Origin of the sequence: Pseudomonas sp. TH34 (assembly GCF_016650865.1) — a bacterium.
Lineage (GTDB): Bacteria > Pseudomonadota > Gammaproteobacteria > Pseudomonadales > Pseudomonadaceae > Aquipseudomonas > Aquipseudomonas yamanorum.
Window position 1 is genome coordinate 1 of sequence record NZ_JAEKFB010000025.1, and the last position, 57,671, is coordinate 57,671.

Below are 57,671 nucleotides of genomic sequence, written 5' to 3' on the forward strand. Positions count from 1 at the left end.
GCGGGTCAACACCCTCTATTCCGCCGCGAATCACTTCGGCCAGGTACCCGGCCGTATTGAACGTAATAGCGCCCAGCACGGCATAGAAGGAGTTCACATCAACGCCGAGTGCCCCCAGGCCGAAGTACGCCATATAGATCTGAAACAAACACGGTGTATTGCGCGCAATCTCGATCCAGCTGACGCAGATTCCCTTCGCGAATTGATTGCTCGAGGATTTACCCCAAGTCAATACGAATGCAATCAATGACCCGAGAACGAACGCGAGCAACGTCAGCTCCAGGGTCATGATCAACCCGGGCAGCAAGTCGGGGAAAGCCTTCCATACTGGCGCCCATTGGAAGTGATAGTTCAAGGCATCGCCCCTCCTTCAATAGGGTGGGAGCCCGAAGGCTCACACCGTTCAACGTAATTAAAGCTTGTCCAGGGCAGGGGCGTCGACTTGATACCACTTCTTGTACAGCTCTGCGTAACGGCCACTCACTTGTTGCTCGTGCAGGAACAAGTTGGTGAAACGAAGGAAGTCGGTGCTGTCGCGTGTCACCATCATCCCGACAGTGTCCTTGGGGAACGGAGCATCGCAGCAGGTATGAAACGCCTGGTACTGAGGCAGTTTTGTCAGCTCGCTGGCCGCTTGAACATTGACGATAAAGGCGTCCACCTTTCCTTGGGCCAGTGCAAGGTTCCGGTCACTGTCATTGCTGACGGTCAGGTATTGGCCGCTGGCGTCATTCCATTTCTTGAAGTAGTTCTGGAACAGCGAGTCTTCTGCGGCTCCACGAACGCCGGCTACACGCTTGCCCTTCAAATCATCAAACGTTTTGATGTTCGCGTCTTTGCGCGCGACCACGACAAAGCTGTATGAGGAATAAGGAGAGGTAAAGGCGATCGTTTTTGCGCGCTCCAGGGTGATGGTTGCGCTGGCAATCGAGATATCGACCTGGCTCGACAAAAGCGCCGGAATACGCTGAGGGGAGGGCGTTTCAACAATGACCGGTTTTACACCCAAAGCCTTGGCCAGGTCCTGACAGTACTCGACGTCATAACCTGTCGGGTTATTGGACGAGTCACGGAAACCGTTAGGCGGGTAGTCCAGCATGACACCGCATTTAAGCTCGCCTGCCGAGATCACGTCGTCGAGTTTGTCTGCCATGGCGGGTGCCGCTGCGGCCATCAGCGAGACCAGGGCGGCGGCGGTAACAAGTTTCTGCTTCACGTTCATTCTTCATACCTTTGGTTGATGGTAAGCAATGTAATCCTTTACATTTTCAAAAGCAGAAAGCGTGCCATATCGTTTTTCAGTGGCCTTGACTGCCTTCATGCGCCTGTCTTTTGCGGGTTTTTACGTTCAATTGATAGAATATAGTACGTATTTACAGCCTTTAGAGACGTTCAAACGATCGAAATGAGCTGATATGTCACACTCGACGCTCTGTTTTGGTGCTCGTTAATGTAATCGATTACGTGTACGGTCACGCGGTGAGAAAATTCGTAACGCTGGGCGTGTGCGAGCGAAGGATAAGATGCGGCGAAGGGTGACGGATCGACGGCGCTCCTTAACCCTGAGTGCCCGCGGCTACCTGCCAAAGTGCAAACGCCCGACGCAATGCATCGGGCGCTGGCAGCGCGGGTGAAACCTGTTGCGAATGGTTTAAACCGTCGATTGCTTGAACGTGAGCCGAAATTTGTGCAACAACGGTTCGGTATAACCATTGGATTGGGCTCGTCCTTCGAACACCAGCGCGCAAGCTGCTTGAAATGCCAACGAGCTGTAGAAGTCAGGCGCCATCGGGGCATAGTGGGGGTCTGCCGCGTTTTGCTCATCGACGACCCGCGCCATACGTTGCAGAACCTCCAGGGCTTGAGCTTCAGTAATAACCCCATGCCTCAGCCAGTTGGCCATGTGTTGGCTGGAAATACGCAGGGTTGCGCGATCCTCCATCAATCCCACGTTATGGATATCGGGAACCTTCGAACAACCAATACCCTGTTCGACCCAGCGCACCACGTAGCCCAGCAAACCCTGCGCGTTGTTTTCGACTTCCTGACGAATTTCATCGGCCGACCACTCGTTGTCGGTAACAACCGGCACACTGAGTAATCCATCCAGAAGCGTTTGCCTGGTGCTGCCCGACCGGGTGCCTTCAAGTGACTCCTGCACCGCTCGCACGCTGACTTGATGATAGTGCAGTGCGTGCAAGGTGGCGGCTGTCGGGGAGGGGACCCAAGCGGTATTCGCACCCGACTTTGGATGGGCGATTTTATGCGCCAACATATCTGCCATCCGATCGGGCATGGCCCACATGCCCTTGCCTATCTGGGCTCGCCCGCGCAGCTTGCAGTCCAGCCCGACCAGCACGTTATTAAGCTCATAGGCTTTGATCCAGGCGGTGTTTTTCATGTCGCCCTTACGCAGCATCGCGCCGGCTTCCATGGACGTGTGCATTTCATCGCCGGTTCGATCCAGGAACCCGGTATTGATAAACGCGACCCTTGACGACGCTGCGGCGATGCAGGCCTTCAGGTTAATACTGGTGCGTCGCTCCTCATCCATGATGCCAATCTTGAGCGTGTGCCGTGGCAGCCCAAGCAGGTCCTCGATACGGTTGAACAAGTGGTCGGCGAAAGCGACTTCGGCAGGGCCATGCATTTTCGGCTTAACAATGTAGACACTGCCAGTGCGTGAGTTACCCTTGCGCTGCAGGTCGTGCAGCGCAATCAGGCTGGTGATGACGCCGTCGAGAATGCCCTCTGGAATTTCAAGCCCGGTGTTATCGAGAATGGCCGGACAGGTCATCAGGTGCCCGACGTTGCGGATGAAAAGCAATGAGCGCCCAGGGAGTGTCAACGAGCTGCCATCTGCGGCTGTGTACACCCGGTCCGGGTTGAGGCGGCGGATAATGGTTTTGCCATTTTTCTCGAGGCTTTCCGTCAGGTCGCCCTTCATCAGGCCCAACCAGTTGCTGTAGACCTGGACTTTGTCTTCAGCGTCGACCGCTGCCACCGAGTCTTCGCAATCGATGATCGTGGACAGTGCGGACTCAATCAGCAGATCCTTGACGCCCGCACCATCGCTTTGACCGATGAGGCTTTGCCGGTCGATTTGTATTTCCACATGCAGGTCATTGTGTTTCAGCAAAATGGCGTCCGGATCTGCCGGCACACCCTGGTACCCGGCGTATTGTGTGGTATCCGACAACACTGCCTGGGTGCCATCTTGCAGAGCCGCCCGCAGTGTTGCGCCTTCGATCGTGTACTGAGCTACGGCTGCGTGTGAGCCATTGCTCAAAGGAAATGCCTCATCAAGGAAAGCACGTGCAAACGCAATGACCCTGGCTCCACGCACCGGGTCGTAATGCGCGCCAGGTTCGGCACCCTGCTCATGAGGGATCACATCCGTACCGTAGAGCGCGTCGTACAGCGACCCCCAGCGTGCATTCGCGGCATTCAGCGCGTAGCGCGCGTTAACCGCAGGCACCACCAGTTGCGGTCCTGCTTGTACGCTAACCTCAGTGTCAACGTTTCTGGTGGTGACGTTGACGTCTTCGGGTTGCGGTTGCAGGTAGCCAATTTCCGCCAAAAATTCCTGATAGGCCTGCATGTCGGTGACGGGGCCCGGATGGATTCGGTGCCAGTCGCCCAGTTCCACCTGCAGCCGATCACGTTCAGCCAATAGCGCGCGGTTTTGGGGTGCCAAATCATGCACCAGGCTTGCAAAACCGCTCCAGAACGCTTCAGGGGAAAGCCGCGTTCCGGGCAACACCCGAGCATCCACAAAATGCTGCAGGACGGGGGCGACTTTAAGGCCATGGCAGTTAACGAAATCGGTCACTTTGTGCATCTCCATCATACTGTGTTCATTCGGTTGCTTTGGTTTTGTGCTCAGCTCACGCATTGCGCGCCAGCTCTTGCGACCTGTGCATCCTGCTCGGCTTTAACCCCGGAAACCCCGACGGCCCCTATCACGTGTCCATCGACGAAGATCGGTACGCCGCCTTCCAGTGAGGTCAGCAATGGCGCCGATAAAAAGGCGTATCGTCCACCATTGACCATGTCTTCGTAGCCCTTGGATTCGCGTCGACCCAATGCGGACGTGCGCGCCTTTTCGACGGCGATGTAGGCGCTGATCGCGGCGCAACCGTCCAAGCGTTCGAGGGCAAGAGGGTGGCCGCCGTCATCAACAATCGCGATGGTCACCGCCCACTGGTGGTTGTGTGCTTCGGCACGCGCAGCGTTCAGGATTTGGTTGATTTCGACTTGACTCAATATGGCTTTGCTTTTCATGGGGCTTCTCCAGGGGGGCGGTTAGGGCAACGCAGCTTCAACCAACTCGATCCAATGACGCACAGGGGTGCGACCAGCGCCACCGAGGTGGGTCTGACAGCCAATATTGGCCGTGGCGATAACGTCGGGTTTTCCGCTTTCCAGGGCATTCAGTTTGTTGTCACGCAATTGCAGTGACAGTTCGGGTTGGGTAATTGAATAGGTGCCCGCCGACCCACAGCACAAGTGACCCTCCGGAACAGCGGTGAGGTTGAAGCCAAGGCTTGTGAGCACCGCCTCGACGGCTCCGCCGAGCTTTTGCGCGTGCTGCAAGGTGCAGGGGCAATGGAAGGCAATTGATTGAGCGCTTTTAACCCCCAGCCGCTCCAGTTCCTCGTCACGCAACACTTCAACCAGGTCTTTGGCTAACGCGCTGACCCTTCTTGCCTTGTCGGCGTAGGCCGGGTCGGTGCTCAGCAAGTGACCATATTCCTTGATGAACGCCCCACAGCCACTGGCTGTCTGCACAATGGCTTCGGCCCCAAGCTCGATGCTCGGCCACCAGGCATCGATGTTTCGACGGGCTCGATCAAGCCCGGCCGTTTGAGCGTCCAGGTGGTATTCCACCGCGCCGCAGCAGCCGGCCTGTTTGATCGAGGTGACACTGATCTTGAGTTGATCGAGAACCCGCACGGCAGCCGCGTTCGTGTTGGGCGAAAGGCTTGATTGCACACAGCCTTCCAGGATCAGCATCTTGCGCGCATTCAGGGCGGTAGGGCGCTGCTTGGCCGGCTCAGCGCTGCGCGGCAATTTTGATTCGAGGTGGCCTGGCAGCAATGCACGGAAGACCTGGCCGCTGCCAATCAATCCTTTGAACAACCCAGGATTAGGCACCAGTTTGCGTAACCCCTGACGCAGGAGCCGCTGGGCGAGGGGTCTTTGCACCGCCGCATCAACCACCGCCCGGCCGATATCCAGCAGGTTGTGGTACTCCACCCCGGAGGGGCAGGTGGTTTCGCAATTGCGGCAGGACAGGCAGCGATCCAGGTGTTCCTGGGTCTTTCGGGTGACTTCATTACCTTCCAGAACCTGCTTGATCAAGTAGATGCGGCCTCGGGGCCCATCCAGCTCGTCACCCAGCAGTTGGTAGGTCGGGCAGGTTGCATTGCAAAAGCCGCAGTGCACACAACTGCGCAGGATGCGTTCTGCTTCCGCAGCGCGAGGGAGTTGGCTGGCGTGTTCACTCAAGGTGGTCTGCATCACTCAAAGCTCCGCGTAAAGGCGACCGGGGTTGAAGATTCCGCTGGGGTCCAGGTGCCGCTTGAGGTTTTGGTGATAGCGCATCAGAGCCGCCGGTAGCGGCTGGAACGGGCTATCGGTGTGGCCGTGGCTGTAGCAGGTCACATGCCCACCGGCTTTTTCGACAACCTGGTGAATCAACGCTGCTTCGGCGCCAGACTTAAGCCAGCGCTGGGCCCCGGCCCAGTCGATCAATTGCTGGCCGGGCAAGTCGAGCATCGGTGTGTTGTTCGGTAGCGACAGCCGCCAAAGTGGTTGACTCGCATCGAAGAAGCTCAATCGATGCTCTTTGAGATCGGCCCAGTACGAACCGTCCAGCAGCTCGCCACCGAGCCGGTCATGGGCCGCAGCTACTGAGCCTTCACCGCCTTCCAGTCGCAGGTGCAGGTGTTCACCGTCATGACATGCCGCGCTGATTGGCAAGGGTTGCTGACCCCATTGGGCCAAGTGCTGCAAAGCACGTTCGCTGCCCATTTTCAGGCTGATGCTCAAGGTTTGACGAGGCTTGGGAAGCACCTTGAGGGAAACTTCGGTGATCAGGCCCAGTGTTCCGTAACTGCTGGCCATTAACCGCGACACGTCGTAACCGGCGACGTTCTTCATGACCTCGCCGCCAAAGCGCAGATGCTTGCCCTGGCCGGTAATCACGCGGGTTCCCAGGACGAAATCGCGCACCGACCCCGACCAGGGGCGCCGTGGCCCCGACAACCCGCTGGCAATCATGCCGCCAACCGTGGCGGTGCCAGCGAAGCCTGGAGGCTCGCAAGGCAGCATCTGCTGCGCGGCGTCCAATACCTGTGACAGTTCCGCCAGCGGCGTTCCGCAGCGCACGGTGACCACCAGCTCGGTGGGGTCGTAGCTGACGATGCCGCGATGGCCGCGAGTGTCGAGTACATCACCGGCAACGCTGCGCCCCAGGAACGCTTTGCTGTTGGAGCCCTGGATACGTAAAGGCGTTGCATCGCGTAACGCTTGATTGACCTGCTCCAGCAGCGCACCACTGGCATCGATATCGAGTTGATTGCGCATCAGAAACGCTCCAGTTCAGGGAAGGGCAGCTGGCCCATATGAACGTGCATCGCGCCAAACTCGGCGCAGCGATGCAGTGTCGGAATATTCTTGCCTGGGTTGAGCAGCCCGCTCGGGTCGAACGCTGCCTTGACCGCATGGAACAGGGTCAGCTCGTCGCTGTTGAACTGCGCGCACATCTGGTTGATCTTCTCGCGGCCCACACCGTGTTCACCGGTGATGCTGCCGCCGACTTTCACGCATAACTCCAGGATCTTGCCGCCCAGCGCTTCGGCACGCTCGAGTTCGCCCGTCTGGTTGGCATCAAACAGAATCAGCGGGTGCATATTGCCGTCACCGGCATGAAAGACGTTAGCCACCCTCAGGTCGTACTCAGCGGATAGCGCGGAGATGGCCTGCAGTACACCGGGCAATTCGCGCCGTGGAATGGTGCCGTCCATGCAGTAATAGTCCGGTGACAGCCGGCCCACCGCCGGGAACGCGTTCTTGCGTCCTGCCCAGAACCGCACGCGCTCTGCCTCATCCCGGGCTTGGCGTACTTCGGTGGCGCCCGCCAGCTCCAGCACTTGGCGGACTCTGTCGCAGTCTTCATGCACGTCGGCTTCAACACCGTCCAGTTCACAGAGCAGAATGGCTTGTGCTTCGACTGGGTAGCCGGCGTGAATAAAGTCTTCGGCGGCACGTATCGCCAGGTTGTCCATCATCTCGAGGCCACCGGGAATAATCCCGGCAGCAATGATGTCGCCGACCGCGCGCCCAGCCTTTTCCACAGAATCGAAGGCGGCCAGCAGCACCTTCGCAGACTGTGGTTTGGGCAGGAGTTTGACCGTCACTTCGGTGATCACGCCCAGCATGCCTTCAGAGCCGGTAAACAAGGCCAGCAGGTCAAAACCTGGAGAGTCGAAGGCGTTCGAGCCCAGGCTCAGGTAATCACCCTCAACGGTAAGGATGTCGACCTTAAGGAGGTTGTGTACCGTCAGCCCGTATTTAAGGCAGTGCACGCCGCCGGCGTTTTCGGCAACGTTTCCGCCAATGGAGCAGGCGATCTGGGAGGAGGGGTCCGGTGCGTAGTAAAGGCCATACGGCGCGCTCGCCTGGGAAATCGCCAGGTTGCGCACCCCAGGCTGAATCCTGGCGGTACGCGCATCCGGGTCGATGTGCAGTATCTGGTTAAAACGCGCCATCACCAGCAGCACGCCTTTTTCCAGCGGCAGGGCACCGCCCGACAAGCCCGTTCCTGCGCCTCGCACCACCACCGGTACCTGGCGCTCATGACACAGCCTGAGCACACCCTGAACTTCATCGAGATGGCGGGGCAGCACCACCACCATTGGCGTGGTGCGATAGGCCGACAAGCCGTCGCATTCGTAGGGCTTGAGTTCTTCTTGCTGTTGGAGGATTTCCAGACCGGGCAATCGCGCCTGCAGCGCCTTTACAAGTGCGTATTTGTCGACGTCTGGCAGAACGCCGTCGACGCGCTCATCGTAGAGAATGTTCATAGGCAGGTGGCAACTCTCATTTGTTTTTATTAGAGGCTATTGCGGTTACGGCTGGCTTGCATCATTGACCTGAGGCGTTTTACTGTCTACGTGATGTTTTACTGGTCGAACCAGTTTTTTATTTATTGTGTTTTTAGATATCAAATAAATATGTTCAAAAACATATGGTTAATGTTTGATATTTAGTGGTTTGAAAAAGAGCTTTGTACTGGTAATACCACTCGGAGGCAGGATGGACGGCACAGGTTCAAGACGAAATCCCCAGGTCGCCGACGTGGTCTGTGAACGCATCGAGCGCTTGATCGTGGACGGTGTGTTCAAAACCGGGCAATTGTTGCCATCCGAACGGCGCCTGACCGAGAAACTTGGCGTATCCCGTACGGCGCTTCGCGAGGGGTTAAAGCTGTTGCGTGCTCGTGGCATTATCGACACAGAGCACGGCAAAGGGTCGTACGTTGCCGACCTGTCGAGCCACGGTGCTGCGTCGCCGCTGATGCATCTTTTCAGCTCGCAGCCACGCACACTTTACGATCTGTTCGAGGTCCGCAGCCTTCTTGAAGGGGAGTCCGCACGCCTGGCAGCATTACGCGGGACCGATGCCGATTTTGTACTGATCACCCGTAGCTACCAGACGCTGGTTGATGCACATACCCGAAGTCTGGATGCCGGAGAGCATGCCCGGCTTGATCATGCCTTTCATTTGGCAATCTGCGAGGCCTCACACAATCCGGTGTTGGTACAGACGCTGCGTTCGCTGACGGACCTGCTGCTTAATACGGTGTTTGCCTCGGTCAATAACCTCTATCACCGCGAGCCGCAAAAACGCCAAATCGACCGTCAGCACGCAAGGCTCTATAACGCGGTGGTCGGACGTATGCCGGATCAGGCGCGGAAGGCAGCGATCGCTCACCTGCGTAGCATCTGTGAAAACCTCAAGGAAATCGAAGTCGAGGAGCAGCGATTGATCCGCGCAACATTGCGCCTCGAGGGGTGGGCGTGAGGAATTCAGATTAATGAGTCCTGGTAGTTACCCATCACTTGCTCACGACTTGAGCAAATGCCGGTCCCGGTCAATAACGTGGTCTCCGGGCTTGAGGCTGGTCACGCCTTCGCCCACTACCACGCCGGCGCCTTCGTGCCCCAAAACCACCGGGAACAGACCTTTAGGATCATCACCGTTCAAGGTGAACGCGTCGGTGTGGCACACGCCGGTATCGGTGATCTTGATCAGCACTTCGTCTGCACGGTGCGGGGCAACATCGATCTCGACGATTTGAAGCGGCTTGCCTGGTTCAAAGACAACCGCAGCACGGGATTTCATAAGGATTTTTTTCCAAATAATGATGCTTGTTTGACCACGGTAAAACAGGGCCGCGCTCGTCACTTTGCTCAAGCGCGGCCTGTCACGTCGATCAGGCTTTGCCGGAAGACTTTGTTGCAAACGCACCGTCGCCCAGCAGCGCAACGACCAGCGCGGTGACGCACAGGTAGATCGGGTATTCCCAACCGCCGTTGGCGTTGGTGAAGCTCCAGCCGTTGCCGAAATGCACAGTCGCCGCAACGAACAGTTGAACCACCGCTAGGGCAGCGATCCAGTGCGAGTAGACGCCCAACACCAACAGCAGGCCGCCGATCACTTCAAAGGCCATTACGGGATAGGCCAGAAAGCCCGGAAAGCCGATGGATTCGAAAAAGCCGGCGGTGCCCGCGGGGGTGAACACCAGCACTTTGGTCAGGCCATGGGCGAGGAACATGATGCCCAGGGCAAGGCGCAAAACGAAGGCGGCGTAGGGAGCGGTACGTGTGTCGATCATGGTAAAGATCCTTTTGTTCAGTGGGAAAGCGGCAAGGTTTGAGTCAGCCATTGAGAAAAATCCGCCAGTTCCTGCGCGACGATCTCGTGGGCCATGGTGTAGAAATGGGTTTCATGGATGACGCCAAGACGGTCCAGCCAGGCATCCGCTTCTTGCGCCCAGGCGATGGGCAGAACGTTGTCCTGATGACCATGCGCGATAAACGCGCGTACGGATTTGAGTCGCCCCGCGGGCGCTATATGTGGATCAAGCTCGCGCAACATGCGTCCGCTCAACAGGGCAAAACCGGCCACCTATTCAGGCTCGGTCAGCCCCACGCTGGCGCTCATGATGCCGCCCTGGCTGAAGCCTGCGATCACCGTTGGCATCGCTGGCAATGCATCAATGAACCGGCTCAACAGTTGCCGGCAGGATTCCGCCTGCTCCTGGTTGAAGGAAGGGCCGTTGCTGGTGAAGTTCACTTGGTACCAGGCGAAACCCTGCGGGCCGACTTGCAATGGGCCGCGCAACAGAATCACTTCCAGCTCCTCCGGCAATGCATCCGCCAACGGCGCCAGATTGGCTTCGTTGGATCCCACGCCGTGCAGCAGAATCAGGCGGCTGTTAGGTGCCGTGGTGTTGCCGCCCTTGCGGAAGAACAGGCCGGTTTGTGGCTCGCGAGCCACGTCGGTAAAACGGTTGTCACGCATGGTCGGTAACGCCTTGTTGAGCGTGAGAGGGGGCGGACGAGAACAGGTAGCGGTCCATCGACAGCACCCCATAACTCACGCCGCCTTCCAGCACGCGGGTGTCGTAGTGCTCGCCGGCCGCGCCGAGTGCGATGAGCAGGGGTAAAAAATGCTCACGTCGGGTGGGCCCGTTCAGCTGACGGTGCGTGCTGCTTGTAGTCCAGTAGAAACTCGGTATTGCCTGCGTGCAGTGTCTTGGCTGTCCAGGCAGCAAATTCCTTGACGTAATCGACGCCGTGGCTCGATGCGCCGCGGAACTCATACAGGTTGTGAGTCAGGCTGCCTGACGCCACGATCAGGATGTTCATCTCCCGCAGCGGTTTGAGCGCCTGGCCCAGCTTCCAGGCCTGGTGAGTGTCGAGGCTGGTGGGCATCGATACCTGGACCACCGGGATGTCAGCGTTGGGTGCCAGGTACAGCAAAGGCACCCAGGCGCCGTGGTCCAGGCCGCGACGGGCATCCAGCCGGGATTTCCAGCCGGCGTCCTGCAGCATCTGGACGATGTGCACGGCCAGGGCGGGGGCACCCGGTGCCGGGTATTGCAACTGGTACAGCGCTTCGGGAAACCCACCGAAGTCGTGAATGGTTTCTGGGGCGGTGCTCGCCGTCACGCTGACTTCGCCACGGGTCATCCAGTGCGGAGAAAGGATGACGATGGCATCAGGTCGTGGCAGCTCGCGACCGAGCTCGGCCAGGCGTGGACCGGCCTGACCGGGCTCGATGGCAAACATCGGAGCACCATGAGACACAAACAGCAGGGGGAACGAAGTATTCATGGTGAGTGATTCCTCGGTTCAATGATTATTTGTTCAGCCAGACGGGAGCGATCGAAGTACCCAGGCCTGCGCCGTAGCCCAGGTAGATGTTGAACCCGGCCAGTGGCTCCAGGTAACGGGCGTTGAGCAGTGCACCTGCATCGACTGTGTTCCAGCCCAGGCTGCGCGCCAGGGCAATCGCGGTCTGTTTGGCGCGTTCGCTGTCGCTGGCGATAAATACGCTGCCGGTTTGCTCATTGGCGAAGGTCGGACCGTCTTCGCGACTAAGTACTCCAGGGGCTCGGCCAGCCTTTGGTCGCACCACGATTCAGCGGTATCCATACGCCCAAACCTTTACGGCAGAGATCTAAGGTATTGGCGTCTCGGTGCAGCTGGAATTGCCCTACCGGTTCAAGACCAAAGGCCAGATGATGAATGAGTGCCTGGATCAGCCGCGCCTACAAGCGCTGGCGTCCGATACGACCAGATGCGGGCGATTTCGTAGATGACTTGGCCGGACGCATACGAGCTAGCTTGAATACAATTCTTCCAACCATAACCGATGAGTTGGACCGCCTCAAACTGAACGGCAACATCGCCGGAATCTGCGATACGAGTTTGGGGTCCTACCTTGTGATTGCCGATAGCGTGCCTGTGCCTTCAGGTGCCTTGCTTTGGAGCCTGAAACCGCTATCAACGCACTACGACTACCCAGGTGGTGCCGGCTCCATAATGAGCAGCCTTAGCCAGGTGACCTGTCTCGGGGGGGACAGTCTCTAAAGTGGATTTGCCCAATTCGTACGTGAGTGGCGCGTCGTTCTCGGATAAGGACGAAATTATCGGTGAGGTTTTTCGGGAGAAATTTGAATGGCTCAGGCAGCTACAACGCATTCCTGAAGCTTGGATCAGCGTAATTTTTCCTCTTGGCGGACTATTCTCCCCACCTTCAGACTCACACGAGTGCGAGTATGCAATAGCAAAGGTAATGAAGTTCTTGTCTAAGTCTGGTAGCTGACTACTGCCCTTGACGAGAGGCAGAAAACGGCCAAAGGCTGCCATTTCAGAAAGGCCGCTCAGGCCATGAAACTATCTACGTATCAGACCTGCAGCGCTTTTAACACCGCCATTCGGGCCGGGAGTTTTGCCAGCAGAGCGTCCACAGCTACGCGTGTTTTTAACAGCAAGTGGGGAGTATGTGGCCAGAGTGCGTTGATCGGGAAGGCTACACTTGAATGGTCAGCGAATACTTCCTTCAGCTCGGCACGAAGAAGATGATCGCGAGCCAGCCAGCAAGGCAGCCACGCGACGCCGAAGTTGGCGATTGCAGCGTCCGCGACGGCGCGTAGATCGTCCATGAGTAGTCGAGCTTTGGGCTTAATCTCCTGCACCTGTCCCTCCACACGCACCTGCCAGTTTAGGACCCGACCAAAGCGCATATACGCTACTGCATCGTGTCGCTTCAGGTCTTCGATTGTCTTCGGTTCTCCGCATCGGTGCAGATAAGCAGGAGAGGCGCAAAATACCATACGGTGCTCACCTAACCTGCGGGCTACCAAGTCGCTGCTGTCAGGCAACGAGCCGTTGCGAATAACTAGATCGAAGCCCTCTTCGACCAAATCCACCATCCTGTCATTGAAGGACATCTCCAGGGTCAGGCCGGGATGCCTCTCTGCCAACTCGATCATGATGGGCGCTACGTAAAGATGTCCGAACAGTACCGGCATGGACACCCGCAAACGGCCATTCACTTGCCGTTTTCCGCTCTCCAGTTGCGCTTCTCCCGTTCGGATTTCCTCCAGCGCCCGCATGCAATGTTCATGGAACAAGGTTCCCTCATCCGTGAGGCTCTGGCAGCGAGTCGTACGATGGAACAGCAAAATTTTCAATCGATGTTCCAGTCGAGCAATGCTCTTGCCGACCGCAGACCGGGTGATCTGCAACTTGATGGCCGCCTGAGCGAAGCTGCCTGCTTCCACGACCGCCACAAAAACCTCAATACCGTTCAGGTTGTCTCGCATGGATTAGTAGCCAAAAAGTATCCAATTAATGTAGATATTATCTCTACTGGGGAGAAAAAGGCGATGCTAGGATTTGCTCACGAATAATTGCCAATTCACCTGGAACTCATTTATGACCAAAATTCTCGTGCTCAAATCCAGCATCATGGGCAGCAACTCCCGGACAAACGCCCTGATCGATACCTACATAGCCGAGCGCCAGGCCAGAGGTTTCTATGACCAAGTTATAGCGCGTGATCTTGCCACCCTCGACATACCGGTTCTCGACCAGGAACTGTTCTATGCGTTGAGGGGAGCCCAGAATCTGAGCGCGCGCGCAAAAGGTGTAGTGGCCCTGTCCGACGAACTGGTAGCCGAACTCAAGGCGTGCGATATGCTGCTGATAGGGGCTCCCATGTATAATCTCAACGTACCGACACAACTGAAGAACTGGTTCGATCTGGTTGCCCGTGTCCGGGTAACCTTCAAGTATACCGAGACCCATCCCGTGGGCCTCGTTGAGGATGTAAGAGCGGTGGTCATCAGCTCCCGCGGTGGCGTGCATGTCGGCCAGGGATCAGATGCGGTTACACCTTATCTGCGATCTGTGCTCGGCCTGATAGGCATCACCGACGTGAAATTTGTCTACGCCGAAGGACTGGATGCAAGACCACACGGGGTGGTGACCGGACTTGCCGACGCCCACGCACAAATCGTCAAACTGATTACCTGACCGCAGAAAAGTGGGACAGAGTTCCGCAAAAATTGAGTAAAAGCTCCTTCGCGAGTTGTTGACATGATTTCTGAGGGCTTCATCGCAGTGATCGCTCATTAAGCGATTTATCTAAGATAGGCATGGAAGTCAAAGCACCTTGCCTCCCAAGCGCCTCAACGACAACGTCGGCGATACCCATCTGATGCGTATAGTCGATGTATTCGTTGAATAGTTATTAACGACAGCAAATTGAAGAGCTTCGTAGGCGCTCTTCAAAATAAAACCCAAAGAAATTATGGCAATGGCTCATGAAAGCGGTTTATCCACACTAACCATCAGTAAGCAATCGCTTATGCCGAAGACCGATATTCTTGTCGTGTCTGATAAAATCACTGGATTATTAAATTACAACAGTCCACCTCTAAAAACATTTTAATTGCCCGCTGTACTCAGGCCCGACTCAAATGAGTATGGCATGGAAATCAGGATTCCGTATCTGGTCGCTTCAGAAACTTTTCCATTACTGCACATTCGTCGCCACTTCCAGAAAAATCATTAGAGATGCGTTCAAACAGCGCAGCGGCACCAACAAAGATATTGTTTTCGGGAAACGTATCTCCAATAAATTCAGAAATTGACTCCATCTCATCCACCCATCGATAGGCTTTGGAATACATTTCTGGTAATGATTTCGAAAGCCTGGTCATAATTTGTGGCTGGCTTGTTAACAGTTCCTCTTTCAGGAATTTTCCGCTTCCCGCGCGCTCCGCGGCAAGAATCATACAAGCACCTAGCGCCGTAATCCCTTTCGTAATACCCGCATAAGAAAGCTTTAAAGCAGATGAAGCACCAACAGGGCCCTCAAGAAAGCGAATATCAACTCCAGACTGCTTAATCTGTTTTAGCCAGTCGGACGCGTCGCTTGATAAATCACCTGAAATATATAATCGCGGCCCCTCTTCATCTTTTCTTGGAGGAGGACCGATAATGCCGCCATCCGCGAAGCATACGCCTGTGGTAGAAAATAGCTGCTCGATCTCTATAGTTTTAGCGACACTAATTGCGTTGCAGTCAACATATAATTTCCCGACTGATTTATTGGAGAAATTCGTACAAAACCTCTGTGCAACTATAATCGCTTGCGCTGGAGGAACGATCGAAAAAATAACGCTAGCCTCTTCCATAATCTGGTCATCGCTTGCATCTAGCATTCCCGCAGCTTTTGCACGGGACCGACTGGCGCCACTGCGCCCCTCTAGAGATGTTAGAACTCTCAGTCCCTGGCTATTCAAACGAGCGCCCAATGCGCTGCCCATAGCGCCAGCAGAGATAATTCCAATGGTTAATGCCATATTTCCTCCTACGTAGTTAAAAGCAGCTACTTCGGTTTAATAACGCGTCTCTTGGGATCGTTCGCCTACCGCAACCAATTCTCAGGTTGTATCCTCTTTTGCCATTACTGAGGATGCACCATGTCTTTCCGAAACTGAACACCTGGCCTAGGAGGATCAAGTAACTATCGTTCGACACGGTAACATTTTCCGGTAGTCTGCGTGGTTAGCTTAGCGTGCGAATGCACTCAGTGCTTCGAAAAGAAACAGCGATCAAGTCATTAGCCCGCTACCCGGTCATTCACTACGCGAAGCTGGGATCGGCCAGCGAAAGTGGAACATAAGCAAGCGGGTGACTTGCCGCACGCTCAGTATCAACCGAAATTCCAAGGCCCGCAGCCTCACCAATCTCGAAACAACCATTCGCAGTAACCGGCCCAACACCGTTTATTAACGATTGGAAAAGAGGCGACTCCGAAAACTGATGTTCGACCGGCTGGTCGAGCCCCAGTGCTAGGCACGCATGTAACGAATGCATGTGCGCGACTGGCCCACTAGGATTATGCAGTGACACGGAAACTCCATTTTCCCGCGCTAGACCGACGATATGCCCTAGCTCGCCATAGCCACCGCAATACTTGATGTCAGGCATCACTACATCATAGAGCCCCTTTTGGATAAAGCGAGCGTACCCACTAGCGCAAACTCCGTTCTCGGCACCCGCTAGCAGTATTCCATGTGCATTCGCATGCTGTCGTAGTCGCGCGATAGCGGCATCCCATAATTCACTCTCGGGCACAGGACATTCGACCCAATGCAGGTTTGATTGAGCAGCGCGATTGATAAATGTCATGGCGCTGGCTTCATCAAGTCGCCAGTGACAATCCACCATCAACTGGATTTCACTGCCCACTGCCTCACGCACCGCCTCTATTCGCTCAAGCGCTCGCTCGATTTCGTGCTTGCCCTGGGGAGTTGAAGCTGTCGCGGGAAGTAATGCGTCAAATGGCATAATCTTGACACCTCGAAAACCTGCCTCGACCGCACGCAGGCTTGCTTGAGCAAATCCTTCCGGCGTGCGTTCACGAACGCTTCGATTGACCGTCGCATAACCGCGCAACGGCCGTTTGTGTCGACAGCCCAGTAATTCAAAAATAGGCTGCCCCTTCACTTGTGCAACTAGGTCAGTTGCTGCCTGATCAAGTGCTGATAACAGCGCGTTACCGACTCGCCCACTGGGTAAGGATGGGCGCGCTGCGAAATCGCTGAAAACTTGTGCAAGCGATTTACCGATCAGAGACGGTCGCAAATCTTCGAGTGCCAGCCCGAGCCAGCGCTCATACGAGCGTAACGTGAGTTCGCCCCAGCCAGTTCGGTCATCATCTGTGTCGAGCAATAAAAACGACCAGTTTGATCGAGGTGCAGCGGCGATAGATATAAGTCTTACTTCTTTGATCCGAGCATGGCTCGACGAAAGTACATAATCTCTTACTTGATTATTCATTTTGATATCCTACGTAAAAACCGATATTGCGTCGGGACCAGGTCGTAACAGGTTGAATTGAGGGCACCCTATGCTGGAGGATTTAGTATCAACCGCATGCGATGCCCGAGTATGGTCACAGTGATTGAGGCGAGTGCCACCACACCGGCGAGAAACAGCAAGGAACCATTGAAAGAACCGGTTAAGTCTCGTATCTCGCCAATTACATAGGGCCCGAAAATACCACCGACGCTACCAACCGAATTGATCAGTGCAAGCCCAGCAGCGCCTGCAGAACCGGAAAGCAGCGCCGTTGGGATATACCAAACGTTCGGAATACTCGCTGAAATTCCGGCGCTGCCGATCACTAGCCCGATCAGTCGCACCACATCGGAATCCGAGCATGCAGCTAATACAAAACCTGCGGCGGCGATCAAAAAAGGGATCGCAACATGCGCGACACGCCGTCCAGTTCGGTCAGCATTCCATCCGCTGAATAGGATTGCGGCGCACGCAGCCAGAGGTGGCAACGCTGCAATAAATCCGACTTGCATTAACGACATCTGGATATGAGACGCATTGACAAACTGTGGCATCCAAATTGCCGCACTATTCGATCCGATGATCAGGCACATCTCGATCAGGCACATAGCCCATATCCGCTTGTCGCTGATCATTCGTCTCAATGAAGAGTGGCCATTTTCATGTTTATTAGCGAGCTGGTGCGCCCCTCGATCAGCATGCATTAAGTCGACAAGGGTAGTCCGTTCATCCGCGCTCAGGAATGTTGCCTCCTCAGGACGACTTGGCAGAAAGTAATAGAACACCCCACCCATAATAACCGCAGGCATCCCTTCGATAATAAACATCCATTGCCAACTCTTCAGTCCTGCGAAACCGTGAAAGTTGTTCAGTATCCAGCTAGATAGAGGTACGCCAATTACCGATGCGAGTGGAACTGCCACCGACAGTAGGGAATAGACACCTGCCCGATAGCTTCGCGGAAACCACAGTGTTAAATAAAAGAGCATGCCGGGGAAAAAACCAGCCTCTGCAATTCCAAGCAGTGTCCTCAAAGCATAGAAGCTACTGTGATTCCAAGCCAAAGCCATGCATGCCGACACGACTCCCCAACTGATGAGAATTCGTGGAATCCATCGGCGCGCACCAAGACGCACCAGCAGAAGATTGCTCGGCACTTCGAATATGACGTAGCCCACAAAAAAAAGACCCGCGCCGAGGCCGAATTGAGCATTGGTCAGACCGAGGTCAGCATTCATCTGAAGCGCAGCAACACCAACATTAACGCGGTCAAGAAATGCAGCGAAGTAGCACAGCATCAATATTGGCAACATGCGACGACGGACTTTCTCAAGCACCGATTTCTGCTGTCCGGATAAGCTGATTGGGGTACTCGTGACCTGACATGTTGTGTCAGGCGAGTGCAATGCAATAGATTTCATTTCATTGTCTCCTTGATACAAGCAACACTCAGACCGGGCATCCGCAAGCGCGCAGAATTGCGTTGAAGCGCTCAGGATCGGAGCTGCGATTAGCATTAGCCTCGCGGATGACCGCTTCATGCCGCTCATGCTCAAGAACCCGCGGCAGCAACTCATCCAGTTGGTCGACTGGAATAGAGATCACACCGTCGGCATCCCCAATCACCAGATCTCCTGGCGCTATCGTCATACCTGAGCAGGCGATCGGAATATTGATCTCCCCAGGGCCACTCTTAGTCGGTCCGCGATGAGTGTGCCCCTTCGCGAAAATGGGCATACGACCATCACTCCACTCAGCGACATCGCGCAATGCCCCGTCCAGCACGATCCCGCTTAATCTCGCAGCCATCGCAGTGGTTCGTATCAGACCGCCAATTACCGCCTGTGAAAGATCCCCCCCACCATCGATGACAAGCACGTCACCAGCCCTTGCGAGTTCCAGCGCCTTATGGATCATCAAATTATCGCCGGGACGCACGCGTACGGTAAGCGCGGGGCCACATATCGTCACGTGCAAAGATTCGTGATAAGCCTTTAAACCTCTCGCTCCCAAACTACGTCCGAGGCAATCTCCGATTGTCGCGACTGGCCTACCGGTATAGGCAGTGATTTGAGCATCCGTCGGGACGCGCTCGCGCGAGCCGATAAAAAAACCTGGCGGCCATCCAGCGCGGTCGTCAATTGAACTCTGATTAGTCATACGGGAGTCTCCTTATTGTTGTTGAAGTGACAGCATTCTTTATTCAGTCAACGATGCGGGCGGCTGCGTTGTCCGCAACGCTGCTCTGACCGTTACGGGCGTACAAGCAATGGAGAGCGGCGCGCATTAAGTGTTTTTTCAATGGCCAAGGCGACATTGAGTAGTTTCATATCGTCATGTGGCCGGGCAAGCACATCCATACCCACCGGCAGCCCCACCGGTGCATTTGCAGTGGGCTCAGTGAAACCCGCCGGTAGATCAATGGCTGGCAGCCCCATAGCGGAAGCAAACACCCCGTTACGTTCCGGACGTGGCTTGTCTGTCTGCAAGATCGGCGGGCGCTTCTGTGACGGGTACACAAGCGCATCAAGTTCCTGCGTATTCATCAGATCAAGAAGTTTCGTCTTAAATGTTGCGGTGTATCGAAGTGCGGCGAGATACTCAGGCATATGCAAAGGATCATCCCAACTAGCCGCATTCTTCAGGAACTTTTCCATAGTCGACGCGGGGAACCGATGTGCATCATAGTAATCCTGAGTATTTTCAACGCCGGAGACATGTTTGATCGACGCCAGATACTTGTCGAACAAAGGGCGGAACTCATAATTACTTACGTTCATGCGCTCACTCGACGTCGCAGAGTCGAACTCCGTATCGTCGATTGAAACGATCTGAGCACCGGCCGAGCGTAATTTGTCGAGCGCAGCGTCGAGGACCTGATTGGTTGGCGCACCATCTGGTTCGGTTGAAAAGAGATTTTTGAGCACGCCAAGCCGCACGCCTTTTAGATCGATAGGGTGCAGGTTTTCCAGGGCAATTCGTTTGTGCGCCCCTCCATCCACCGCCATCGCCGAACTGCTCAAGATGTGCCCTGTCATTTGTTCAAGCATCCGCGCCGAATCTTCAACGTTACGACAGATCGGCCCCACCACATCCATTGACGAGGACAGAGGGATAACGCCGTTTCGACTAACGAGCCCTGGTGTTGTACGGACCCCTACAACTCCGGCTGAACTCGCCGCGTTGCGCAGCGAATTCACGGTCTCGGTACCGATAGAACATACTGAAATCCCGATCGATGCCGATACTGCCGAACCACCGCTGGAACCCGCCGCAAACCGCGTCTTGTCATACGGATTAAGCGTCTGCCCGCCGACCGAACTAATCGTGCTGCCTGCGACAGCCAGCTCGTCAAGATTAGTCTTGCCGACAAATAATGCGCCGGCGGCGCGGAGGCGGCCTACCACTTCGGCATCATGTTCAGGATGATTGTTCTCAAGCAACACGGAGCCGCCGGTCGTCGGCATGCCAGAGACATCTATGTTGTCTTTTACCGCAACCGTGACGCAGTGCAGCGGTAAAACCGTTCCGGCCGCACGAAGGGCATCTAGCTTTGCTGCATCAGACAGCAAGTTCGGATTCACAGTAATGAATGCGTTCAGTCCAGGGTTGAGACGATGGATTTCGTCCAACGACTGCTGCGCGATAGCGACGCAAGTCATCAAGCCATTCGACTGCACCTCCAGCGTTTGCGAGATCGTTACCAAAGCATCGCTCTCTCTTGCAAGAGCGGGCAAAACGGGAGATGACATAGAGGGCCCCGAGAGCAGTGTGGCGACAGTGCCAAGAGCAGAGAGTGTGGAGGAACGCATGGTGACCAGCCTCGAAATAGCGTTGAGCGACGATCGACATATAGGTTGATCGGATAATATCCATACAAAATAATATGTAAATATTGATTAATATAATCAACGTTATTGGCGCTCACCGACTATCGGCTTCAGGCCGGAAAGGCGACTAGCTTCTGGGCGCGAGCTCTAACGGGACGTCGTTCTATGAGACCGTGAAGGTCAGGCTGCAAAGGAGGGGGAGGGTATCTCGGTGGCCCGTCTTACTGTTACTCGCGCGATGAAACTGCGAGGGCTGCTTGGCGCGGTTCCTGACAGGTGGCATGCAATACGAGCCGTCCACCTGCCAGTGGTAGGTGATCAACGGATTCTGTCGCGCCAATCGCAGAACGCAGCGTGTTCTGTGCTGACGGTATTTGTAGAGGCTTAGTGAATGCGGCGATCTACCAAGCGGGTAAGGGCGATTGGCCACTCCATAAGGCACTAAGTCCATAAAGAAGGCACGCAGGGCTTTCAACACAACGTAGTGCAATAGTTATTGCAGTTTTATATTGCTCGCCCACTTCCTTTGGGTGAAGGCACCTGGTCCGCCTATGAATGTGTGGGAGCTCGGCCGACATATGCGGCTCGGGGCCGTATAAGATCCTTCATCGCGCGCTGCTCAATAGCATGGGCGATCCAGCCAACCGAACGACCTAGCGCGAACAGACCGAATGCGGCACCAACGGGTAGTTTCAGATGTCGCCTTAGCGCAACCAGCGCCAGATCTACCGAAGGGCGAGCGCCCACCAGTGTAGTGCCTTCATCTATAAACGCTTGCCAGTTCTCATGGTGAGGCAAAACACGGCTGAGCAATGCAGCTGCGCGAGGATCTCCGGCCGGATAAACAGGGTGCCCGAAACCAGGGAGATCTTCGCCTCGAGCAAGCCGAGCGTGCAATTTAGCGATAGGCTGACTTTCGCCCAGTTCGTCCCAAAGCGCCTCGCCACGTGCTGTAGTGCCACCGTGGTGAGTGCCCGTCAACGCAGCAAGGCCGGCAATCACAGCTGCACGCAGGCTTGCTCCCGTGGATGCCACGCAGCGAGCGACGAAAGACGAGGTGTTTAATTCATGGTCTGCGCAAAGCACGAGTGCCATCCGGATCAACTCGGCTCCCTCAGCGTCGAGCTTCCACTTCTTCGCGCATTGCATGTGAATCGGTTCCGCACTCGGCTGAGAGTTCAGCAAGCAAGCGGCCAATAACCGAACGAGAGTTCCGCAGCCCGCAGCAATTCGTTCCGGAGAACGTTGCCATGCAGCGGTCCCAATATCCTCACTAATGAGAGTGAAGTCGCGCAGGATGCTTTGTTCGAAGCGCTCAGGGGGAGTTTCGAGAGCGCTGCCTGACGAGTAGACTCAATCGGCTGATTATCCCCAAAGGCAGTGTCCTTCGACATTTGCCATAAATGGGCAGCAACGTCTTCAAGGGTCATTGTTTGCGCGAGTGCAATCGCATCGAGCCCGCGATAATACAAGTGCTGATCTTGAATAAGTGAAATCGATGACTCGAGCACCGGAAAGCCCCAATCGAGGGTCGCCTTGGCCACATCCTTTGATTTTCTTCCACGACTGCGTTTAAGCGCGAGTTGCTCGACCTCACTTTCCAAATAACGACTTTCACGAGGGATATCGCTTGGCAGGGATTGAAGTAAGCCGCGGCTGACATAGGCGTAGAGCGTCTGGCGAGAAATCCCAAGTCGAGCTGCAGTTTCTTTGGTAGAGAGATATTTCGGCATAGCACTATATAGCTCGATAATATTGATAATTATCAATATTACAAAGAAAAATCAATATATCTACCTTTTTCACATTCCAATCCGTCGTCCGCTTCCCTCTAGACCGGGCGTTTCGGGTTGCTAGCCATGAGAAGAACTCCGCCCCTTTGGCCTAGCGCTGCCAGTCAGTGTCCCCTTCCGTGCATCTGGCTCTCAGTACCAGTCGTACGTCCGGATGGGTGCCGGGGGGCACCTCGCATCGACTACGGCTGTAACGCACAAGGCCAAGTAGGCTTATCGTCGAGGAGAGAAACCAAAGCGACTTTTAAAGCGCATTGAAAATCTCGAGATAGCGCGGTAACCACAGGCGTCTGCTATCTGCGAAATACTGAAGTGCGTCGTTTGTAACAGCATCATTGCGTGGTGCATTCTGATTTCGGTCAGCATTGCGCTGAAGCTGATGCCTTCTTCTGCGAGGCGTCGTCGCAAGGTCGCCTCACTGACTGCCAAATCGCGGCCAGCCAGTGCCGCCGTCCAGTGTTTTTCCGGCTCACTGGCCAGCAATTGAGTCAGTCGCTCAGCCAGTCCAGGAGCTGAAGGGCGCAAAAACACAATATTGCGTTCCTGCAATGCCAGCAGAAGCCCTATCAACCGATTTGTCTGTCGCACCTGCGAAACGGTTTGAGAGTCGATGCCTCGAATGCAAAATTGCAGGGCATCACTCAAGTCTTCATCCAACTCAGTGGTTTGGCACTGAGCGACCGTGGATGAGGCCGCTACTTGGCGGCCGTAGCGTTGGTGAAACTCATTGATAAGGCTGGGTGCAAATGTCAAAAAAGAGAGGTAAACGCCATGCTGTTTTCGTCGGGCGTTTTGTGAACGTTGGCGAGGGTATTTTTTGCCACCGCCATCAGGGTATGCGGATCAGCCAGGCTCCAGGTGTTATCGCCACATTCAAGGGCCAGTCGGCCCGATGGCACGACCAACAGCGTGGCTTCAAAAAAGCGAAAGTCAGTCGCGTGCTGAGCGCGCATCAAGTGCGGCCTGGCCAGTGTGCATAGCGCTCGCGCTCGCAAGGACGCGCCCGATGGCAGCAGCCAGCGGGTGTCGTCCGGTTGCGCAGCAGTCACAGGCTCAAGCCGTTCCATGTTTAAGGTGTGGTTCCTGAAGTTGGCAGTAAAATCACAGATTCATGTTGAGCGTGTAGGTGCCCGTCAGGCTCGCCTTGGCCAGTACGTGCCCTTGTAAAGCCTCAAGGATATTGGCGCCGTCAAGCGGGCCTTTTATCTCGAGCTCAGGCACATCCAGAGCGTACACAGTGAACACGTAGCGGTGCAGCCGCTCGTCGTTCCACGGTGGGCATGGGCCGTCGTACCCATAGTACTCGCCGGACATCTGTGGGTCCGAGGCAAACCAGCTTGTGTAGTCGTTGATGCCATGGCGCTGTCCATCGGCTATGTGAGGGCCGTTTTTGCCTCTTGGGGTAATGCTGGTGCTATGGCTTGCTTCGGTAATTTCCCGCTGGTTCGCCGGAATGTCGATCAATATCCAGTGGTAAAAATCTACACGCGGCAAGGACGCAGCAATAGACTTACCTTCCTGATTCACATCGTCGCCCACACTCGGCACATCGGGGTCGTGGCAAATCAGCACGAATGATTGAGTATGTTCCGGGACCTCAGCCCAGGCCAGATGTGGGTTGCGGTTTGTCGAAAGGGCGTAGCGGCTTTGCGCGTCAGGAACAGCAAAGGCGTATTCCCCAGGGATGGCGGCGTTGTCATCAAATGCGTTACTGCTCAGTTTCATGGTTGGGCCTGAATAAAACGGTGGATTATCGGGGCGTTTACCAGCCGATCGGAAGCAGCGGCTGCGGAGGGATTTTAGAGTGGAAGTGAACTCCAGCTTTGACCCAGCCAATCAGAAACAGCACCGATCCAGTCAACTTGTTCATGGTCCACGCCACCATCGCGATCTGCGATGGCATGCTCGTCATCGCCTAATGTACGCGCCAACTCTCCCTTACTACCATCGGCCGCTCATTAACCGTCGCCTCGCGACCACGTTCGTGAACGTCCAATAATAAGTGAGAGTCCTATGTATCCTGCGAAAACTGCATTACACGTAGCTGTTGGCTATTTGATGTTGGTATCCTTTACCGCCCATGCCGCGAATACTGGATTGATCCCTTGTACTACGACTGCAGAATGCTCGGCCGAAGCGGCTAAAATCGGCGCCTCGGTTTACAACCGAGTACCAGGTGGCGGAGCTTATGAGGATCAGTTCAGCGGCCTCAACCGCATTAACAAAGCGTCTATTGTGATGCTGGCCGAGGAGGGCATCGTCAAGGCGCCGATGGCTGGAAAAATAGCCGCAGGTGTCCAGCACGTCATCGATCAGGCTGCGCAACCAGACGGCAAGCGGCCCAGCGATGTGCTGCAAATTGAGCAGATCATGGTCGACTACATTGGCCCTGAGGCATCGCTGATTCATTCGGGACGAAGCCGGCAAGACATGTACGCAACCTTCCGCCTGGCGACCCTGCGGGCTCAAGTGCTGGCGTTAAATGAGGCGATGAATAGCACCCGTGCGCACCTGCTCAAGGTTGCGGCGTATAACATCGATACATTGGTACCCGCTTACACCAATGGTGTTCAAGCCATGCCCATTAGCTACGCGCATTATTTGCTGGCGTACGAAACGGCGTTTGAAAGAGATGCCCAGCGTATTCATGAACTCTATGTGCGTCTGAACCAGAGCCCCATGGGCACGGCCGTATTGGCTAACTCCGCATGGCCATTGAACCGCGAGCGCCTGGCCACGTTGTTGGGATTCGACTCCGTGCGAGAAAACTCACTGGATTCCAGCCAGGTGTCAACCTACGACATTCCCCTGGAGGCCACTGGTATCGCGTCTTCTTCGGCGATTCGTATTGGCGCGATGATTGGCGATATCCATACTCAATACCACCAGACGCGGCCCTGGTTGCTGCTGGATGAAGGCTCGACCTACACCAGCAGTGCAATGCCGCAAAAACGTAATCCTGGTTTCCTGATGCGCACCCGTGAGTCCGCGTCCGATGTGGTGGGGCTGGCACAGGCAACGATGATCAGGGCACACAATGTCACCACGGGTATGACCGATTACAAGGATGCCTTCGACAGTCTGGGAGTGTTTGGTGCCGCAGAGGAAATGTTCAAGCGCATGGACAGCGTACTGGAAGCGTTGACCATCGACCCCAAGCGCTCGCTTGAAGAATTGGAGAACGAATGGACTACTTCAATGGAGTTGGCGGACACGCTGGAGCGCCAGTACGGTGTGCCTTTTCGCATTGGGCACAGCTTCGCTTCGCTGATCGTGACACACGCTCGTACGCATGGGCTGTTACCCAATACGTTCCCCTATGACGTAGCGCAGAAACTTTACACCCAGGCAGCGCAGCAATATCACTGGAAAACCGATAACTTGCCCCTGGATGAGGCCGCTTTTCGCGCAACATTATCGCCGCAGAATATGGTTGCGACCCGCATAGGCATCGGCGGACCGCAGCCTGCCGAGGTCAAGCGCATGTTGGCCGAAGCGCAGACCACGCTAGGCAATGATCAACAATGGGCGCAGCAACATCGCCAACGGCTTCTCGATGCGGATAACACACTAAACGCTGCCTTCTCCAAACTGCTTTCCGCCCACCGTTAACGCGGCAGATGAGGTGCCGGTCGATGCCTGAAGTGCATCAGCCGGTTTGAGCGAATGCTGTTTCCGGTCGTTCATTGCCCTTCGAGCAAATGGTCCAGAAACAATCCTGCCGCAACGGACAAGGCTTCACGGGACCTCACGCACACACTGATCTCACGGGATGTCCATGCCTCATCCAGCCTGACCATCTTCGCTCGATCGATTTTATAGAGGCCCATACTGCCTTCGGGCAGGATGCCAATCCCGACGCCTGCCTGAACCATCCCGCACAATGCATCGTAGCTGGACACTTCCATACGGATTTTCAATGAGCGCCCGAGGTCGTTGGCCGCTTTGATCAGTTGAAAGTTGAGGTGGGTGCCACTGCTCAGCGCGACATAAGCATGATCGAGGGTTTCGCTGAAGCTGACGCAATCGCGCACAGCCAACGGATGATCATTGGGAACCAGGAGCACCAGCCGGTCGTGACGGAACGGGAATACTTCGATATCTGCGCCATGAGGAAGCCGGGTGAATATACCAACATCGGCGCGGTTCTCGGCTACCGCTTTGGTAATGGTCAGACTTTGCCGCTCCTCCATGCTCACGCTGATCAACGGGTACAAGTCCATGAATGACTTGATTTTGGCCGGCATGAATTGTGTGATGGCTGAGATGTTGGCCAGTACATGCACCGAGCCACGACGACCGTGGGAGTAGTCGCGCATTTGTACGACGATTTCATTGAGGTTGTTCAGCGCGCTGCGAGCCATGAACAACAGCGAAAGGCCCGCATCCGTCGGGGTGATCCCTTTGTTCGAACGATCCAACAACTTTGAATCGAGTAGCTCTTCCAGCTCGCTGAGCCGCTTGCTGACCGCTGCTGCTGCGATATGCTCGCGTTTAGCCGCGGCAGCGATGGTGCCTTCTTCAACGACGCTGACAAAGAGTCGCAATGAGACGGGGTCAAGTTTCATATGAGATACCGTGGCATCCAGGCCTGAGGTGTTTATCGTACCTCACAAGGCCTCGACTCAGAATGCTCCGGACAACAGGTGGCCTGCATTCGGTACGTGAGCCTTCAGGCCGAGGGTCTTGAGCATCTGGTAAACCGTGGCGATCGACGCAGACAACACGGGTTTCTCGAGACGATCCTGTACCACCTGGATGGCGGGCAGCGAAGGCATCTGCACGCAGCAGGACAGCACCACGCCGTCGGCCTGGCCAATATTGAGCCGGTCGGCATGGGCCACCAGGTTCATGGGGTCCAGACGGCCGACCTCCAGGTTGTCGGAAACCTCCAGGCTGATGGAGTCGACCACCTCAATGCCAGCGGCTTCGATGTAGTCAATGACTTGTTGGGTCAGTGGTTTCATGTACGGGGTAATGATCGAAATTTTCTTGTACTCGAGCAGGTTCAGGCTGTCGATCAACGCGCCGGCGGAACTGAGTACGGGGGCGTTGGATTGGTTGGACGCCACCGTTTTGCCTAGGCGGGCCTGGGAGACTTTGTGATAGCCGGCTCCCTGGCACATGATTGCGACAAGACAGGCATACGCCATCACATCAACCCGCGCATCACTGAGTTCCAGCGCACAGCGGTCGCTGTCGATGTCCATCTTTTTCAGCTCTTCGGGGCTGACATGCATCATGCGCATACGCGCCGAGTGGAAAGTAAAATGCTCCTCTGGAAAGAGCCCGTAACGCGAGGTCAGCATCGCCGGGATTTCGGTTTCCATTGTGGTGTTGGAGCTGGGAACAATCTGTCCGATTCGAAAGTTTTTCATATACGTGCTCTCTGTGTGGTGCAGGTCAGTTACCGCTTGTGAGTTGAACGCCTTTGGTTTCCTGCAACGAGAACACCATGACGGCGGCGATCACGTAAGCAACGGAGGCGAGGGAAATGGTCGCTGTAAAGCCGACGATCGGGATCAGGATCGGTACCAGCTTGATGCCGGCGATGGCACCGATACGTCCGAAGTTGAAGCAAAAGCCTGAAGCGGTTGCGCGAATACTGGTTGGGAACAATTCGGCATACCAGGCGCCGAAGCCGCTGAAATAACCTGTGAAAAAGCCCAGCAGCGCTGCCAGTGAACCCAGGATGACGACGTTCTGGGTGGTGAAAATCAGCTTTCCGTCCATCAACGGCATCAAGGTCGCCGAGTAGGCGAACACCGGTACCATGATCGCCATGCCCGTGAAGAAGGTCGCGAAAGCCAGGCGCCGACCGATGCTCTCCGCCAGGTAGCCGTAAGCCAGGTAGCCGAGGGTGGCGCCGATGCCGATCCAGATAATGAACACCGGTGCCTGGTCGATGCGCACGTTCAATATGTTCTGCAGGTAGGCCGGCATGAAGGTCGTGATGATCCAGTAGCCATACATGCCGAGTACCGAAATGCTGAGGCCCAGCAGGGTGGTTTTCAGGTACTGGGGGCTGAAGATTTCTGTGAGGCGGCCTTTGTCGGTGTTATTGCGCATGAACTCGCGGTTGGCCAGCCAAACCGGCGACTCTTTGACGAATAGCCAAATGAACACCAGAGTCAGGAACGACGGAATAGAGGCGTAGATAAACAGCATTCGCCAGGAGTCCGGGTTGTTGCTGTCGAGAAAGCTCCAGGCGAAAACCGCGGCGAGAAGGCCCCCGCCGGACCAGCCGGTTTGCATGACCGCGAAGGCCTTGGCCCGCCCGGCAGGCGGCCAGATTTCCGAGACCAGTGCTGCCGCTGCGGACCACAAGCCACCCACGCCGATGCCGACGCAAAAGCGAAACAGATCAAGCTGCCACAGGGTTTCGGCAAAGCCGCACAGAAAGGTGCAGGTGCCGTAGACCAACACGGACAGCATCATGGTTTTCTTGCGTCCGATCTTGTCGCAAAGGTTGCCCAGGAAGAAGCCGCCGATCCCCGTGGCGAGCAGGAACCATGCAACCGTTGAGACAACATCGCTCAAACCCACGGCGAAGGTGGTAGCAATAGCCAGCAGCACAAAGCCGAAGATGGTTGCGTCCAGTGCATCAAACAGCCACGCCGCCCAGGAGCCTCCCAACGTGGCGTAGCGTTGGTGAGTGGTCAGCGGGGCTCCACCCTTGGCGACTGCAGTGTTGGTCATAGACCCGGAAGCGGGGTTGTTCATGAAAAGCCTCACAAAGATGGTTTTATTATTCTTGGGAAAATGCGCCACAGCCGTTGATCGTCGCCGTGCGAATGTTCATGACGTTGTGATGGTAGTGGCGGGGGAGAGGAGGCGTATATCAGGCATTTGTGAGCTTGCCATCGCGCTTCGCGATGGCAGCCGGAGCAGTCCGAGTGTGTGAAACAGCCAGTATTTTTGCTGCAGGTGGCGTTAGCTCTTACCGTGTCTTCAGAGCATGGTCGGTAATGAAATACACCGGATTGCTAACGCCCCCTATTGATGTGCCGATGTCAAATCTTGGAAGACAATCGAGCACCACCGGAAGCCTCAATATGCTGTCCCGCCACCCAGCGAAAATCATCCGAAAGTAACGATGCGATCACGACGCCAACATCGTCGGCTTCGCACAAGCGTCCCATCGCCGTTATGCTGGCCATATGTTCGGCAATCCCCGGGTACTTTTCATAGGCGTCATCGCGATCCGCGTGCGGGTAGCTCCCGGCGCGACAGAGTTGACGCGGATTCGGCGATCGCTGAATTCCTTGGCCATATAGCTGGTCAACACTGTCATGCCGCCCTTCATGGAGGCATAGGCCGCGCATCCCTGCGCCAGAGCCTGCTGGAAAATAGCGTTAGTCGTCACGTCCACAATCGAGCCGCCGTCTGCGAGGAATGGAAGTAGCGACCGGGTCAAAAAGTAGGGGCCCTTGAACAGCACGCGCATGCATGCGCCAAATAGTTCTTCGGTCGTGTTCTCGACCAATGCCGCCTGTGGTAAAAAACCTGCATTATTGACTAGATAGTCAAAAGACTTGGTGCCCCACTCACTGTCCAGAAAGTGGATGACTTTTTCCTTGAACGCCTCGAATCCTGCGCCCTCACCCATATCCAGGCGCAAGACGATCGCTTTTGCGCCTTTTTGCCTCACGGCTTCACGCTTTACTGCAACTTGCTTGATGCGTTTGCTGTGCTCAATGAAGGGCATCTTCGGGCGTTTTGCTTGTCCATCCTCCTGGCGGTGGCAGAAAAATAATTTCCGTTCATCGTGTTCGACGACGTCGTCAATGAGATCGCCGAGTGCGCGCAAGCTGACACTTCAATTGCCAATGTCGCCTTGACCCACAACCTCAATGCAAACCTCGTCCATAAATGGATTCGGGTGCATGCGCAGAAAAACCTGGCACTGCAAACTGCCTTCATCCCGGTCAAGACTTCGCCGCCGGTGCCGATGCATCAGGCCCTTCCTGCCACGATCCGAATCGAAGTGCCGCATCCAAAAGGTGTAGTCGTGGTGAGTTGGCCAGCAGAAAATGCAGCGGCGTGTTCTGCTTTCCTGCGAGACCTGCTGCGATGATCCGCATTGATTCCATCTGGCTCGCCACCGAGCCCATGGACATGCGCGCCGGCACTGAAACCGCGCTCGCACGGGTCGTGGCGGTGTTCGGTGCGGCGAAGCCTCACTGTGCCTGTCTGTTCGCCAACCGCCGCGCCAATCGAATGAAAGTGCTGGTGCATGACGGCGTGGGGATTTGGCTTGCCGCCCGGCGTTTGAATCAAGGACGCTTCTTCTGGCCGGGTGTGCGACACGGCTCCGAAGTTGAGTTGGATGCCGAGCAACTTCAGGCCCTGGTGCTCGGTTTACCTTGGCAGCGCGTCGGTGCAGGCGGAATCATCTCGATGCTTTAACACCTGCCATGGCGTGCTTGCCAGCGCAATTGGCCCATCAGTCTATCGTCGCCACCAGCCTTCTCTGGCAAAATCGGCGGCATGACTTTGCATCCAAATCTCGATCAATTAAACCCTGAACAACTGCTTGCCCTGGCGGCGCAGTTGATCCAGCGCGTCGAGACAATGGACAAGCAAATCACCCATCACAAATCGGTCAACGAGAAGCTGGCCCACGAGATCGCGCTGCTCAAGCGCTTCAAGTTTGCCAAACGCAGCGAGCAACTAAGTCCAGATCAGGCCAGCTTGCTCGATGACTTGATCGATACTGATATTGCCGCAATCGAAGCCGAGCTTGAGGCGCTGCAACCGACACCAGTCGAAGCCAAAATGCACCAGCAACCTAAGCGCGCAGCGCTGCCGCCGCAATTTCCTCGTACGCTGATCCATCACGAACCGGACAACAGCCATTGCCAGTGCGGCTGTGCTCTCAAGCGCATCGGCGAAGATGCCAGTGAAAAACTCGACTACACGCCCGGCGTGTTCACCGTCGAGCGTCATATCCGTGGGAAATGGGCCTGCGAGCAGTGCGAAACGCTGATCTAGGCGCCGGTACCGGCGCACGTCATCGACAAGGGTATCCCAACCGCGAGCCTGCTCGCCCACGTCATGGTGGCCAAGTTCGCCGATCATCTGCCGCTGTATCGCCAAGAGAAAATCTTCGGCCGCGCCGGATTGCCTATCGCCCGTTCGACCTTGGCGCAATGGGTAGGCAACTGCGGCGTGCAACTCCAGCCGCTAGTCGATTCGCTGCGCGAAGCCGTGCTGACGCACGGCGTCGTCCACGCCGACGAGACGCCGGTACAAATGCTGACGCCTGGTGCGAAGAAAACTCATCGTGCTTACGTCTGGGCCTATGCCACCAGTCAGTTCTCCGACTTGGCGGCGGTCGTTTACGACTTCAGCCCAAGCCGCGCTGGCGAACATGCCCGAGCCCTCCTGGGTAGTTGGAACGGCAAGCTGGTCTGCGATGACTTTGCAGGCTACAAGGCAGGCTTTGAACTGGGAGTTACGGAGATCGGCTGCATGGCCCATGCGCGCCGAAAGTTCTTTGACTTGCATGCGACCAACAAGAGCCAGATCGCCGAAAAAGCGCTGCACTACATCGCGGCCTTGTACGAAGTTGAACGAGAAGTCCGCGAGCTGGAACCGGGTGATCGACAGCGAATACGGCAGGAAAAAGCAGCGCCGATCATCGACGCACTTCATACCTGGATGATCGCCCAAAGACAGCTTGTGCCTGAGGGATCGGCCATCGCGAAAGCGTTGGATTACAGCCTCAAACGCTGGATAGCGCTGACGGTGCTGTGCCCATCGATAATAACTGGTGCGAGAATCAAATCCGGCCGTGGGCTCTTGGACGCTCGAACTGGCTGTTCGCTGGCTCGTTACGCAGCGGTAAACGTGCGGCGGCGATCATGAGTTTGATCCAGTCGGCGCGGCTCAACGGACATGATCCGTACGCTTACTTGAAGGATGTTCTTACACGCCTGCCGACGCAGCGGGCGAGTGAGATTACTGAGCTGTTGCCGCACAGGTGGGTGCCCGTTTAATCGCGAAAGGTGTGTTGGGTTAGACTGTACTCACTTCATACAATTACGCGAATCTTATGCATCAGCTGCCTGAACTCGACGAGGTTACAAAAGCGAAAATTCGCAGGCTGCTGACTGCGGGCATGATTTTTCCCGTCATGAACAACACCAAATGGGCTGAGCTGATCAAAGCAATGATTAACGCCCCGCAAATGAAGCCTGAGTTCAGATTGCACAGTGTCTTAGCTCCAAGCGATTACTGCACAGATTGGGATCGAGAATGGCATTACCACATCCATCCGGTAGAAGAAATTGAGTGGATCGAACTCAAAGCGGTTTCACTCGATTGGCTACTTTCCACGCTAAGAAAGCACAACCTTCCCTTCTCTCTAGAGGATGGGGTGCCACGCGTCTGGGGTTATACCAGACCTAGCATGCAGCCTCTTTGGGACTGAGTTCCTGAGGTTTCGCCTAGCCGGCAAACTTATGCTAGATGACTTTGCCGGACGCATACCGTCGATCAATCAATAGGGAAAAATGACCATCATTGATGAGATCGGAAGTGTGCCTTCCGATATCGGTCAAATCGAATGGGGTTGCTCACCGTCGCCCATCACGTTAAGGCTTTTATCGCGCTATCTGAACCGGACGCTGAAGCCCATGCTCGTTGATTTACTAGCGCTCTATCCAGAATTGATCCACCTGATGCTGGACACGTTGTTTGTCGTCGACCGGGACAACCAGATAGCGCTTGTCAATGATGTGCGTGAAGCACTGCTCGTTTCTCGTGCCGAGGAATTGAGGCTGCTACCAAGCACGCCCTTAATCCGACTGTCCGGTTGTGGCCGAATTCTGCCGCTCGTGTCGTGCTGCAACTGGTGCAAAAGCGGACGATCCATAATCGAACCAAATCATTCACGCAATATTCGCCGTTATCATCAGACATCATTGTGTCGAAGGTTTTCAGCGCTAACCATCGTCGCACTAGAGTAATTCAGATCGCACAGTCTCACTTACGCTTCCTGATTACCTCAATCACTCCCTTATTAACGCCGTAGCTACTTACAGTCTTTTCTCGTTGAAGACGTTCCAAGAGCTCACGATTAGCAGGAGTATCCGGCACTCGCAATTTACTGCGGCCCACTTCAATGAGGTAAGGGTAATCACCGTCAAGTACCTGCAGGATAGTGAAGAGCTGGTCACGACTGATCACACCTAGGTGCGACTTTAATAGCAGTAAGATCTGCTCCGCTGAGACATTTTCTTGCGCCATCTTCTGCACAACATCGGGCGATAGTTCGCGCCCGCCTCGGGTAGCGAATTGTGCCAGTTCATTCAGCCCTCGGCGGCCCGCCACCTCCGCATACTTTGCGGCCTGCTCAACAACCACATCCTTGATTGCCGAGGCTATCTCATCGCTTTTCAGAAGTTCTGCAAGATCCGCCGCCACCAACGCGGGGGTCATGTAGCCCGAAAACTTCCGCGATTCTCGGATAAACCCTTTGCGCGTCTGCCAATCAGTGGCTGCAAGGTGCTCATAGGATGCCGCTTCATCCGCAATGATGTCGTGCTTGAGCAACTGCGCGAAGAAGTCGCCAACTTCGGCCGCGACTTGGCCAACCTCGAGGTAGCAGCTCAGGCTCAAGCTCGCGACCAGCTTTGCACGAAGCACTGCTGATGGGAGCTGATCCTTTGCCGCCAGGATTGATGCGGCCAACGCAATCTTCGACTCCTCGTCAGCGGTGTTGGTATCGGTGATCTCGGCAGCAGCCGTCAAGGTTTTCGCCAGTTGCGCATCTACCGCCCCAAGAACCGCGACGTAGCGGCTAACGTTGTTAAACGTTGCTGGAGCACGCTTATGTTCTGCCAACGCTGGCCACGCGCCCTCAGACACCTCTGCGAGATCTGCAACTTCACAATCTGGGGCAGCTCGCTCGATCACATCACCAAGAAGGGGGGCATCTCGCGAGAGTACATCTTCGATTATTGCGATGAAGTGCTGGTTAGCATCTATCGTCATGGAGGTACCATCGATAGCCTCCAGGTATTTGCTCAAATACCTGAGCACATAGTCGTACACCGTCCCGCTCCGATCCCGGATGACGTCGAGCGCCACGGTTGTTGCATTGTCGATGGCGATCGCGAGGTTCTGGTCCGTGATTTCATACAAATTGCGTGATACGAACGATGCACGAGTCTGGCTACCCAACAGTTCCAGACGCGGCACGGTAATACTGGCATCTCTGAAGAGTACGCTGATACGTTCTGCCTGGACCGGTACGGTCGCATCGGACGTAAGCGCCGTGAACTCAGCGTAGTGCGCCGTCAGGTACGACGACACCGCAGAATCTATCCGCTGCTTTGAAGGCGTCAGGTGTGCTAGCGCTACATTCACAAGCGCTAGTCGTGAGGAGTCGTCTAGGTCCGCCTGACTTACGAGATAGGTGAGCGCTTGCGTGGACGCGACCGTGAACCGTTCAATGAGTCGTAGGCACTCGTTACCGGCGGCAAGGTACGCCTGCAGAAAACTAGCCTGACGCTCCCCGAGACCTACTAGGGAGTGAATCATGATGTCGGCCGCGTCTATATGTTTGGCCAGAAGGTGGTCTAGGATAGCGATGTTGTAAAGCGACGGTTCCTTCAGCGAACTCTTGCCGCGCTCGCGGACAACAGCGTCCACGTCCTCCGGACCAAGCTCGAAGTGCTGGTCCATCAGGTCTCGCTCGACGTGATGGATAATGAAATTCGTAGCAGCTGACCCAACGCGATCCCCGTGGAATGTTGACGTGTAAAGTGTGAAGTTGCGGTTGATATACCCAGCACGGACGATCTGGTACGCCAAGCCTGGCGTTAGGATGATCTTGGCGATTGCCTCGAAGGACTGCTTGCTTTCCTTATACAGGACGAGAAACTCCGTTCGTTTGACGAGATCACCAAGATCAGCGCTCCGCAGGAACCTCATTTCCTCCATCTTCTCGTCGGTCTGCTCAGCGAGCGTTTCTCGATCTGCTTCATTCCAGCTTTCGGCGTCCAGAGGATCACCAAGTGCACCCACAAGACTGTCGCGAGTAAACGAAAGCGTACGACCTTGGTAGTGGTCATAATATTCAAGTACCAAGTTTTCGTCTGGTGAGACGAGGGTTGTCCAGAACTGCGCTCCCTTGAGGTCTTTCGAAGACTTCGTAGCACCCGCGAGCGAGAAGGTTGCATTCTGGGTCCGGAAGCCAGAAGCCTCAGCTGTCCGCTGCACGTGCGCAAGCAGGCGTTCGCCCAACTGATTACTGCGGGTAGCAGCCCAATTGATCCGCGTGATCTTCTGGCGAAGCACGCGAAGCTCGCCCTCGATTCGCTTGATGTTCTCAGTCACCAGTTCACGGCTAAGTTTGTAGAGCATGTCCAGCTTGCTATGGCCGAGCCGGATAGTCTCGAAGTCTGCTAGGTGCGTGCTCTTGTAGAGCATCATCGCAAACAGGTCAGTCTCACTCAGGTTGAGCTGCTTACCGTCGCCGGAGAAGATTCGGTCGCGGAAGACGATGAATTCGTTACGGACGTTCTTGAGCAGCCGCATATCTGGTACGTACTGCGTCGCTAAGTCTAGAAGCTCCGGTGCTACCTGATGCTCGACTTGACCAAGTAGCTTTAGCGCCAAGTTGCGAGCACTTCGGTGCGTAATAAAAGGAACCACCGGAATGACAAGATCGAAAAATTTCGTGCGGTTGGCGCGTATAGCCTCGGCCTGCGCCGGATCGTCTGTCGTAAGCACTTCTGTATTAAGCTTGCGACCTTCTATCTCCAGGCCGATGCGATCGAAGATGCTGTCTTTGATAGCATAGATGAATCGGATCGGCTTCTTGATCTGGGGCGAGGCGTTAAGCAAAGTGTTCAGCGCCCGAAGCGTCTCGAAGATATGAGAGTCGTTGAACCGGTCGATGTCCTCGAAAAGAACAACATCGCGGTCTGAGACCTCAAAAAAGTAGACGATCTCGTCGAGGTATTGATCGAAGTACGAAACAGAACTTTCGTTGAGCGTGACGGTTGCAGACCCTGCGGAGAATTGCTGGATATGCAGTTTCCCATAGAACAACCAGCTCACCAGCAGGGTAATCAGCGCCGCAGCGCTCCAAATCACAGCGTGAGCCCAAACACCAATATCCAAATCTGGCGTGAATACAGAAGCAATCTTTACCGTCCATCCAGTCAGCAGGAAAATTACAGCAGCGACAAATCCCAGCAATACCGACGTTCCGATCGCCCGCCACCATCGGAAACGCTCAATACGCCGAAACCGTGAGCCAGGGGTTCTGCTCGGATACTCTCGATAGAGCAGCTGTTTGACAATTTCCTGCTGGATGCGGTTGGTTGGGGTCGTGGCCTGGATAGGCACTGAATTATCAAGCTGGGAAGCTTCGATAGGCGCGAGCGTCGAGAGCGATAACTCTACGATACGATTATCCTGCCGCCGGGCGACTTCCCGCATGATACTGCTCTTACCGACCCCATAGTTGCCTGACAACGCTATGTTGCGTATCAGATCCTTCGCGAGGGCAGCTTCGATAGCGGCGACATAGCCGCCATGCTCGTCTGCCAAGTACTCAGGGGTAAGCGGGACCAGGTTCCAAGACTCATTGGTAGACCCCTGCCTAGAGTAGAAGATACCCCGGACACGATTACGGATGCCGCGCAAAAAATGACAGATCACATGTCCTCCTGACGAAATATCCTAAATTGCAGAATTACCACACATCTTGCCAAAAAGCCGAACAAATCTACTGGCTCTGATATGCACGCGCTGATTCTGATCCTTCGTTCCTTGCATTCACACCGGTGGCAATGGCGGGTGAATTTAGTGGGGCGGGGCGAGTGTTGGGTGGTAGATCTCTGTGGTAGTGCTGACAGAATTGTTTCCAGCAAAAGGCTTTATCAAACTGACGTTTGGGGAACTCTACTTCAAAAAAGCGAGTTATGCCGTTGCGCCACTTAGACTCAAGTGGGCACCTGATGACTAGGCCTTTTATCGATATGCTTGAGCTGGGCCGACGCAGTCGCCCCGTTCAATCCTCAATGAAGTGTGTTGTCACGGATTCGCAAGATATTGTGAGGTCAAATTGCGGATATCTACCTGGCGATCGATAGCAATCAGGTTCATCTTTGGCAAATAGCACAACGTTGATGCCGCCAGGGTTTTGCACAGAGCGAAAGCTGATGCCATCAAAAGAATGGGGCGCATAGAAGCGAATGAACTCTGCGAATGCCTGTGTCACCACGTACCCAGTATCGGTACGTTCGACGCGGCGAGCGATCTCATCGTGTAAATACCTCAATAGCTTTTGGTGATTACTGCGCTCCTCGTGGTCAGGGCTGAATAAGCTCAAGTCCTCATGCTTTAGTAATCCACTGAGCGTGTTGAAATCAAAAATCGAAAGCGGCACGGTGGAGGTAAACTTTCCCGCCACGACAATATTTCCAGGCTTTGGTAAAACTTCACTGACACAGGTCGGAATATCGCGCGCTAAATACATCCATGGGATACCTACTGCGCTCATTCGATTATTTTTGGCGAACCCCGGCGGCGGGGCGCTGAGCTCAATAGACGGGTTACTTTTAAAGTGACGGGCTTCGTCGATGTCAGAAGCGATTCGCGCTCGATAAAGCTCCGTTCCGGTGGGTAGGATTTTGATAACCGCTGGCGCTTCCAGACACTCAGGATTCTTTGCAGTTAGCGCCTCGTGGAGAAGGGCCTCGAATAGCTTGCTGGCCCTTTCATTGAAAAAGCGTCGTTCATAAGTTAACTCGTACGCAACTCTCTCCCAGTCACCCACCACCCACCAGCGCTCATGCTCCTCGTCATCGAATGGGCTGTGCTGGTGGCAATACACTTGCCCATGCCAGTAAAAGTCGTCCTCATCTGAGTCAGGATCACTCAGTTCGAGCGCGATAGCGTCACAGACGGGTTTGTAATCGCATCGGATTGCTTTGCCAACGATTTCGGACAGGGTCATCTCGTAGCCATCGTAGAGCCCATCATCGATGCTGAAATGTGTCGGAAGATGCCTGCGAATGAAGCTGGCTATACGAAGCGGACAGACTGCTCTGCGCGTTGAGCATCTGCAGGCTGCACAGGTGACTTCGGAAGTTGGCAGCGACTTAAACTCCTTGAGCATGGGATCCCCAAGGCATTCGAGACAAATGAACAACGAATTGTCCGGGCCGATATCCAATAAGCCTTGTTCCATATCAGCTTTTACTCGATGGCGCATTTTCTTTGAAATCCTCAAAGCTCAGGTCGCTGGATGTTGAGCCCAAATCGAAATCCGTGAATTTGGCTTTATCAGAGAGAAAATCGCTTGGGCGGTGCACTTCACCCCTGGTGGGTATGGGGAGAGCGAAGCTCGTTAGCACGTTGAAAATGTCTGTTCTTCTAGGCGCTAGCGTTTGCCCTCAAACCCAGGTAGCGAGCTACTCAATAGGGGTTACCTTTGTATCACACGCTGCTTTAGGGCTGATGTGATTGCCTAACAAAAGACTGTTGAATTTCTACTATTGATCCAACCCAATGGCGCCCATCTTCATAGCGAGTAAAACCCATTCGCTGTGCAAATGCTGCCGCATTTTCGTTAGCACATTCGATACTTAAGTATTTATAGCCAAATTTTGGCGCCAGCTTCACGAGCATTTCGATCAGGCTACGTCCGTGTCCAGCTCGTCGCTCTTTGAACATTACTCTCGCGATCGTAATGCTCTCTCTAGGCCAGAAGTCATGTGGTCGGGGAAATGCTCGGAAGTAGAGATCGTATTTATGTGTTTTGGCTGAAACCGTAGCAAAGGAGCGGTTGAGGTGCTGATTTACATAACGCGGTTTGTAGGTAAAACGATCAGCTAGGAATTCTGTGAGATGCAGCGTCAAAGCTTCGCAGCTCTGTTCTGCGTATTCAAACCACTCGTCATCACTTGCACGTTGTACCGGAATTTTGAGCATTGTATGAATCCATTTCGACTGGTTTTGTATGTTGTTTGCGCCAAAGAAGTACGCAGCTAGTATCTCGGTTTGCCTTTTTTATATCGCCAATTTTCGATGACTGTTGTAGGAGAGCTCCTGTTTTTGACGTGTGAAATCTAGCCTTGCGACGTAGGGGCTATATTCGACTGAGCTTTTACGTGGGGGAAGGAAGTAAAAGGAGATGGTGACGATCCTGCTTAACTGAATCGTTGCATGTTCGTGTCCCTCTCTCCTGCAATATTGGGTGACAAGGCAGGCTTGCCCCTGATCGCTTCTCCAGCGTTACGCGCACCTTCAAATGAGTAAGGTAATGCCGTCCCATCCGAAAATACCCTATTGGGTGAAAGTCCCTACCGAGTCAGCTCTGCTTCCATCATCACGTGTGCTGACGCGCTATTCCCACCGTATTGCTGAGCATACCGCATGAACACTTCCATGTTGTGTGGATCCCGAGCCATGTCGATTGAAATTGACCCCCCCCCTTTTCATAGGCAGAGGACTGCCGGCGCTGAGCAGCCGGGATGCTCGGCGTACTGTGGCAGGATTGCTGTATAGGGGCGGACGAGTCGCAAGTGGGGCAGGTTCTGGGCATTCGTGACAACAGTGCGGTGCGGGCGCTGTTGTTTAGGCCGCGCCCGTCGTTGGCTGGTTTGATCCGCTGCTTGTTGTAAACGCGAAGACCGAGCGTGGGCACGCGACGCAGTGGTATGCGCCTGCGTCCCATCCTCGGCCCGGCTACGAGGCCGCGCTCACCAGGCGTAACTGACCGTTGTGCTCATCGCTTTACCAATTCAGTTTGGGCAATTTTTTGAGCGATCAAGTTAGGGCTAGAGCGGAATGCCATATTCGCGGAAAATCGCCTCGCTTGCTGCCCTATAAGGTTGTCGCTTGTCTAAGTGAGCCCGAGCATCCATTAGAAGATTTGCAGAAAGATTTAGCCATTTCTCTCTGCGTGTGATGTCGTCCGTATCCTCGGCTATCTCGGCGGCCTCAAGGGCGCGTTCGATGGCGGCTCTGATCATGAGTTGCTTGGCGGCCCGTTGTTCGACAAGGTCATGGCGTAACAGACCGAATACCTCTATCGAGGTTTCGCCTTTGGGACTGGGGTTTCCAGCGGCATCGGCTACTGCCCGTACCAAACCGTCATTTAGAAACTCGAGGTGTTGGTCGGGATAGTCATCACAGGGGTTGAGTAACAACGGTTGCTCGTTCACGTTGGGAGCGGTATGGCTACGCCATCGGTGTGCTTCGTCCACTACGGGAAATAGGTTGGCTTTTCCCGAGGACGCTTGATTGGATTCCGCAAACTCCTTGGAGCGTTTGCGATTACAATCGATGCAGGATGGCAACAGATTGCTCCACTCTGCGGCTAACCAATAATACCCCGGCTTGGTAAGTTGGCCGTTGATTACAACGGCACCTTTGGGACGAAAATGCTCAATATCCTCGGGGGAGCCTGCTGCATAGTTAAACTCGCAGTAAGCGCATTTCTTATTGAACATCTCGCGTAGAGTGAGAACGACATCAGACTCTCTATACGCTTTGAACTTTGTTTTTCCACCTGCCGCTTGCGCGACAAGCGCTGCTGCTCGCTCTAGGCTACCTTTTGAATCAGGACCATTCAAACTAGGTGGGCATTCTGCCCGTTCTACCCTGATCATAAGGGTGACTTCCTGTCAGTTCCCAGTGGTGGGGGGGGCGTGTCAGGCTCATCCAGGGTTGCCCATAGCTGTTGGAGACGATGTTGGGCTTCCAACTTTATTTGTTTCGGTAACGCCTGCCGCCTGGCCATTCGTTCAGCAATGTATGCATCGGCTGCTTCGAAAACCAAGCGTTCACGTTCAGTCAAACCTAACTGGCGGCCTGATTCAAGCTCTTCACGGAGTTCCTCAAGGCGCAATTCATCTGCAACAGTTCGCTCCCTTGAGGCAAGCAGTCGATAGTACTCCTCAAACAGGGTATCGATTTCGAGGTCTTCGGCCGAGTTCAGGCCAAAGAAGTCAGAGGTCAGCAATTGACCCACTGTCATATTTCGAGGGGACGGCAGATCGTCGGTCTCTGCGGTTATGACCTTCACTGCGCCACTCAGTGTCCGTTTCAACACTGCTACTTCATCTCGTTCTATACCCCGTAGTGTCAGAGGCTCGTGGCTTGTGGCGATGAATTGCAGGCGAGGGAAGACCTCACGCAGGCGCTGGATAATGCGCATCTTCCACCGCGGATGGAGATGGGCATCAATCTCATCGATCAACACGATCCCTTCAGCAGAGGCCGCATCTTGCCAGCCCCGTCGCAGCACGCTCATGATGTCTAATGCCAACGCAACTACAGCCTGGTAGCCGCTACTAAGTGCCTCCAGGGTATCGATCACTCCGGCGGACTTTACAACGATTTCGTTATTGTGACGAAAGAACTGAGCGCCATCCGGACGAGGTAGTAGGGCGGACAATGCACGTGCTATCCGGTCGAATTCTTGATCATCCGTGTCGTAAAGCCAAGGGCGACCGTTACTTAGACGTTCGAGCGGGTTGAAGAGGTTGGCAATGTGAACGGATGCGCGAGGCAGGGCCTTGTTTTTATGCGGTGTCAATAAACGAGTTGCGCCATATGCCAGGACCATGACTTTGGGTTCAGGCGGATCAATGGTGATGCTGTTATTGGCTGCGTTAAGCGTCATTACGATGGGTCTGGAGAAGCTAGACAATTGCACGCTGACTGTACCGGTTTCGCAGCCGCTGCGTAGCAGGTCAGACGCTTTGATATCGAGATCGTCAACGGCATCCTGTCCCGCCAGTGCGCAAGCAAGGGCTTGAAGGGTTGTGCTCTTGCCTGTGCCATTTTCGCCCAGCAACACTAACCACTTTCCTGATCCTCCTGCTCCCAGTGAGGTCTGTAGGCTTACGTTTTCGCATGACCGGATATTGGTCAACTGGAAGTTTTCGATAAAACGGGTTTTACGATAGAAGTCATTCGGTATTCGCGCTTCTAATACAGAAAAGGACTCCATCCCCACAGTTGTATTAGTGAGACGTTCTGCCGCTAGCTTCAAGTCATTTAGACTTGCAACAAGACTCCCAGTCACTGCGCCCCGGTGGTGCTGCAGTTGTTGCAGTAGCTTGCTCGTTTGCGGACCAGCAGGGGCCTCCTCTGCGGCCCAGGTAGCTACGAACTGTCTGCGCATGGCGGCATACGGACTGTCATCCGTAATCATTGCGCTCAGTAGGTCATCCACCAAATAGGGCGAATCGAAGGCTATCTTTTGTACCGATAAAATCCGTTTCAGGTTTTCTAGATCACGACGACGTGCGTGCACCAACGCCTCCCGATTGAGCCCGAGTACATCAATCGTCGCCGAGCCCTGAAAGTCGTCACTTGTGACACGACCATCCTCTAGAAAAAGCAGTAACGAAGACGGCTCATCTTCGCAAGGATCGAGCAGTAGCCTTTCTTCTTCAATCAAGCCTAGGCTGGTCGGATATGGCCCAGCACGCAGTCCTTCGACGGGGAAGCGCGACCCTTTTAAGGTGTTGCAGGGAGAGCAGGCGAGCAGGTAATTCGACCAGTCATGTGCGAGCCACCAATAGCAGTCGTCGTCTACAGAACCGTCCAGATTGCTGGCACTCTGTCGGGGGCGAAACAACTCTATTTCAGGTTTCTCGACCGGGGTCTCACAGTAGGCGCACTTGCTAGGGAAACATTCGGCCAGCGCCTTTCGTACATCACTGTTTAACTGCGCTGCGTACTTCTGAAACTCAAAGCGTTTCTGACTCCGTTGTTCTCGAGGCTGGGAGAAAAAATCGGCAGCTTCCTTTCGCAGCATGTTAGCGCGTTCGGAATTTAGGATATCCGGGACGGGACCCCGCTTTAATCGGATCATTTTGTTCTTCCTTGATCTTGGGGGCACAACACAAAATTTGGCGGAGTTTGTGTTGTGCCCGCGCCTTTGTGCGAGAACAGTGGTTCGTTAATTGTGTCATTTTGCCACTAAAAGAGGCGCTTGAGGGGGCAGCGCAGATTCGATGCAAGCATCACGCTGAACGGTTAGAGCGTCATGCAGGACACCCCCATGAACTCAACGGCTGGAATACATGTCTTGAGTTACCCAGCAGCTAAGGTTGCTGGGTAGCTTCGGTTGCCCCAAAGTGCTGGCCCTCCGGGGATTCTTGGTCATCGACGGTCGACGACTTAAGTAGGGTCGTGGCTCGACTTTCCAGGAGTGCACCGGCTTGAAAGTAGCCCATGACCGTACTCACGCTGCGGTGCTCGGTCATCGCCATCACTTCACCCAGTGGCACCCCCTGACGGCCGGCCTCGGTCACGAACCCTGAGCGCAAACTGTGCGCCGCCCAGTCGCCGTCCAAGCCCGCGAGTTTTGCACGACGCTGAACGATGCGCGCCACCTGGTCGGCTGATAAGCCTGCCGTGCCCACGTTGTCGCCCTTATACAGGCGCCGAAACAGCGGTCCCGACGTTGCAGGCGCAGCATTTAGCCATTCGGTCAGCGCTTGAGCGGCGGGGCCGCGCAACGGTTTGTCACGACGAGTGCCGCCGGTGTCGGTCTTGGTGGTGCCTAAGGCATACAGCCAGGTGTCAGCATCCAGGCGACGCACATCGCCGATCTGCAAACCAACCACCTCGGAACGCCGTCGGCCACCCCCACTCCAGGCTAATAGGAGCAGGGCGCGGTCACGCTTCCCGCGCACACCATCGGTGCAGGTGGTCAACAGTGCCTGCAGCGGCTCAAGCACGATCGCGGTTTTCTTGCGCACGCTGACTCCCTGGCGCGACTGGGCCTTGCGTGCGTCGCGCAGAAGAGTTTTCAGGGCTGGTGCTTCGGTGGGGCTGTCCCAGCCCTGCAGGCGGTGCCATTTGCCGAGCACCGAGAGGCGATGACTGACGGTGTTGTAGGCCAGCGCCCCCCATCCGCCCTTGACCCGTGCGGCCACCAAGGCGGCATCGATTGCCGGCGGTAGCAGGTGCGCCCATGTGCCGTCGCCCAGCGGTCGGGCCAGGTGATCCAGGACGAACTGTACCGCCACCGTTGTCGGCAGAGGGGCGTCGCCCAGCGTCTGGCCATAGCGCAGTTGCAGCCAGGCGGACCAATAGGCGAGGGCGCTGCGATAGCTGCGCACGGTATTGGCCGCCGTGCCGGCGGCGATAAACGCCGCGGCCGCGTGCTGCGCGTTTGTGGCCAGTAAATACGGATCCAGTGGGGTTTCGTCGACTAGGGTTAACTGATCTGTAATATTTAATACGTTCAACGTATGATAATTCCATTATTCAGAAAATAACGTCGGATAATCTTTCATTATCAGACCTAATATACGCGGAGATAAGACATGGCAGTAGGGGTGCCGGAAAGCGAGGTATTTGCCGCCGCTGACGCGGTGTTGTCGCGCGGTGAACGACCTACGGTCGAACGAGTGCGGCTAGAGCTAGGACGGGGCAGTCCAGCGCGGATTGGCGGTCTGCTTGATCAGTGGTGGGAGCAATTAGCCGGACGTTTGCGGGGAGAATCCCGCTTGCCAGGGCTGCCGGGGGAGGTAGCTCATGCGTTTATCGCCATCTGGCAGCAGGCGATCACGCTCGCGCAGGGCGTGACCGAGCAATCGCTTGCCAGTCAACGGCAGGTGCTGGCTGAAGAGCGTGAGGAAGTGGTTGCCCTTGAGGCGCGCGCCCGGCTGGAAATCGCCCAGGAGCGGCACCGTACTGACGAGGCGCTGTCAGCGCGCCAAGGCGCGGAAATCCGCTTGACAGACCTGGAGCAGTTGCTCGACCAGCGCCAAGCGCAGATCGCCGACCTGCGCGCGCAACGCGAAGGACTGCAGGAGTATTGTAATGACCTCCGTACTCAACTCGGCGACGTCCAACAGCAATTTAGCGACAGTCGTGAACAGGCTGAACAGGAGAGAGCGGAGCAGCAGCGCTATACCCGTGATGTCGAAGACCGTGCCTATCGGGAGATCGACCGGGTTCGAGAAGAAAGCAAGGCTGTGGGCATGCAATTGAGGGACACCCAGGCGCGCCTGCTGGCTGGTCAACAGGTTTTGCAAGAGCAACAGCTCAGTTTTGCGGACCTCCGAGATCAGGCTCAGGCAGCGCGTGCCGACGCACAGCTATTGGCTGCGCAGCTGGAGCAGGCCCAGCAACAGGTGTCCGCGGCTGGTGAGCAGATAAGTGGCATGCAATGGGAGTTGCAGGCTGCCCGAGATAATCTGGCTGACGCCCGTGAGCGTGCGATCGCCGCCGAGGCGCGCGCGGAGATTTTGGCTAGCCGCGCCAGCCGCGCTCCCAAAAAAAGCGTGTGACTCTGCCGTTTCCTCGCAAAGATGAACGCGGCGTCTGATTTCCACTTCAACATGCTGGTATTGATCGCGGCCGTTATATGGGAGATGCGTTGTTGACGTACAAAAATTTCTGGCACTGGCTGTCCACCAAACCTGGGATACTGTTGGCCCTGTTCACCAATGCGACGCTGAGTTGGGTGGCGTACCGCATCTCCGGCATCGAGATGTCAGCCATGGCCTATCTAATGGGGGCGTTTGTCGTCTTCATTTTTCTGGTCGACACCCGAGATGATCGGTTTCTCAAGGGATACTTTCTGATCGCATATGGCGTCATGATCCAGTTCTCCTATGACCTAATATTCAAAAAAGGGTTGGAGGGAACAGACATGGCCGAAAACATCAAGATGCTGCTGCTGATGATCACTATAGGCGCGACCGGGGCAGGTGGCAGTCTCATCGCTGTCCACAGCGATCGCAGCTCCAAGGATGTTGAGCAGCCCGCCGCCTCCCATTTAGATGAAGGAGTCGCAGTGCGATTTGGAGCACTGGAGCTGCAGGTGATTGGTCTGGATCGTAAACTGGATCGGTTGATCAAATTGCTCGGCTTGGCCTGTGCGAGCCTATTGTTGGTCGCGCTGATACTGATGTTGCTGTTCGTCATGCGTTGAGTCTTCAATAAGAAATTTCCATTCTCATAGCATTCAAGACTTCTGCAGTGGTGTCGGATTGGACAGTGTGGAATCGTTGCGACAAGTGGCAGTTCTCGCTCCTGAACAGGAGTGCCGAATTTGTTAGTACGTGGACCAAAGCGCTACTGCGGTGAGGATTAAGGCGGCCGGGCCGCGTCTGAGACTCTCCAGCCCAACCTTAGCGATGGCCGAACAGGACGCTTCTGGCGCTGCCACCGTTTTGCGCTCCTGCAGCATCCGGCAACTTAACAGCTGTTCTATCCGCAGTTCCGGCCCCCGGGCATGGCCTGCCATGCTTTCATGATCATTGGATTTGACTGTCCAATCGAGTCTCCAATAAGGCGATCATCGCCGTCGCCTCCTGAATCATCGATCGTAAAATAATTTACTCATCCCCCCTTGAAGAAATTGGATCCATCCCAAAATTGATTGTAGTGGCCAATTGCTGCCTTTTAGGTTTTGCAATACCAACGTTTCGGTGGGCACCAACAACAATTTAGGGCTGCGAAAGCTCAATGAAACAACACTCGGGGAGCACGGCATGGCAGACAGCATTGAGATTGATTTTCTACCGGTGGGGAAGGGCGAGCATAGCGGCGATGCGATCGCGATTCGCTGGAGAGAAAACGGCGAATATAAAGTGATGATTTATGACGGCGGCACGCAAGCTTATGGTGCAGAGCTGGTCAAGCACATCCAGGAACACTTCCAAACCAGTTACGTCGACTACGTCGTCAATTCTCACCCAGATAATGATCATGCTGGAGGGTTACTGCATGTCTTGGAAACGCTCACGGTTGGGGAGCTGTGGATACACCGCCCTTGGGAGTATAGCGATCAGATTCGAGATTATTTCCACGACGGGAGAATGACCGATGAAAGCCTGGCACAGCGACTGAAAAAGAAAATGTCGGCTGCTTACTCGCTGGAAGATGCCGCGTTGAAACGGGGCATTCCGATCCGGGAGCCGTTTGCAGGAGACCAGATCGGGATCTTTACAGTCCTGTCACCTGGAACGTACCGATATGTGCACGATTTGGTTCCGGCATTCGAGAAGTCTCCTGAACTCAAAGAAAACCAAAGTGCTGTTGCCTCTGTGCTCGATGCCGTCAAAGGCGTTGCAGGTTATGTAGCTGCGAAATGGGGGGTCGAATATTTGCCTGAAACGGTGACCACTTCAGCAGAAAACGAGAGTAGTGCGATCCTCTTCGCGGCGATCGGTAACAAGGGGTACCTGCTTACTGGGGATGCAGGCATCGAATCGCTGCGGGCCGCTGCAGCCTTTGCCTCTGAAAATGGCATTGATCTACCTACACGCGTGACCTTCGCCCAGATTCCTCACCATGGAGGTCGCCATAACGTATCGACTGAAACGTTAAACCTATTGATAGGCAAGCCGCTAGAAACACCACCCGAAAAGCCCGTTCGTAGCGCAATTGTATCGGCAGGAGCTTTAGCTCCACGTCATCCCAAGAAAGCCGTGACAAATGCATTTGTTAGTCGGGGTTTCAAGGTGGCCAAAACAAAGGGACAGCACATTTATCATCGCTCTCCAGGTGTGGCTAAGCGGGAAGGATGGACGCCGGTTAAGTACGAGCCGTTCTATGAGGAAGTCGAAGAATGAGTGAAGGAACCAGCGTCTCAGGCTTTGCCAAAGCCATCAATCAGTTTTCTGACCCTTATGAACGCCAAGCCCGTCTTTACCCTGCTCTGCTGGCGCTGTCTCCCATTATTGTGACTGCGATGGCACTGTACGGGGATAAGCTCGGACCTATCTCAGGAGTCGTATCGCTGCTGGTTGCGTTCGGGCTTCTTCACCTGCTTTCCGACTATGCCAGGAGCCGGGGAAAGGAAAAAGAGCAGGCATTGTGGCGAAAATGGGGCGGTGCGCCCAGCACTCAAGTATTGCGCCATCGCGATGGGACGTTTGAACTTGGTGAGCTACGAGGCTATCACGGAAAGCTTGCCACATTGATGAGTCAATCCTTTCCCTCAAGTGCCGATGAAGCATCAGACCCACAAGGAGCCGATGCCTTGTATGCAGAGGCATGCGGGATGTTGCGTGGTGCCACGCGGGATACCAAAAAATTCAACCTATTGTTCAGAGACAATATCTCTTACGGGTTCCGCAGAAATGCTTTAGGGCTTCGAAATATTGCCGTCGCTTCGTGTATCGCGAGCCTGCTCTGGGTCGCTATTCGCCAAGGCCCTTCGATGTGGATATCTCGTTATCAAGCTGCAACGACGCCTGAAGCGTTTTTTTCGGTTAACGAAGTCACAGCTATTGGAGCGTCGCTAGTCATGTTGCTGATCTGGACGACATTTATCACGGAAAAATCGGTACGTGCGGCAGCATTTTCCTACGCCAGAATGCTTGTTTCAGCTTCCGAGGTTTTGGCCGTAAAGCCAAAAACTAGTCGCGCGAAGAAAGAAAAAGTCAGGTGAGGCCCCTCTGTACCGTTTTTAACGCGTGGAAATGCTTCGAACTGTGAAAGGGGCTGTGCCTTCCGAGGCACGTTGGAGGCGATGTCTGGCCTGGTGGCCTTGGCCAATATGGTGTCTACACAAAGAGCCATATTTTTTCGCGAACGTTTGAGTGCTTATCTCGCTTATCTCGTAGTGACTTTGAAGAAATATCCCACAGCGGCGTCATTCTCAGGCGTCTCTGATAACTGCATTCTCATCATAAAGCAGGAAGCCGCCATGTCGCACATTGAGATCGATTTCATCGGTGTAGAGGCCGCGAAAAGTGGTGACGCAATCACCATACGCTACGAGAAAGATGGAGTAGCCGGCGTTCACGTAGTTGATGGGGGCTACATCGATACTGGAGCTCAGGTCATCGAACAGCTCCGCCAATTTTACGGTACTACCCGGGTTGAAAACGTAGTACTCACCCACCCTGACCTTGATCATGCAAACGGTCTGCGAGCAGTGCTGGAAGAGTGCGATGTCGGGACGCTCTGGCTCAATCGGCCTTGGCTTTACGCCAGCGAATTGATAGACCGATTTGCCACTTACACGTCCGTAGATGCTCTTGAGCGCAAGCTTCGATCAGTCTACAGCGCCAGCGCAACGTTAGAAGAGATCGCAATTCGCAAAGGCATACCGATTCAAAGTCCTTTTCAGGGAAGCACGATCGGAATTTTCAAGGTGTTAGCGCCGACCAAAGCTCGTTATCTCGACCTTATTGTAGAATCGGATAAAACACCTGAAGCGGAAACTTCTGTCGCTGCAGAATCGTTTGAAGCCATCGCCAAGGCGTTCCGGGCAGTCGCAAATCTAGTTAAATCTGCGTGGGGCGACGAGTATTTTCCTTCTTCTGGAACAAGCACCGAAAACGAGATGAGTGTTGTTCAGTATGCGCAGGTGAATGGAAAGACCATCGTCCTGACAGGTGATGCCGGACGTGAAGCTCTGACAGAAGCGGCAGACTATGCTCCTTATGCTGGTCTGAGTCTTCCTGGTATTGATATGTTCCAGGTCCCTCACCACGGGGGGCGACATAATGTCTCTACCGAGTTGCTGGATCGGTGGCTTGGCACCAGACATGACGCCCCTGGAACATACACTTGGGCTGCACCTTGCAGCTCCGCTAAAGCAGATGAAGATCACCCCAGAAAATCGGTTATGCGAGCAATGATGCATCGTGGCGGAGAGTTTGCTGCCACCGAAGGGCAAAACATTGCCTGGGTGGAAGGTATTATTCGTGAGGGTTGGGGCCCTGTACAGCAGACCCCATACCCCGAAGAGCAAGAGGAATAGAGCTGATTAGAAACATTAGATCGCTTTCTATCTCCTTGGTTTGTTTGGAGCTTTTACTCCCTAGATTGATCTGATTGGCCAAAGCCTCACGACTAGAACCGATCAGCTTTGGACAGTTGGCCCGCTAATGAGCCCACGGGATGACATCGTCCGTGTTCCAGTTCAGCGAGTGCCTTGGGAGTGGTGTGTAACTCAATAGCTCGAAGTAGGGGCGGCTATACCGCATAGCGATTCTTGTGAGCCGCGGCATCTTGGGACATTGAACTGCAGATTAAAGATTTTTCAGTAAGTCCAGTAATTTAACCGTTGCTAGCGGTTCCGATCACCTACTTAACCGCATAGACCTTGCGGACGTAGATCGAACTGCTCCAGGCGCAGGGAGCGCCTTTTGCCACGAATACGGTGTCACCGGTGTTGATTGTTACGTCGCTGCCTGTGACATCTTGCAGGGTGACGCTGCCTTCGATCAGGTGCATCAGTTCATTGAGTTTGTGAGGGCGGCCGAGCCGTGTATAGGGCGTCGAGTCCCAGACACCCGCACGCAACTCGGTAGTGTCGTCGTCAAACAGGTTGAGTGAACGGCACTGGGGAGTGGGACCAATAAGCATCTGCGGCTCCGGCGCGGCTGATGGCGTCAGCAGGCAATAAGTGTCGAGACCGGTCAAACCCGTGGTTTGTGGCATATCCGGGAGGTCAACGGCGCAGAAGGCCCAGCGGCTGTCGGTACTCGCTTGTACACGCAGTTGAGTGCCGCGCCCTATCACCGCGCTTGTTCCGGCCTTGAGTTCGAGAGTCTGTTCTGGCGAGTGCAGCACCACGTGGCCCGAGTGGACCACCAGCGTTTCGGTATGGGGAAAAGCTTCGATCACGATTTCGCCGCTGAACCGCACCAAGCCCGCGGACACACCGTCCGAGCCCAGCCAGGCAATGTCGCGCGAAGCCCCGAACGGGTCACTCGGACTCAAGGCTGCAGCGTAGAAGCGCGTGGCAACGTGGCCGCCGCTGGCGCGTGCCAACAGCATAATGCTGGGGGATGACATGGGTGGATGCTCCGAGAGTAAAAATCAGCCGATCGCCTGGGTGACCAACGCAAACTGGTGCGCACCTGCAACAGCCCTGGGTGGCTTGCCCAAGGCCATCTGCGCGACGGTATCGACCTGCTTCAGGCCCGCTTGCTCCAGCCAGTCGCTGAGGCCGCAGCCTTCCGGAATGTCGATGCGCACAAAGGCATTGGGGACTTGCGTCAGCAATATCGCGACTAAGTGTTTGGCCTGTTCGAGGTTCTCTGCCACCACCGGGCCGATACAGTAACCCCGACCGAAGGGTCTTAGCAGAGCAAAGCCGCTCAGCTTGCCGTGGCGTTCGATTCCTACGGCGTGTTCCACCAGCAAGTCGGCGAGCACCTCTTTCCGGTCCAGGCCACTGCCTGCGTTGGCAAGCGCCAGCATCGCGAGGTAATCATCAGCGCGTAACACACGGCACGTTTCTTCCTCCGCGAGCGCCACCAAGTGAGGTACCGCGCCCTGGCCTTGATGTTGCTGCACTCGACCGAATTCGATGAACCCCAGGCTGGCATACAGCGGGGCACCGGCGAGTGTTGCGTTGAGCATCGGCGTGCGTGACTGGCAGGCCTCGATTGCTTTTTCCATTAACCGGCGACCGATGCCCTGGCCTTGGTAATCATCGCTGACAATCACCAGGCCAATGGTTGCGTAGACTCCTTGGGGGCATATGAACGCGCTGCCGATCAGACGCTCGCCATCGAGCACTACAAAACCCTCGCCCACCCTCTGCAACATTGCCCAGTCTTCCAGCCGATGGGGCCATTTGAGTTGCATCGACAAAGCATGGGCGGCCGGCAAGTCGGCCACGGTCATAGGGCGGTAGACATAAGCAGGGTGTGGCAGGACGGGCATGGCTGGCCTCCGTTGAGCGTCTGATTTTGCATCACTGGAGTGCCTGTATCCCACCTGCCCGAAGGGCTGGCAAGGGGGGTATGCACATTCGGCAGATTCCTCGTGCTCGGGGGGCGCCAGACCACAGTTCCTACTTAATTGCCTTGCGAGGTCAGCAGCAAATGCCAGGTTTTTTTTCTTACGATGGGGGCCAGCGTTTGTGACGCGCCGTGACCTTTCTGGAGTTCCCCATGGACAGCTTCGACCCCCGACTTATTGCTGTGCGCAGCGCCCACTTTATTGGCGGCCAATACCGCGATGCCGCCCCTGGCCTGGAGGTGGTCCGCCCTTCAGATGGCCGGGTATATGCCAACCTACCGATTGCAGATGCCGAACAGGTGGACGAAGCGGTCGAGAATGCCTGGCAAGCATTTACGCGCAGTGATTGGGCTAGCCGCCCGCCCAGGGAGCGGGCACGGGTGATGCGGCGCTGGGCTGATCTGATCGAGGCCGACGCCGCGGTGCTAGCACCGTTGGAAGCGGTGGGCTCGACTCGTCCGCATAAAGATGTAATTGCCTGGGACATTCCCTATGTCGCCGAAGGCATTCGCTTTTTTGCCGAGCTGGCGGACAAGCACGGCGGCAGTGTTGCCGCAACCCAGACCGATCGCCTGGGCCTGCAGATTGCCGAACCTTATGGTGTGATTGCCGCCATCGCGCCGTGGAATTTCCCACTAAGTATGGCGTCATGGAAAGTCGCCCCCGCATTGGCGGCGGGTAATGCCGTGGTGCTTAAACCGTCGGAGCTCACACCGTTCTCCAGCCTGCGGTTTGCCGAACTGGCACTACAGGCGGGGATACCCGCCGGGATTTTCAATGTGGTTCAGGGTGACGGCCGGGTGACGGGCGATGCATTGTGCAGGCATCCACGTATCGCCAAGGTGACCTTCACTGGTTCGACGGCGACCGGCTCGAGCATCATGTCCACCTGCGCGTTGACGGGGCCGAAACCGGTGACGCTGGAACTGGGGGGTAAGAGCCCGCAACTGGTATTTGCCGATGTACCGGACATTGCCAGGACTGCTCGCACCGTAGCCCTGGCGATTACCGGAAATGCTGGCCAGGTATGCGTCTCGGGTTCGCGGCTGTTAATCGAGCGATCGATCATGGAGCCGTTCATCGCCCACTTGCAGGGCTATTTTGAGGCGTTGCAGCCGGGGCCGACATGGTCGGACGACAGCACGTTAACGCCGATCATTTCCCGTCTGCAGGCCAGTCGTATTGACGGCATAGTCCAGCGTTCACGCCAGGCTGGTGCTGAGGTGCTCGCCGGAGGTGGATTGTTTGACGGGTTGGGGGGTGCCTATTACCGGCCGACGTTGCTGGCCGGGCTGGATAATCAGAACCCCGCGGTGTGTGAAGAAATCTTCGGGCCAGTGTTGACGGTACAAGGGTTTGGTACCGAGGAAGAGGCGCTGAGCCTTGCCGCGCATGCCACATACGGGTTGGCGGCTGGTGTACATACGGCGGATATCAACCGCGCGCTACGGTTGGTACGGCGACTGGAGGCGGGGACGGTGTGGGTGAACCGGTACGGTCGCAGTAATGATTACATTCTGCCGACAGGTGGCTATAAACGATCGGGAATAGGCAAGGACTTGGGGCGGGAGGCGTTTGAGGCGAATCTGCGCTTCAAGAGCGTATTAATTGATATCGAGGGATGACAGGAAGCGCAGGTAAAAAGTACATATCCGTGACGCTGGAATCGGATATGTACCCACTCCCAACAAAAAAACGGTGTGCACAATAGTTTCTGCCGTCACCAACCCCATTCTTGAGCCCTTAGCCATCAATGAGGCCCATAAAAGCGCATAAATACTGGGTTCGCCCAAGCCTGGAGCGCGCCGCAAACTCTGCTGACGCCGACCGCTAAAACGGTGGTTTGTATTGAGCTTAGGGCTTTTTAGACGTCATATGCTGAATTCACAGTGGTGTAATGAACCTGTGCTGCAACGAGGCCTTCGCGCCGCCAGGTCAGCGAACGCTGGTCACATTCAACAAACTTCAGGATCGCACTCAATGAGCTTTCTCCGTCCCAAATTCATTACGTTCGACTGTTACGGTACGCTGACCAACTTCCACATGGGCACCATGACCCGTGAGATCTTCGCCGATCGGATCAAGCCTGAGCAGATGGATCAGTTCGTCAAGGACTTCTCGGCCTATCGGATGGACCAGGTCATGGGTGACTGGATGCCGTACGACGAAATACTTAAGACCGCCCTGGCCCGCACCTGCAAACGGTGGGGCATTGAATACCGCGAAGAAGGCCAACTGTATTACGACGCCGTGCCTACGTGGGGCCCGCATCCGGATGTACCTGCCGGCCTGTCGAAGATTGCCGACAACATCCCACTAGTGATTTTCTCCAACGCCAGTGACAGCCAAATCATGTCCAACGTCGACAAGCTCGGCGCACCGTTCCACAGGGTCTTCACCGCGGAACAGGCTCAAGCCTACAAGCCGCGCCTGGCGGCGTTCGAGTACATGCTAGACAACCTCAACTGCGGCCCGGAAGACATCTTGCATGTGTCCTCCAGCTTCCGTTATGACCTGATGCCGGCCCACGACATGAAGATCAAGAATAAGGCCTTCGTTGCCCGCGGTCACGAAGTCCCGGCTAATGCCTTCTACGGCTATCAGCAGATCACCGATATCGGTGGTTTGGCTGCGTTGGTGGGTCTTTAAGTCCTAACGGCTCTCTTGACGGCAAAAGGGGTTAGACATGGGCAATGAATCCTACTGGCTCGACACCGTACCGGCCTTTACCGGTGCACAGCCAGGCGCGCTGCCTGGGCAGGTCGACGTGGCCATCGTCGGTGGTGGTTTTACAGGGCTTGCGGCCGCGCGGGCGTTGGCATTGAAGGGCGCCAGTGTGGTAGTGCTGGAAGCCGGGCGGGTGATCGGCGAAGCCTCGGGGCGCAACGGTGGCCAATGCAATACCGGTGTGGCACAGGATTACGCCGGCCTCAGCGCTAGCCTGGGTGCCGACAAGGCACGGGCTTATTATCAGGCCTACGAAAGCGCGGTGCAGAGTGTGGTGTCGCTGGTGGAACAGGAGCGGATCGCCTGCGACCTGATCCGCAACGGCAAGCTCAAGTTGGCAGCCAAGCCCATGCATTACGAAGGCCTTGCGCGCACGTGTGAATTAATCCGCAAGGAAGTCGATGCTGACGTTGAGTTGCTGTCAGCCGAGCAGACTCGTGATGAAGTCGATTCGACGCAATTCTACGGTGGTTTGCTGCAGCGAAACGGTGTGCAGATGCATGTCGGGCGCTTCGGTGTCGGGTTGGCCCAAGCGGCTGCGCGTCACGGCGCGTTGATCCATCAAGGCACCCCAGTGCTGGATTGGAAAGCTCAAGCTGGTGGCTATCAGGTCAACACCGGCAAGGGGGCGCTACACGCCAGCCAGATCTTGCTGGCCACCGGCACCTGTCAGCACGGCGGATTGGGCTGGTACCGGCGGCGGATCGTGCCCGTGGGCAGTTTCGTCATTGTCACCGAAGTACTCCCGAAGTCGTTGATCGATCAGTTGCTGCCCGGTCGGCGAGCTTATGTTACCAGCCGCATGATCGGTAACTACTTCCGCCTGACGCCTGACAACCGCTTGCTGTTCGGCGGCCGTGCCCGGTTTGCGATGTCTGATAGCGTCAACGACGCCAAGAGCGGCAAGGTCCTGCAAGCCGCCATGGTGCAGATTTTTCCGGCGCTGGCCAACGTAAAAATTGACTACTGCTGGGGTGGGCTGGTCGACATGACGTCCGATCGATTGCCAAGGGCCGGCCAGCACGGCGGGGTTTATCACTCCATGGGCTACAGCGGCCATGGGGTGCAGATGTCGGTGCATATGGGCCAGGTAATGGCCGAGGTGATGGCCGGTAACGCCCTGGCCAACCCTTGGCGCGACCTCGACTGGCCGGCGATTCCCGGGCACTTCGGCAAACCCTGGTTCTTGCCGCTCGTGGGCGCCTATTACCGCGTCCAGGACTATTTGCATTGAGTTGATGTTGTGGCGTCCGTCGTTTGCGTTTCAACGCCCCGGATAACCGGAGCCTTCTCCTTCTCGACAGGTTCAACTGATATGACTGACAACAAGATCGACTCACCCCTGATCTCCGGCCAGGAAAGCCTGCGCGTGTTCGAAGGCCTTAATCGTGGTATGTCACGCCGCAACGCACTACAAATGCTCGGTGTAGCGGGCGTAGCAGCCGCGGGTGCAGGCAGTCTGTTTGGCACCGCCGGCAAGCTGTTCGCCGACGAGGCCGCGACACAGGGCAAAGGCAAACCGGGCGGGCGGATTCGCGTCGCCGGCATGTCCAGTTCCACCGCCGACACTCTCGACCCGGCAAAAGGTGCGCTGTCCACCGACTACGTACGTCACTACATGCTCTACAACGGCCTGACCCGGTTCGATAAGCACCTGGTGCCGCAATTGGAGTTGGCCGAGCGTATTGATAATACCGATGCCACCCTGTGGACAATCACCCTGCGCAAAGACGTGACCTTCCACAACGGCAAGACCCTGAGCGCCGCCGACGTGGTGTTCACCCTGAACCGGCACAAGGACCCGCTCACCGGCTCCAAGGTCATGCCGTTGATGGAGCAGTTTGCTGAGATCAAGGCCAGCGGCCCGAACGAAGTGCAGATTCGTCTCAGCGCACCAAACGCCGAGTTGCCGTCGATCCTGGCGGTGTCGCACCTGTTGATCGTCCCCGAGGGCACCACCGACTTCAATAAAGGCATTGGCACCGGGCCGTTCACCGTTGGCGAGTTCAAACCAGGGGTGCGCTCGATTGCCGTGCGCAACAAGAACTACTGGAAACCGGGCTTGCCGTACCTGGACGAAATCGAGTTTATCGCTATCGCCGACGAGCCATCGCGGGTCAACGCGCTGCTGTCGGGCGACGTACACATGATCAACGAGGTCAACCCACGTTCTACCACACGTATCGCTGCCAGTGCCAAACACCGGGTCGTGGATGCGCCGTCCGGCAACTACACTGACTTGATCATTCGCCAGGATCAGTTGCCCGGCAAAAGCCCGGAATTCACCCAGGCGATGAAGCTGCTGCTGGACCGTGAGCAGGTCAAGTCCGCAGTGTTCCGTGGCTTTGCCGTGGTCGGCAACGATCACCCGATTGCACCGGGCTCGCGCTACTTCAACACCGACTTGCCGCAGACGGTCTACGACCCGGAAAAAGCCAAGTTCCTGCTGAAGAAAGCCGGTATGGAAAGCATCACCATGCCCGTGATGGCGTCACCCGCTGCGACCGGTTCGGTGGACATCGCCGTGCTGTTGCAGCAGTCGGCGAAACAGGCCGGGCTCAAGCTCGACGTCAACCGCCTGCCCAGTGACGGCTATTGGTCCAACCACTGGATGAAGCACCCGTTGAGCTTCGGCAACATCAACCCTCGGCCGA

47 protein-coding genes and 5 pseudogenes (1 of these 52 running past the window's edge) are annotated in these 57,671 nt (G+C 55.5%); 17 read left to right on the forward strand and 35 right to left on the reverse strand.

Going from position 1 to position 57,671, the window contains the following annotated elements; translation table 11 throughout:
- The 7 genes from JFU58_RS19860 to glcD all read right to left on the reverse strand — a co-directional run.
- Positions 1–355: ABC transporter permease subunit (locus tag JFU58_RS19860; RefSeq protein WP_201141762.1), on the reverse strand; the 355-nt coding region annotated here is incomplete at its 3' end.
- 57 nt (positions 356–412) lie between these two features.
- A complete protein-coding gene (locus JFU58_RS19865) occupies positions 413–1,222 on the reverse strand; it encodes a transporter substrate-binding domain-containing protein (protein ID WP_201141764.1) in 810 nt (269 codons plus the stop codon).
- Positions 1,223–1,651: 429 nt separating this feature from the next.
- Positions 1,652–3,841, reverse strand: coding sequence for a malate synthase G (locus JFU58_RS19870; RefSeq protein ID WP_207198393.1), 2,190 nt, complete (start codon positions 3,839–3,841; stop codon positions 1,652–1,654).
- A 41-nt stretch (positions 3,842–3,882) separates the two neighbouring features.
- The gene (locus JFU58_RS19875; RefSeq protein ID WP_201141766.1) at positions 3,883–4,284 is read right to left on the reverse strand and encodes a heme-binding protein; all 402 of its coding nucleotides are present in this window, start codon (positions 4,282–4,284) and stop codon (positions 3,883–3,885) included.
- Positions 4,285–4,305: 21 nt separating this feature from the next.
- Entirely contained in the window at positions 4,306–5,523 is a 1,218-nt protein-coding gene (gene glcF / locus JFU58_RS19880; protein WP_201141926.1) for a glycolate oxidase subunit GlcF, read from the reverse strand.
- Between the two features lie 3 nt (positions 5,524–5,526).
- Positions 5,527–6,591 (reverse strand): glycolate oxidase subunit GlcE, encoded by a 1,065-nt coding sequence (gene glcE / locus JFU58_RS19885; RefSeq protein WP_201141768.1) that lies wholly within the window; start codon positions 6,589–6,591, stop codon positions 5,527–5,529.
- Positions 6,591–8,090: a glycolate oxidase subunit GlcD gene (gene glcD / locus JFU58_RS19890; protein WP_201141770.1), complete on the reverse strand. Its 1,500-nt coding sequence runs from the start codon at positions 8,088–8,090 to the stop codon at positions 6,591–6,593. Before glcD ends, glcE begins: the two co-directional genes overlap by 1 nt.
- 232 nt (positions 8,091–8,322) lie before the next feature.
- On the opposite strand from glcD, the gene glcC reads away from it, so the two are divergent.
- Positions 8,323–9,090, forward strand: coding sequence for a transcriptional regulator GlcC (glcC, locus tag JFU58_RS19895; RefSeq protein WP_201141772.1), 768 nt, complete (start codon positions 8,323–8,325; stop codon positions 9,088–9,090).
- A gap of 72 nt (positions 9,091–9,162) precedes the next feature.
- On the opposite strand, the pseudogene JFU58_RS19900 reads toward glcC, so the two are convergent.
- The 6 genes and pseudogenes from JFU58_RS19900 to JFU58_RS19925 all read right to left on the reverse strand — a co-directional run.
- Positions 9,163–9,411, reverse strand: a pseudogene (locus tag JFU58_RS19900) (alcohol dehydrogenase catalytic domain-containing protein); the annotation flags it as partial.
- Positions 9,412–9,502: 91 nt separating this feature from the next.
- Positions 9,503–9,904, reverse strand: a complete 402-nt coding sequence (locus JFU58_RS19905; protein ID WP_201141774.1) for a DoxX family protein — start codon at positions 9,902–9,904, stop codon at positions 9,503–9,505.
- Positions 9,905–9,921: 17 nt separating this feature from the next.
- Positions 9,922–10,593: pseudogene (locus JFU58_RS19910) on the reverse strand (alpha/beta hydrolase).
- A pseudogene (locus JFU58_RS19915) lies at positions 10,586–11,408 on the reverse strand (DODA-type extradiol aromatic ring-opening family dioxygenase). Before JFU58_RS19915 ends, JFU58_RS19910 begins: the two co-directional pseudogenes overlap by 8 nt.
- 25 nt (positions 11,409–11,433) lie before the next feature.
- A pseudogene (locus tag JFU58_RS19920) lies at positions 11,434–11,664 on the reverse strand (NADPH-dependent F420 reductase); the annotation flags it as partial.
- An 820-nt stretch (positions 11,665–12,484) separates the two neighbouring features.
- Positions 12,485–13,405 carry a LysR family transcriptional regulator gene (locus JFU58_RS19925; protein WP_201141776.1) on the reverse strand — a complete coding sequence of 307 codons (921 nt, stop codon included), beginning with the start codon at positions 13,403–13,405 and terminating at the stop codon, positions 12,485–12,487.
- A 112-nt stretch (positions 13,406–13,517) separates the two neighbouring features.
- Between JFU58_RS19925 and JFU58_RS19930 the strand changes: the two genes are divergently transcribed.
- Positions 13,518–14,117: an NAD(P)H-dependent oxidoreductase gene (locus tag JFU58_RS19930; RefSeq protein WP_201141779.1), complete on the forward strand. Its 600-nt coding sequence runs from the start codon at positions 13,518–13,520 to the stop codon at positions 14,115–14,117.
- A 464-nt stretch (positions 14,118–14,581) separates the two neighbouring features.
- On the opposite strand, the gene JFU58_RS19935 is transcribed toward JFU58_RS19930, so the two are convergent.
- From JFU58_RS19935 to JFU58_RS19980, 10 genes are all read right to left on the reverse strand, one after another.
- On the reverse strand, positions 14,582–15,451 hold the full coding sequence (locus tag JFU58_RS19935) for an NAD(P)-dependent oxidoreductase (protein ID WP_201141781.1): 870 nt from the start codon (positions 15,449–15,451) through the stop codon (positions 14,582–14,584).
- A 283-nt stretch (positions 15,452–15,734) separates the two neighbouring features.
- Entirely contained in the window at positions 15,735–16,934 is a 1,200-nt protein-coding gene (locus tag JFU58_RS19940) for a mandelate racemase/muconate lactonizing enzyme family protein (RefSeq protein ID WP_201141783.1), read from the reverse strand.
- A 68-nt stretch (positions 16,935–17,002) separates the two neighbouring features.
- Positions 17,003–18,376 (reverse strand): MFS transporter, encoded by a 1,374-nt coding sequence (locus tag JFU58_RS19945; RefSeq protein WP_201141785.1) that lies wholly within the window; start codon positions 18,374–18,376, stop codon positions 17,003–17,005.
- Positions 18,377–18,404: 28 nt separating this feature from the next.
- On the reverse strand, positions 18,405–19,115 hold the full coding sequence (locus JFU58_RS19950; protein WP_201141787.1) for an RraA family protein: 711 nt from the start codon (positions 19,113–19,115) through the stop codon (positions 18,405–18,407).
- 92 nt (positions 19,116–19,207) lie between these two features.
- Positions 19,208–20,707, reverse strand: a complete 1,500-nt coding sequence (locus JFU58_RS19955) for an amidase (RefSeq protein ID WP_201141789.1) — start codon at positions 20,705–20,707, stop codon at positions 19,208–19,210.
- 627 nt (positions 20,708–21,334) lie between these two features.
- Entirely contained in the window at positions 21,335–21,934 is a 600-nt protein-coding gene (locus JFU58_RS32635) for a citrate synthase (RefSeq protein ID WP_201141791.1), read from the reverse strand.
- Between the two features lie 29 nt (positions 21,935–21,963).
- Positions 21,964–22,518: a helix-turn-helix domain-containing protein gene (locus tag JFU58_RS19965; protein WP_201141793.1), complete on the reverse strand. Its 555-nt coding sequence runs from the start codon at positions 22,516–22,518 to the stop codon at positions 21,964–21,966.
- Between the two features lie 273 nt (positions 22,519–22,791).
- Positions 22,792–23,223, reverse strand: a complete 432-nt coding sequence (locus JFU58_RS19970) for a helix-turn-helix transcriptional regulator (RefSeq protein WP_201141794.1) — start codon at positions 23,221–23,223, stop codon at positions 22,792–22,794.
- Positions 23,224–23,327: 104 nt separating this feature from the next.
- Positions 23,328–23,534, reverse strand: a complete 207-nt coding sequence (locus JFU58_RS19975; protein WP_201141796.1) for a hypothetical protein — start codon at positions 23,532–23,534, stop codon at positions 23,328–23,330.
- A 145-nt stretch (positions 23,535–23,679) separates the two neighbouring features.
- Positions 23,680–24,303: a YbhB/YbcL family Raf kinase inhibitor-like protein gene (locus JFU58_RS19980; protein ID WP_201141798.1), complete on the reverse strand. Its 624-nt coding sequence runs from the start codon at positions 24,301–24,303 to the stop codon at positions 23,680–23,682.
- 288 nt (positions 24,304–24,591) lie between these two features.
- Between JFU58_RS19980 and JFU58_RS19985 the strand changes: the two genes are divergently transcribed.
- Positions 24,592–26,190 carry an argininosuccinate lyase gene (locus JFU58_RS19985; RefSeq protein ID WP_201141800.1) on the forward strand — a complete coding sequence of 533 codons (1,599 nt, stop codon included), beginning with the start codon at positions 24,592–24,594 and terminating at the stop codon, positions 26,188–26,190.
- A 71-nt stretch (positions 26,191–26,261) separates the two neighbouring features.
- On the opposite strand, the gene JFU58_RS19990 is transcribed toward JFU58_RS19985, so the two are convergent.
- The 4 genes from JFU58_RS19990 to JFU58_RS20005 form a co-directional block, all read right to left on the reverse strand.
- Complete coding sequence (locus JFU58_RS19990) at positions 26,262–27,146, reverse strand: LysR family transcriptional regulator (protein WP_201141802.1); 885 nt, start codon at positions 27,144–27,146, stop codon at positions 26,262–26,264.
- 57 nt (positions 27,147–27,203) lie between these two features.
- Complete coding sequence (locus tag JFU58_RS19995) at positions 27,204–27,956, reverse strand: maleate cis-trans isomerase family protein (RefSeq protein ID WP_274610130.1); 753 nt, start codon at positions 27,954–27,956, stop codon at positions 27,204–27,206.
- Between the two features lie 25 nt (positions 27,957–27,981).
- Positions 27,982–29,301: an MFS transporter gene (locus tag JFU58_RS20000; protein ID WP_201141804.1), complete on the reverse strand. Its 1,320-nt coding sequence runs from the start codon at positions 29,299–29,301 to the stop codon at positions 27,982–27,984.
- A gap of 424 nt (positions 29,302–29,725) precedes the next feature.
- Positions 29,726–30,286 carry an SDR family NAD(P)-dependent oxidoreductase gene (locus JFU58_RS20005; protein WP_446739982.1) on the reverse strand — a complete coding sequence of 187 codons (561 nt, stop codon included), beginning with the start codon at positions 30,284–30,286 and terminating at the stop codon, positions 29,726–29,728.
- Positions 30,287–30,346: 60 nt separating this feature from the next.
- On the opposite strand from JFU58_RS20005, the gene JFU58_RS20010 reads away from it, so the two are divergent.
- The 5 genes and pseudogenes from JFU58_RS20010 to JFU58_RS32640 all read left to right on the forward strand — a co-directional run bounded on the left by JFU58_RS20010 (position 30,347) and on the right by JFU58_RS32640 (position 33,551).
- The gene (locus JFU58_RS20010) at positions 30,347–30,655 is read left to right on the forward strand and encodes an IS66 family insertion sequence element accessory protein TnpB (RefSeq protein WP_201141807.1); all 309 of its coding nucleotides are present in this window, start codon (positions 30,347–30,349) and stop codon (positions 30,653–30,655) included.
- Entirely contained in the window at positions 30,652–30,987 is a 336-nt protein-coding gene (gene tnpB, locus JFU58_RS32285; RefSeq protein ID WP_242488286.1) for an IS66 family insertion sequence element accessory protein TnpB, read from the forward strand. Before JFU58_RS20010 ends, tnpB begins: the two co-directional genes overlap by 4 nt.
- Before the next feature lie 81 nt (positions 30,988–31,068).
- Positions 31,069–32,579: pseudogene (gene tnpC, locus JFU58_RS20020) on the forward strand (IS66 family transposase).
- A 56-nt stretch (positions 32,580–32,635) separates the two neighbouring features.
- The gene (locus tag JFU58_RS20025; protein WP_201141809.1) at positions 32,636–33,013 is read left to right on the forward strand and encodes a DUF6678 family protein; all 378 of its coding nucleotides are present in this window, start codon (positions 32,636–32,638) and stop codon (positions 33,011–33,013) included.
- 82 nt (positions 33,014–33,095) lie between these two features.
- On the forward strand, positions 33,096–33,551 hold the full coding sequence (locus JFU58_RS32640; protein ID WP_446739983.1) for a hypothetical protein: 456 nt from the start codon (positions 33,096–33,098) through the stop codon (positions 33,549–33,551).
- A 16-nt stretch (positions 33,552–33,567) separates the two neighbouring features.
- Here JFU58_RS32640 and JFU58_RS20035 read toward each other — a convergent pair whose 3' ends face one another.
- The 6 genes from JFU58_RS20035 to JFU58_RS20060 all read right to left on the reverse strand — a co-directional run bounded on the left by JFU58_RS20035 (position 33,568) and on the right by JFU58_RS20060 (position 44,816).
- A complete protein-coding gene (locus JFU58_RS20035; protein ID WP_201141811.1) occupies positions 33,568–37,257 on the reverse strand; it encodes a YobI family P-loop NTPase in 3,690 nt (1,229 codons plus the stop codon).
- 352 nt (positions 37,258–37,609) lie between these two features.
- Entirely contained in the window at positions 37,610–38,815 is a 1,206-nt protein-coding gene (locus JFU58_RS20040; protein WP_201141813.1) for an RES family NAD+ phosphorylase, read from the reverse strand.
- A gap of 236 nt (positions 38,816–39,051) precedes the next feature.
- Positions 39,052–39,534: a GNAT family N-acetyltransferase gene (locus JFU58_RS20045; RefSeq protein ID WP_201141815.1), complete on the reverse strand. Its 483-nt coding sequence runs from the start codon at positions 39,532–39,534 to the stop codon at positions 39,052–39,054.
- An 848-nt stretch (positions 39,535–40,382) separates the two neighbouring features.
- On the reverse strand, positions 40,383–41,216 hold the full coding sequence (locus tag JFU58_RS20050) for a hypothetical protein (protein WP_201141817.1): 834 nt from the start codon (positions 41,214–41,216) through the stop codon (positions 40,383–40,385).
- Positions 41,213–43,375, reverse strand: a complete 2,163-nt coding sequence (locus JFU58_RS20055; RefSeq protein WP_201141819.1) for an AAA family ATPase — start codon at positions 43,373–43,375, stop codon at positions 41,213–41,215. The genes JFU58_RS20050 and JFU58_RS20055 overlap by 4 nt, the downstream gene beginning before the upstream one ends.
- Before the next feature lie 289 nt (positions 43,376–43,664).
- Positions 43,665–44,816, reverse strand: a complete 1,152-nt coding sequence (locus JFU58_RS20060) for a site-specific integrase (protein WP_201141821.1) — start codon at positions 44,814–44,816, stop codon at positions 43,665–43,667.
- A 78-nt stretch (positions 44,817–44,894) separates the two neighbouring features.
- Between JFU58_RS20060 and JFU58_RS20065 the strand changes: the two genes are divergently transcribed.
- From JFU58_RS20065 to JFU58_RS20085, 5 genes are all read left to right on the forward strand, one after another.
- Positions 44,895–45,863 (forward strand): DNA-binding protein, encoded by a 969-nt coding sequence (locus JFU58_RS20065; protein ID WP_201141823.1) that lies wholly within the window; start codon positions 44,895–44,897, stop codon positions 45,861–45,863.
- Between the two features lie 92 nt (positions 45,864–45,955).
- On the forward strand, positions 45,956–46,510 hold the full coding sequence (locus JFU58_RS20070; protein ID WP_201141825.1) for a hypothetical protein: 555 nt from the start codon (positions 45,956–45,958) through the stop codon (positions 46,508–46,510).
- A 562-nt stretch (positions 46,511–47,072) separates the two neighbouring features.
- A complete protein-coding gene (locus JFU58_RS20075) occupies positions 47,073–48,155 on the forward strand; it encodes a ComEC/Rec2 family competence protein (RefSeq protein ID WP_201141827.1) in 1,083 nt (360 codons plus the stop codon).
- Entirely contained in the window at positions 48,152–48,976 is an 825-nt protein-coding gene (locus JFU58_RS20080; protein WP_201141828.1) for a hypothetical protein, read from the forward strand. The genes JFU58_RS20075 and JFU58_RS20080 overlap by 4 nt, the downstream gene beginning before the upstream one ends.
- An 81-nt stretch (positions 48,977–49,057) precedes the next feature.
- Positions 49,058–50,296, forward strand: a complete 1,239-nt coding sequence (locus JFU58_RS20085; RefSeq protein WP_242488288.1) for a ComEC/Rec2 family competence protein — start codon at positions 49,058–49,060, stop codon at positions 50,294–50,296.
- 326 nt (positions 50,297–50,622) lie between these two features.
- Here the strand turns inward: JFU58_RS20085 and JFU58_RS20090 are convergent, their stop codons facing one another.
- Positions 50,623–51,336, reverse strand: coding sequence for a cupin domain-containing protein (locus JFU58_RS20090; protein WP_201141830.1), 714 nt, complete (start codon positions 51,334–51,336; stop codon positions 50,623–50,625).
- 24 nt (positions 51,337–51,360) lie between these two features.
- The gene (locus JFU58_RS20095) at positions 51,361–52,212 is read right to left on the reverse strand and encodes a GNAT family N-acetyltransferase (protein WP_201141832.1); all 852 of its coding nucleotides are present in this window, start codon (positions 52,210–52,212) and stop codon (positions 51,361–51,363) included.
- A gap of 230 nt (positions 52,213–52,442) precedes the next feature.
- Between JFU58_RS20095 and JFU58_RS20100 the strand changes: the two genes are divergently transcribed.
- The 4 genes from JFU58_RS20100 to JFU58_RS20115 form a co-directional block, all read left to right on the forward strand.
- The gene (locus tag JFU58_RS20100; RefSeq protein WP_201141834.1) at positions 52,443–53,915 is read left to right on the forward strand and encodes an aldehyde dehydrogenase family protein; all 1,473 of its coding nucleotides are present in this window, start codon (positions 52,443–52,445) and stop codon (positions 53,913–53,915) included.
- Between the two features lie 355 nt (positions 53,916–54,270).
- Complete coding sequence (locus tag JFU58_RS20105; protein ID WP_201141836.1) at positions 54,271–54,939, forward strand: haloacid dehalogenase type II; 669 nt, start codon at positions 54,271–54,273, stop codon at positions 54,937–54,939.
- A 37-nt stretch (positions 54,940–54,976) separates the two neighbouring features.
- Positions 54,977–56,251: an NAD(P)/FAD-dependent oxidoreductase gene (locus JFU58_RS20110; RefSeq protein WP_201141838.1), complete on the forward strand. Its 1,275-nt coding sequence runs from the start codon at positions 54,977–54,979 to the stop codon at positions 56,249–56,251.
- 81 nt (positions 56,252–56,332) lie between these two features.
- On the forward strand, positions 56,333–57,671 hold the 5' portion of the coding sequence (locus JFU58_RS20115) for an ABC transporter substrate-binding protein (protein WP_201141840.1). It continues 299 nt past the right edge of the window; 1,339 of the gene's 1,638 nt are visible here — the first part of the coding sequence; it begins with the start codon at positions 56,333–56,335; its stop codon lies off the right edge, out of view.

Coding starts and splice junctions, on each gene's coding strand:
- JFU58_RS19865 (WP_201141764.1), bottom strand. CDS start 1,222: ATGAACGTGAAGCAGAAACTTGTTACCGCCGCCGCCCTGGTCTCGCTG.
- JFU58_RS19870 (WP_207198393.1), bottom strand. CDS start 3,841: ATGCACAAAGTGACCGATTTCGTTAACTGCCATGGCCTTAAAGTCGCC.
- JFU58_RS19875 (WP_201141766.1), bottom strand. CDS start 4,284: ATGAAAAGCAAAGCCATATTGAGTCAAGTCGAAATCAACCAAATCCTG.
- glcF (WP_201141926.1), bottom strand. CDS start 5,523: ATGCAGACCACCTTGAGTGAACACGCCAGCCAACTCCCTCGCGCTGCG.
- glcE (WP_201141768.1), bottom strand. CDS start 6,591: ATGCGCAATCAACTCGATATCGATGCCAGTGGTGCGCTGCTGGAGCAG.
- glcD (WP_201141770.1), bottom strand. CDS start 8,090: ATGAACATTCTCTACGATGAGCGCGTCGACGGCGTTCTGCCAGACGTC.
- glcC (WP_201141772.1), top strand. CDS start 8,323: ATGGACGGCACAGGTTCAAGACGAAATCCCCAGGTCGCCGACGTGGTC.
- JFU58_RS19905 (WP_201141774.1), bottom strand. CDS start 9,904: ATGATCGACACACGTACCGCTCCCTACGCCGCCTTCGTTTTGCGCCTT.
- JFU58_RS19925 (WP_201141776.1), bottom strand. CDS start 13,405: ATGCGAGACAACCTGAACGGTATTGAGGTTTTTGTGGCGGTCGTGGAA.
- JFU58_RS19930 (WP_201141779.1), top strand. CDS start 13,518: ATGACCAAAATTCTCGTGCTCAAATCCAGCATCATGGGCAGCAACTCC.
- JFU58_RS19935 (WP_201141781.1), bottom strand. CDS start 15,451: ATGGCATTAACCATTGGAATTATCTCTGCTGGCGCTATGGGCAGCGCA.
- JFU58_RS19940 (WP_201141783.1), bottom strand. CDS start 16,934: ATGAATAATCAAGTAAGAGATTATGTACTTTCGTCGAGCCATGCTCGG.
- JFU58_RS19945 (WP_201141785.1), bottom strand. CDS start 18,376: ATGAAATCTATTGCATTGCACTCGCCTGACACAACATGTCAGGTCACG.
- JFU58_RS19950 (WP_201141787.1), bottom strand. CDS start 19,115: ATGACTAATCAGAGTTCAATTGACGACCGCGCTGGATGGCCGCCAGGT.
- JFU58_RS19955 (WP_201141789.1), bottom strand. CDS start 20,707: ATGTCATCTCCCGTTTTGCCCGCTCTTGCAAGAGAGAGCGATGCTTTG.
- JFU58_RS32635 (WP_201141791.1), bottom strand. CDS start 21,934: ATGCAATGCGCGAAGAAGTGGAAGCTCGACGCTGAGGGAGCCGAGTTG.
- JFU58_RS19965 (WP_201141793.1), bottom strand. CDS start 22,518: ATGCCGAAATATCTCTCTACCAAAGAAACTGCAGCTCGACTTGGGATT.
- JFU58_RS19980 (WP_201141798.1), bottom strand. CDS start 24,303: ATGAAACTGAGCAGTAACGCATTTGATGACAACGCCGCCATCCCTGGG.
- JFU58_RS19985 (WP_201141800.1), top strand. CDS start 24,592: ATGTATCCTGCGAAAACTGCATTACACGTAGCTGTTGGCTATTTGATG.
- JFU58_RS19990 (WP_201141802.1), bottom strand. CDS start 27,146: ATGAAACTTGACCCCGTCTCATTGCGACTCTTTGTCAGCGTCGTTGAA.
- JFU58_RS19995 (WP_274610130.1), bottom strand. CDS start 27,956: ATGAAAAACTTTCGAATCGGACAGATTGTTCCCAGCTCCAACACCACA.
- JFU58_RS20000 (WP_201141804.1), bottom strand. CDS start 29,301: ATGAACAACCCCGCTTCCGGGTCTATGACCAACACTGCAGTCGCCAAG.
- JFU58_RS20005 (WP_446739982.1), bottom strand. CDS start 30,286: ATGCCCTTCATTGAGCACAGCAAACGCATCAAGCAAGTTGCAGTAAAG.
- tnpB (WP_242488286.1), top strand. CDS start 30,652: ATGATCCGCATTGATTCCATCTGGCTCGCCACCGAGCCCATGGACATG.
- JFU58_RS20025 (WP_201141809.1), top strand. CDS start 32,636: ATGCATCAGCTGCCTGAACTCGACGAGGTTACAAAAGCGAAAATTCGC.
- JFU58_RS32640 (WP_446739983.1), top strand. CDS start 33,096: ATGACCATCATTGATGAGATCGGAAGTGTGCCTTCCGATATCGGTCAA.
- JFU58_RS20040 (WP_201141813.1), bottom strand. CDS start 38,815: ATGCGCCATCGAGTAAAAGCTGATATGGAACAAGGCTTATTGGATATC.
- JFU58_RS20045 (WP_201141815.1), bottom strand. CDS start 39,534: ATGCTCAAAATTCCGGTACAACGTGCAAGTGATGACGAGTGGTTTGAA.
- JFU58_RS20050 (WP_201141817.1), bottom strand. CDS start 41,216: ATGATCAGGGTAGAACGGGCAGAATGCCCACCTAGTTTGAATGGTCCT.
- JFU58_RS20055 (WP_201141819.1), bottom strand. CDS start 43,375: ATGCTGCGAAAGGAAGCTGCCGATTTTTTCTCCCAGCCTCGAGAACAA.
- JFU58_RS20065 (WP_201141823.1), top strand. CDS start 44,895: ATGGCAGTAGGGGTGCCGGAAAGCGAGGTATTTGCCGCCGCTGACGCG.
- JFU58_RS20075 (WP_201141827.1), top strand. CDS start 47,073: ATGGCAGACAGCATTGAGATTGATTTTCTACCGGTGGGGAAGGGCGAG.
- JFU58_RS20080 (WP_201141828.1), top strand. CDS start 48,152: ATGAGTGAAGGAACCAGCGTCTCAGGCTTTGCCAAAGCCATCAATCAG.
- JFU58_RS20085 (WP_242488288.1), top strand. CDS start 49,058: ATGTCTGGCCTGGTGGCCTTGGCCAATATGGTGTCTACACAAAGAGCC.
- JFU58_RS20090 (WP_201141830.1), bottom strand. CDS start 51,336: ATGTCATCCCCCAGCATTATGCTGTTGGCACGCGCCAGCGGCGGCCAC.
- JFU58_RS20095 (WP_201141832.1), bottom strand. CDS start 52,212: ATGCCCGTCCTGCCACACCCTGCTTATGTCTACCGCCCTATGACCGTG.
- JFU58_RS20100 (WP_201141834.1), top strand. CDS start 52,443: ATGGACAGCTTCGACCCCCGACTTATTGCTGTGCGCAGCGCCCACTTT.
- JFU58_RS20105 (WP_201141836.1), top strand. CDS start 54,271: ATGAGCTTTCTCCGTCCCAAATTCATTACGTTCGACTGTTACGGTACG.
- JFU58_RS20110 (WP_201141838.1), top strand. CDS start 54,977: ATGGGCAATGAATCCTACTGGCTCGACACCGTACCGGCCTTTACCGGT.